The sequence below is a fragment of the Streptomyces sp. CCM_MD2014 genome, assembly GCF_000772045.1.
Taxonomy (GTDB): Bacteria; Actinomycetota; Actinomycetes; order Streptomycetales; family Streptomycetaceae; genus Streptomyces; species Streptomyces salinarius.
In genome coordinates, this window is record NZ_CP009754.1 from 1,483,723 (window position 1) to 1,540,497 (window position 56,775).

General features: G+C 69.4%; 60 protein-coding genes (1 of these 60 only partly in view). 34 read left to right on the forward strand and 26 right to left on the reverse strand.

Annotated elements, in window-relative coordinates; translation table 11 throughout:
* Positions 1–123: 123 nt before the first annotated feature.
* Together NI25_RS06380 and NI25_RS06385 are read right to left on the reverse strand one after the other, a co-directional pair.
* Complete coding sequence (locus NI25_RS06380; RefSeq protein WP_061441520.1) at positions 124–1,002, reverse strand: aminoglycoside phosphotransferase family protein; 879 nt, start codon at positions 1,000–1,002, stop codon at positions 124–126.
* Complete coding sequence (locus tag NI25_RS06385) at positions 999–2,402, reverse strand: helix-turn-helix domain-containing protein (RefSeq protein ID WP_078884520.1); 1,404 nt, start codon at positions 2,400–2,402, stop codon at positions 999–1,001. Before NI25_RS06385 ends, NI25_RS06380 begins: the two co-directional genes overlap by 4 nt.
* A 158-nt stretch (positions 2,403–2,560) precedes the next feature.
* Here NI25_RS06385 and NI25_RS06390 point away from each other — a divergent pair, with 158 nt between their 5' ends.
* A complete protein-coding gene (locus NI25_RS06390) occupies positions 2,561–3,022 on the forward strand; it encodes an ATP-binding protein (RefSeq protein ID WP_061441522.1) in 462 nt (153 codons plus the stop codon).
* A gap of 281 nt (positions 3,023–3,303) precedes the next feature.
* Here NI25_RS06390 and NI25_RS06395 read toward each other — a convergent pair whose 3' ends face one another.
* Both NI25_RS06395 and NI25_RS06400 read right to left on the reverse strand, forming a co-directional pair.
* The gene (locus NI25_RS06395; RefSeq protein WP_061441523.1) at positions 3,304–3,801 is read right to left on the reverse strand and encodes an SAM-dependent methyltransferase; all 498 of its coding nucleotides are present in this window, start codon (positions 3,799–3,801) and stop codon (positions 3,304–3,306) included.
* A 72-nt stretch (positions 3,802–3,873) separates the two neighbouring features.
* Entirely contained in the window at positions 3,874–5,262 is a 1,389-nt protein-coding gene (locus tag NI25_RS06400; protein ID WP_199561091.1) for a Tat pathway signal protein, read from the reverse strand.
* A gap of 913 nt (positions 5,263–6,175) precedes the next feature.
* On the opposite strand from NI25_RS06400, the gene NI25_RS06405 reads away from it, so the two are divergent.
* The 19 genes from NI25_RS06405 (at position 6,176) to NI25_RS06495 (ending at position 24,731) form a co-directional block, all read left to right on the forward strand.
* Positions 6,176–8,077: a glycoside hydrolase family 15 protein gene (locus NI25_RS06405; RefSeq protein ID WP_061441524.1), complete on the forward strand. Its 1,902-nt coding sequence runs from the start codon at positions 6,176–6,178 to the stop codon at positions 8,075–8,077.
* Between the two features lie 26 nt (positions 8,078–8,103).
* Entirely contained in the window at positions 8,104–9,621 is a 1,518-nt protein-coding gene (locus tag NI25_RS06410; RefSeq protein WP_078884521.1) for a sensor histidine kinase, read from the forward strand.
* A gap of 68 nt (positions 9,622–9,689) precedes the next feature.
* A complete protein-coding gene (locus NI25_RS06415; RefSeq protein WP_061441525.1) occupies positions 9,690–10,202 on the forward strand; it encodes a roadblock/LC7 domain-containing protein in 513 nt (170 codons plus the stop codon).
* Complete coding sequence (locus NI25_RS06420) at positions 10,199–10,606, forward strand: DUF742 domain-containing protein (protein WP_061441526.1); 408 nt, start codon at positions 10,199–10,201, stop codon at positions 10,604–10,606. The genes NI25_RS06415 and NI25_RS06420 overlap by 4 nt, the downstream gene beginning before the upstream one ends.
* Before the next feature lie 43 nt (positions 10,607–10,649).
* A complete protein-coding gene (locus tag NI25_RS06425; RefSeq protein WP_054100460.1) occupies positions 10,650–11,240 on the forward strand; it encodes a GTP-binding protein in 591 nt (196 codons plus the stop codon).
* Complete coding sequence (locus tag NI25_RS06430) at positions 11,240–11,881, forward strand: GAF domain-containing protein (RefSeq protein ID WP_061441527.1); 642 nt, start codon at positions 11,240–11,242, stop codon at positions 11,879–11,881. The genes NI25_RS06425 and NI25_RS06430 overlap by 1 nt, the downstream gene beginning before the upstream one ends.
* Positions 11,882–11,967: 86 nt before the next feature.
* Positions 11,968–13,221, forward strand: coding sequence for an acyl-CoA dehydrogenase family protein (locus NI25_RS06435; RefSeq protein WP_061441528.1), 1,254 nt, complete (start codon positions 11,968–11,970; stop codon positions 13,219–13,221).
* Positions 13,222–13,358: 137 nt separating this feature from the next.
* Entirely contained in the window at positions 13,359–13,832 is a 474-nt protein-coding gene (locus NI25_RS06440; RefSeq protein ID WP_233520684.1) for a LuxR C-terminal-related transcriptional regulator, read from the forward strand.
* A complete protein-coding gene (locus NI25_RS06445) occupies positions 13,829–14,479 on the forward strand; it encodes a hypothetical protein (protein WP_107071640.1) in 651 nt (216 codons plus the stop codon). The genes NI25_RS06440 and NI25_RS06445 overlap by 4 nt, the downstream gene beginning before the upstream one ends.
* On the forward strand, positions 14,476–15,051 hold the full coding sequence (locus NI25_RS06450; protein WP_061441529.1) for a DUF6624 domain-containing protein: 576 nt from the start codon (positions 14,476–14,478) through the stop codon (positions 15,049–15,051). The genes NI25_RS06445 and NI25_RS06450 overlap by 4 nt, the downstream gene beginning before the upstream one ends.
* 74 nt (positions 15,052–15,125) lie before the next feature.
* Positions 15,126–15,593 (forward strand): DUF6082 family protein, encoded by a 468-nt coding sequence (locus tag NI25_RS06455; RefSeq protein WP_054100456.1) that lies wholly within the window; start codon positions 15,126–15,128, stop codon positions 15,591–15,593.
* Between the two features lie 195 nt (positions 15,594–15,788).
* Positions 15,789–15,968 (forward strand): FxLD family lanthipeptide, encoded by a 180-nt coding sequence (locus NI25_RS06460; RefSeq protein WP_061441530.1) that lies wholly within the window; start codon positions 15,789–15,791, stop codon positions 15,966–15,968.
* 106 nt (positions 15,969–16,074) lie between these two features.
* Positions 16,075–16,206, forward strand: coding sequence for an FxLD family lanthipeptide (locus NI25_RS06465; protein ID WP_011031314.1), 132 nt, complete (start codon positions 16,075–16,077; stop codon positions 16,204–16,206).
* Positions 16,207–16,243: 37 nt separating this feature from the next.
* The gene (locus NI25_RS06470) at positions 16,244–16,423 is read left to right on the forward strand and encodes an FxLD family lanthipeptide (RefSeq protein WP_054100455.1); all 180 of its coding nucleotides are present in this window, start codon (positions 16,244–16,246) and stop codon (positions 16,421–16,423) included.
* A gap of 86 nt (positions 16,424–16,509) precedes the next feature.
* Positions 16,510–19,608: a lantibiotic dehydratase gene (locus NI25_RS06475; protein WP_061441531.1), complete on the forward strand. Its 3,099-nt coding sequence runs from the start codon at positions 16,510–16,512 to the stop codon at positions 19,606–19,608.
* On the forward strand, positions 19,595–20,854 hold the full coding sequence (locus NI25_RS06480) for a lanthionine synthetase C family protein (RefSeq protein ID WP_061441532.1): 1,260 nt from the start codon (positions 19,595–19,597) through the stop codon (positions 20,852–20,854). The genes NI25_RS06475 and NI25_RS06480 overlap by 14 nt, the downstream gene beginning before the upstream one ends.
* Before the next feature lie 18 nt (positions 20,855–20,872).
* Positions 20,873–22,963, forward strand: coding sequence for a methyltransferase, FxLD system (fxlM, locus tag NI25_RS06485; RefSeq protein WP_061441533.1), 2,091 nt, complete (start codon positions 20,873–20,875; stop codon positions 22,961–22,963).
* Between the two features lies 1 nt (position 22,964).
* Positions 22,965–24,074 (forward strand): hypothetical protein, encoded by a 1,110-nt coding sequence (locus NI25_RS06490; RefSeq protein WP_061441534.1) that lies wholly within the window; start codon positions 22,965–22,967, stop codon positions 24,072–24,074.
* 96 nt (positions 24,075–24,170) lie between these two features.
* Complete coding sequence (locus tag NI25_RS06495; protein WP_233520842.1) at positions 24,171–24,731, forward strand: peptide deformylase; 561 nt, start codon at positions 24,171–24,173, stop codon at positions 24,729–24,731.
* A 101-nt stretch (positions 24,732–24,832) separates the two neighbouring features.
* Here the strand turns inward: NI25_RS06495 and NI25_RS06500 are convergent, their stop codons facing one another.
* The 4 genes from NI25_RS06500 to NI25_RS06515 form a co-directional block, all read right to left on the reverse strand.
* The gene (locus NI25_RS06500; RefSeq protein WP_054100449.1) at positions 24,833–25,426 is read right to left on the reverse strand and encodes a phosphatase PAP2 family protein; all 594 of its coding nucleotides are present in this window, start codon (positions 25,424–25,426) and stop codon (positions 24,833–24,835) included.
* Positions 25,416–26,615 carry an MAB_1171c family putative transporter gene (locus NI25_RS06505; RefSeq protein WP_061441536.1) on the reverse strand — a complete coding sequence of 400 codons (1,200 nt, stop codon included), beginning with the start codon at positions 26,613–26,615 and terminating at the stop codon, positions 25,416–25,418. Before NI25_RS06505 ends, NI25_RS06500 begins: the two co-directional genes overlap by 11 nt.
* A complete protein-coding gene (locus NI25_RS06510; protein ID WP_007491146.1) occupies positions 26,612–27,166 on the reverse strand; it encodes a hypothetical protein in 555 nt (184 codons plus the stop codon). Before NI25_RS06510 ends, NI25_RS06505 begins: the two co-directional genes overlap by 4 nt.
* Positions 27,167–27,346: 180 nt before the next feature.
* Positions 27,347–27,799 (reverse strand): helix-turn-helix domain-containing protein, encoded by a 453-nt coding sequence (locus NI25_RS06515; RefSeq protein ID WP_007491144.1) that lies wholly within the window; start codon positions 27,797–27,799, stop codon positions 27,347–27,349.
* A 685-nt stretch (positions 27,800–28,484) separates the two neighbouring features.
* Between NI25_RS06515 and NI25_RS06520 the strand changes: the two genes are divergently transcribed.
* The 9 genes from NI25_RS06520 (at position 28,485) to NI25_RS06565 (ending at position 36,909) form a co-directional block, all read left to right on the forward strand.
* Positions 28,485–29,381, forward strand: coding sequence for a helix-turn-helix domain-containing protein (locus NI25_RS06520; protein WP_061441537.1), 897 nt, complete (start codon positions 28,485–28,487; stop codon positions 29,379–29,381).
* Between the two features lie 2 nt (positions 29,382–29,383).
* A complete protein-coding gene (locus NI25_RS06525) occupies positions 29,384–30,097 on the forward strand; it encodes a hypothetical protein (protein WP_061441538.1) in 714 nt (237 codons plus the stop codon).
* 160 nt (positions 30,098–30,257) lie between these two features.
* The gene (locus NI25_RS06530) at positions 30,258–30,899 is read left to right on the forward strand and encodes a WhiB family transcriptional regulator (RefSeq protein WP_061441539.1); all 642 of its coding nucleotides are present in this window, start codon (positions 30,258–30,260) and stop codon (positions 30,897–30,899) included.
* A complete protein-coding gene (locus NI25_RS06535) occupies positions 30,896–32,572 on the forward strand; it encodes a hypothetical protein (RefSeq protein ID WP_061441540.1) in 1,677 nt (558 codons plus the stop codon). The genes NI25_RS06530 and NI25_RS06535 overlap by 4 nt, the downstream gene beginning before the upstream one ends.
* On the forward strand, positions 32,569–32,760 hold the full coding sequence (locus tag NI25_RS06540) for a hypothetical protein (protein ID WP_007491133.1): 192 nt from the start codon (positions 32,569–32,571) through the stop codon (positions 32,758–32,760). The genes NI25_RS06535 and NI25_RS06540 overlap by 4 nt, the downstream gene beginning before the upstream one ends.
* A gap of 585 nt (positions 32,761–33,345) precedes the next feature.
* On the forward strand, positions 33,346–33,741 hold the full coding sequence (locus NI25_RS39990; protein WP_061446781.1) for a plasmid mobilization protein: 396 nt from the start codon (positions 33,346–33,348) through the stop codon (positions 33,739–33,741).
* Positions 33,738–35,480 carry a relaxase/mobilization nuclease domain-containing protein gene (locus tag NI25_RS06555; RefSeq protein WP_107071641.1) on the forward strand — a complete coding sequence of 581 codons (1,743 nt, stop codon included), beginning with the start codon at positions 33,738–33,740 and terminating at the stop codon, positions 35,478–35,480. The genes NI25_RS39990 and NI25_RS06555 overlap by 4 nt, the downstream gene beginning before the upstream one ends.
* A gap of 213 nt (positions 35,481–35,693) precedes the next feature.
* On the forward strand, positions 35,694–36,137 hold the full coding sequence (locus NI25_RS06560) for a hypothetical protein (protein ID WP_054100437.1): 444 nt from the start codon (positions 35,694–35,696) through the stop codon (positions 36,135–36,137).
* Between the two features lie 79 nt (positions 36,138–36,216).
* Positions 36,217–36,909 (forward strand): hypothetical protein, encoded by a 693-nt coding sequence (locus NI25_RS06565; RefSeq protein WP_061441543.1) that lies wholly within the window; start codon positions 36,217–36,219, stop codon positions 36,907–36,909.
* Positions 36,910–37,080: 171 nt separating this feature from the next.
* On the opposite strand, the gene NI25_RS06570 is transcribed toward NI25_RS06565, so the two are convergent.
* The 3 genes from NI25_RS06570 to NI25_RS06580 all read right to left on the reverse strand — a co-directional run bounded on the left by NI25_RS06570 (position 37,081) and on the right by NI25_RS06580 (position 38,667).
* On the reverse strand, positions 37,081–37,902 hold the full coding sequence (locus NI25_RS06570) for a DUF317 domain-containing protein (RefSeq protein ID WP_061441544.1): 822 nt from the start codon (positions 37,900–37,902) through the stop codon (positions 37,081–37,083).
* A 15-nt stretch (positions 37,903–37,917) separates the two neighbouring features.
* Positions 37,918–38,208, reverse strand: a complete 291-nt coding sequence (locus tag NI25_RS06575) for a hypothetical protein (protein WP_061441545.1) — start codon at positions 38,206–38,208, stop codon at positions 37,918–37,920.
* Positions 38,209–38,313: 105 nt separating this feature from the next.
* The gene (locus NI25_RS06580) at positions 38,314–38,667 is read right to left on the reverse strand and encodes a DUF317 domain-containing protein (RefSeq protein ID WP_061441546.1); all 354 of its coding nucleotides are present in this window, start codon (positions 38,665–38,667) and stop codon (positions 38,314–38,316) included.
* 278 nt (positions 38,668–38,945) lie between these two features.
* Between NI25_RS06580 and NI25_RS06585 the strand changes: the two genes are divergently transcribed.
* Positions 38,946–39,806, forward strand: a complete 861-nt coding sequence (locus tag NI25_RS06585; RefSeq protein WP_061441547.1) for an abortive infection family protein — start codon at positions 38,946–38,948, stop codon at positions 39,804–39,806.
* 141 nt (positions 39,807–39,947) lie between these two features.
* Here the strand turns inward: NI25_RS06585 and NI25_RS06590 are convergent, their stop codons facing one another.
* The 7 genes from NI25_RS06590 to NI25_RS40600 form a co-directional block, all read right to left on the reverse strand.
* On the reverse strand, positions 39,948–40,823 hold the full coding sequence (locus tag NI25_RS06590; protein WP_061441548.1) for a LysR substrate-binding domain-containing protein: 876 nt from the start codon (positions 40,821–40,823) through the stop codon (positions 39,948–39,950).
* A 1-nt stretch (position 40,824) separates the two neighbouring features.
* Positions 40,825–42,024: a low temperature requirement protein A gene (locus NI25_RS06595; RefSeq protein ID WP_061446782.1), complete on the reverse strand. Its 1,200-nt coding sequence runs from the start codon at positions 42,022–42,024 to the stop codon at positions 40,825–40,827.
* Positions 42,025–42,273: 249 nt separating this feature from the next.
* Complete coding sequence (locus NI25_RS06600) at positions 42,274–42,588, reverse strand: nuclear transport factor 2 family protein (RefSeq protein WP_061441549.1); 315 nt, start codon at positions 42,586–42,588, stop codon at positions 42,274–42,276.
* A 95-nt stretch (positions 42,589–42,683) separates the two neighbouring features.
* Positions 42,684–43,433, reverse strand: coding sequence for an SDR family oxidoreductase (locus tag NI25_RS06605; protein ID WP_061441550.1), 750 nt, complete (start codon positions 43,431–43,433; stop codon positions 42,684–42,686).
* A gap of 334 nt (positions 43,434–43,767) precedes the next feature.
* Entirely contained in the window at positions 43,768–44,499 is a 732-nt protein-coding gene (locus NI25_RS06610; protein WP_061441551.1) for a hypothetical protein, read from the reverse strand.
* A gap of 162 nt (positions 44,500–44,661) precedes the next feature.
* Positions 44,662–45,534: a DNA ligase gene (locus tag NI25_RS06615; protein WP_061441552.1), complete on the reverse strand. Its 873-nt coding sequence runs from the start codon at positions 45,532–45,534 to the stop codon at positions 44,662–44,664.
* 42 nt (positions 45,535–45,576) lie between these two features.
* Complete coding sequence (locus tag NI25_RS40600; protein ID WP_061441553.1) at positions 45,577–45,864, reverse strand: DUF6233 domain-containing protein; 288 nt, start codon at positions 45,862–45,864, stop codon at positions 45,577–45,579.
* 138 nt (positions 45,865–46,002) lie between these two features.
* Between NI25_RS40600 and NI25_RS06625 the strand changes: the two genes are divergently transcribed.
* The 4 genes from NI25_RS06625 (at position 46,003) to NI25_RS06640 (ending at position 50,096) form a co-directional block, all read left to right on the forward strand.
* Positions 46,003–47,115, forward strand: a complete 1,113-nt coding sequence (locus NI25_RS06625; RefSeq protein ID WP_233520686.1) for a tyrosine-type recombinase/integrase — start codon at positions 46,003–46,005, stop codon at positions 47,113–47,115.
* Positions 47,116–47,663: 548 nt separating this feature from the next.
* Entirely contained in the window at positions 47,664–49,217 is a 1,554-nt protein-coding gene (locus NI25_RS39615) for a tyrosine-type recombinase/integrase (RefSeq protein ID WP_199560838.1), read from the forward strand.
* A 154-nt stretch (positions 49,218–49,371) separates the two neighbouring features.
* The gene (locus NI25_RS39620) at positions 49,372–49,572 is read left to right on the forward strand and encodes a hypothetical protein (RefSeq protein WP_233520687.1); all 201 of its coding nucleotides are present in this window, start codon (positions 49,372–49,374) and stop codon (positions 49,570–49,572) included.
* Positions 49,569–50,096, forward strand: a complete 528-nt coding sequence (locus tag NI25_RS06640) for a DUF6262 family protein (protein ID WP_078884524.1) — start codon at positions 49,569–49,571, stop codon at positions 50,094–50,096. The genes NI25_RS39620 and NI25_RS06640 overlap by 4 nt, the downstream gene beginning before the upstream one ends.
* A 72-nt stretch (positions 50,097–50,168) precedes the next feature.
* Here NI25_RS06640 and NI25_RS06645 read toward each other — a convergent pair whose 3' ends face one another.
* The 8 genes from NI25_RS06645 to NI25_RS06680 all read right to left on the reverse strand — a co-directional run.
* Positions 50,169–50,318: a hypothetical protein gene (locus NI25_RS06645; RefSeq protein ID WP_181849710.1), complete on the reverse strand. Its 150-nt coding sequence runs from the start codon at positions 50,316–50,318 to the stop codon at positions 50,169–50,171.
* Positions 50,319–50,449: 131 nt separating this feature from the next.
* Positions 50,450–51,481, reverse strand: a complete 1,032-nt coding sequence (locus tag NI25_RS06650) for a SpaA isopeptide-forming pilin-related protein (RefSeq protein ID WP_061441556.1) — start codon at positions 51,479–51,481, stop codon at positions 50,450–50,452.
* A gap of 33 nt (positions 51,482–51,514) precedes the next feature.
* Positions 51,515–52,261, reverse strand: coding sequence for a DUF317 domain-containing protein (locus NI25_RS06655; protein WP_233520688.1), 747 nt, complete (start codon positions 52,259–52,261; stop codon positions 51,515–51,517).
* Between the two features lie 101 nt (positions 52,262–52,362).
* The gene (locus NI25_RS06660; protein ID WP_061441558.1) at positions 52,363–52,851 is read right to left on the reverse strand and encodes a hypothetical protein; all 489 of its coding nucleotides are present in this window, start codon (positions 52,849–52,851) and stop codon (positions 52,363–52,365) included.
* 28 nt (positions 52,852–52,879) lie between these two features.
* Complete coding sequence (locus NI25_RS06665; protein ID WP_061441559.1) at positions 52,880–53,746, reverse strand: DUF317 domain-containing protein; 867 nt, start codon at positions 53,744–53,746, stop codon at positions 52,880–52,882.
* 28 nt (positions 53,747–53,774) lie between these two features.
* The gene (locus NI25_RS06670; RefSeq protein WP_061441560.1) at positions 53,775–54,404 is read right to left on the reverse strand and encodes an HAD family hydrolase; all 630 of its coding nucleotides are present in this window, start codon (positions 54,402–54,404) and stop codon (positions 53,775–53,777) included.
* Positions 54,401–55,552, reverse strand: a complete 1,152-nt coding sequence (locus NI25_RS06675) for a hypothetical protein (RefSeq protein WP_061441561.1) — start codon at positions 55,550–55,552, stop codon at positions 54,401–54,403. Before NI25_RS06675 ends, NI25_RS06670 begins: the two co-directional genes overlap by 4 nt.
* Positions 55,549–56,775, reverse strand: partial view of an ATP-grasp domain-containing protein gene (locus NI25_RS06680; RefSeq protein WP_061441562.1) — the 3' portion only. 18 nt of this gene lie beyond the right edge of the window; only the last 1,227 of its 1,245 coding nucleotides appear in the window; the start codon falls outside the window, past its right edge — the gene reads right to left on this strand; its stop codon occupies positions 55,549–55,551. Before NI25_RS06680 ends, NI25_RS06675 begins: the two co-directional genes overlap by 4 nt.

The window sequence follows — 56,775 nt, forward strand, 5'->3', positions numbered from 1 at the left end:
CTGTGCCCAAACGGCCTGGCCGCTCGATGGGCCAGTGCTGATCGCTCGGCCCACCTGATGTCCTCACATGCCGAACACCGACCCCGCCCCTGCCTGAGTATCTGGTTGTCGGCCTGTCCGCGGCTACATGATTGCCTTCCATCGCCACGGCGGTGCCCCTGCCCGGCCGCGTAGGCAGTCGATGCGGTACTGCGCCTCGCGCCGCCACTTCGGGCGTGTGGCGGCGTGCTGCGCGGCGTACGTCGTCATCCGCAACTCTCGCGCGCCAGCCAGAATTGAATACCCTTCCCACTCCGTGACATCAACGCCGTAGGTCTCGCAGAACGCGGCGTACTCCTCCGCAGACACCGCGCCGGTCGTGGTGAGCTTCACTGCGGTCGACACGAGATCCCATTCCGGTGGGCCAAACGAAGCGCGCTCGAAGTCCATCAACAACGGGCCGGCCTCCGTGCGCGCCACGTTGCCGACCCATGCATCCCCGTGGACTACACACTCCGGCAGGCCCTTCGGCCTCGAGACCCATTGCTGCTTGAGATCCTCAAGCCGGCCCTTCAGCCACAGCCGGTCCTCGTCAGAAATCGTGCTCGCTGCGTCGATGCGCTCAACCAGCCGGACGAACGGGTCCAGCTCACCCAGTGGCAGGTCTGGTTTCGGCAGGGCGTGCAGTTGCTTGAGGAGCACGACGACGTCGGTAACGGTCCCGATTTCGTGTGGCGGCAGCTCTTCCCAGAACGTCACCGGGTACCCGCTGGCTGCTACCGGCTGCCGCAGGTCCAGAGCGCGTACGGCGGGCACGCCCTGGGTGGCCAGCCAGCGGGCGACCTGAACCTCGCGCGTTGCGGCGGCGGACTGGCCGGGCCGGGCGATACGCACCACCATTCCCCCGGGCAGACGCCAAATGGCGTTCTCGGCGATCCGTATCGGTTGGGCGTTGGTCGCGTCGAGGCCAACGGCGTGGCACGCCTCCTCAAGTATTTGGGTGGGCGTGGGTGAAGTAGTCACGCCTGCACCGTAGCTGCGATGCGCTCGCGCAGGTCGCTGGTCTCGGGGAGGTTCCGGTGTCGGCCTGCGAACCGGGCGAGTTCCCGCAGGTCCTCGGCGGCCCGGCAGGAGGTCAGCTTGCCGACGTCGTCCAGCGCTCGGTGGCCGAGTACGACCGCGTGCCGCGGATCGTCGCCTTTGGCCATGACCAGGGAAGCGAGTTTTGTCTCGGAGATGGCGCGCGAGCGGGCAAAGGCGTTGCCATGACCCTTAACCGCGATTTCGAAGCGGCGGGCCGCCTGCCCGGGGTCCTGGTCCGCGTGGACCGCGAGGTCGAACAGCGCGTGGGCGGTGTCGCCGTGGTGCTGGGCGTAGTCGTAGTAGGCCATCCACGGCGGATCCTGTGCCGGGTCGGACTGTTCGAACGCGGCGTCGGCTTCTCCGACCGCGCGCAGGGTGTTGGCTACGTCGCGCATCTTGCCGAAGGCGCGGGCGCGTGCGGTGTGCAGCATGGCACGCTCGGTGGCGCTGAGTCGGTCGGAGCGCACCAACCCCTTCTCTGCGTGGGTTAGGCCAGTATCCGGATCTCCGATCCAGATTTCCTGCCGGGCCATGAACGAGTACGTCTTGGCGCGCAGATGCCACTCCCCGGCTTCTTCCGCGCACTCAGCGGCTAGCCGGAAGCTGACTCGGGCATCGTCGTGGGCGTACGCGTCGAAGTGCGAGGCGCCGACGACAATCCCTAACCGAGCCACAGAGGCCAGGAGCTCAGGCCGCAAGGGCTCGGGGCAGCGCACTGGCAGCAGGGAGGCTCCCCACATGATGGCGCCGCGGGCGAGTTCACGCACCGCGCCGCCGCCTCCGTACTCGTTGTCCTGACGATGGATGACATCGGCCAGCGACTTCAGCTGCCTGATCTCGCGCGGGCGGATCTGAGTCGGGATCTCCCGGGGGGCTGCTGGGGTCACGAGGTGGACGAGGTCTATGGGGGCGATGGCGGCAAGGCCGCTCGTGGCGAGGAAGGCGCGACGGTCCACAGAGGCAGGGCTCCCGCTTGCAGGTGTTGTACTACCTCTGCCCAGGATGCGGCCTTCATGGACCTGAACCGGCACCTCCGCCCTGCCAGGGGGTGCACTTTCCGTTTCAGGACGGGCTTTTTCCGTTTGCCCGAACACCATCCCCCACGCCCGGGTGAGGACTCCCCCCGTCTGCAGGACCTCGTCCAAGCGCTCAGCCAAGTCCTTCGAACAGGTAGCAGTCCCCTTCTCGATCTTCTCAATGAGTGAACCGCTGACCTGCACTTTCGTGCCCAACTCGGCGTGCGTGAGAGGGCCGCGCTTCTTACGCCAGGTCCGCAGTTCATGGCCGAACCAGTCACGCGGGGACGCGTCCGGAGTCAATTGCTTCTCGGGTCTTGGCATGGGCTGTTCCTCGCTCGCGAAACGGAAGATCGAGGTTTCCGTATCAAGATCTGCACGCGGTCCTGCCAGCCTGGCTCAATGGTTGCTCACGGCCGCCGCCCCAGTACACACCGCATCCGGCGCCGGTTGGAGAGATTTCGTCGAACGAGGGACTCCCCGTGAAGGCAGACCTGATGGAGGCTCAACAGCCCGTTACCGACGGCACAAGCGCTGCGGTCCGGACGCGTTCCGGAGCATGCGAAATCGACGTCGCTCTGACTGCCGCTGCCGTCTCGGGCGTGCGTGACCTCGTCAGTGCGTGCCTCCGTCTGTGGAGCCTGACCGAACTCAACTGGAGGGTCACTCTCACTGCGTCCGAGCTACTGACGAACGCCTTCCAGCACGCCCGCAAGGAGGATGAGTCCTCGGTTCCAGTGAAGGTCGTCCTCACCCGGACCCCCGACGGAATCTTCCTGTGCGTCAGTGACCCGCGCCCCTGGCTCCCAGCCCCCGTCCCGGCAGGCGACAACGACGAGGGCCGTCGCGGCCTGATGCTGATCAAGACGCTCAGCGACAGATACGGCTGCTCGCCCACCGCCCAGGGCAAAGACGTTTGGGTCACGATCCTGCACTCCGCGTAGTCGCAATCTCCTTGCCTCTGACGAGACCAGAAAGGACCACCATCATGTGCCGACACTCGCCGCCGTTCCCCGGCGCCGACGCGAAGGCCGACGGCGGTTCAACGTCAGCGACTCTGCGCTCGGAAGAATCGAATGACAGCTTCGGGTTGGGGCACGACCCTCGCACAAGACCCCTTCTGGGAGGGCGACGTCAGCGAGGTCGCTCGTACTTCCTGATCTACCTTCCGCACCCCCGCGGGCAGGGCGCGAAGTACGCCCGCACGGGCTGCAGCTTCGTGGAGTTACGGCAAGCCTGCCCCCGGGCGCTCCGCTGGGTCGCGCCAGTAGTCGGCGAGCATCTCGCCCGGCCAGGCGGGCTGACGGACGGAACCCCGGGGCCCCATTTCCTGAAAGTAGGGGGCCAGGTCAATCACCGGCGTCCCGTCAACTGCGTCGAGGTCGGTCACCAGAAGGTCGCGGCCGTCCACGCTCAGCAACCTCGGGTAGCTGACAGCCAACTGGTTGGGGCGCCGATGGTTTCGGTGGACGAAGGTTCCGGTCGCTGGCCACTGCACGTTACCCCTGGGGCTGCGGGCGTGGAGCTGCACGTCCTCGGGCTGTGCCAGGTGGAAGCGCCACGTCACAGTCAGGTGGGAGAACTCGTTCATTCCCTGCAACGTTTCGAGGGGGTACGCCTCGTTGAGTCGGATCACCGACTCAACTCCGCCCTGGTAGTCGTCCTGAACGCGGGTGTGGCCCCCGACGACCGTTGCGATCGATTCGACCTCGTACGTCGTCACCGGTACTGGTTCCTCTCCTCGGGCGATGCTGGTCCGCGGGCTGCCACGGGGCATCGAACGTCCGCGTCGCGATCAGCCTATGGCCCGGAGCATGCCGCGTGCCCGGCAGTCCAGCTCGGTGACATGGCGGCCTCCGCGTTGCCGGACGGGCGAAAGGTCGCTCTGGATTCGGACGATGACGTCACGTGCCCGGCCGGACTGGACGCCCGTCATGGCGTCGAGTGCTTCGTTCCAGGTTGCGCACGCCTCGTCGAGGTTTCCCCGCTGCACCTGGACTGCACCGAGGTAGCCGAGCGTCACGCTGTGGGTGCGGGCGAACTGCTGGCGCCGGCGCGTGGCCACACTCCGCTTGACGTGGATCTCCGCGTCGCGGGGCTGACCTATGTCGCGCAGAGCGCAGGCCGTCTCGTGGGCGAGGGAGGCTTCCTGGAAGAAGCCGACGCGGGCCGGCGCCTCGGTGGTGTCGGCGCGGGCGAGGTCACGCTCCGCGCGGCTGATGGCCGCGAGGGTTCCGGAGCGGTCGCCGTCAGCCGCGAGCGCGCGGGCGTGCACGATCGCCAGCAGCGCCTTCTCGCGGTGGCTGGCCTGGCCGTAGCGGTCGCGATTCATCGAGGCGTCGGCGAGAGCGAGCGCCCTGCGTGGGTGCCCGAGGTCGACGGCCTGGTGAGCGAGGGCGCGCAAGACGTGGCCACCGAGCGGTCCGTCACCAGCCTCCGCCGCGATCCGGGCGGCGATGGTGAGGTAGCGCTGGGCGGTGCGGTGTTCGCCGGCGTCGAAGGCCATCCAGCCAGCGAGGTACGTCATCTCTGCGACGGCGGAGTGAGTGTCGCGGCGGAGCTGATCTGTGCGAAATCGGCCGCCGAGCAGCGGCACCGCCTCGTCGAGCAGGTGGCTGGCGAGGGCTTTGCGGCCGGTTGCGCCGCCTCGCTGCTGGTCGCGCGCGGAGTAGTAGACCGTGAGGTCGCGGATGTCGTCGACGTCGGCTTGGGTCACCGAGCGCGAGGAGGACGGTCGGCGGTTCGCCGCTGTGGCGGGGGCGGCTGCCCACCACGAAGTGGTGGGCAGGGCAAAGCCGGCTGCGGAGTAGGCGGCGGTGGCCAGCAGCTTGCGTCGGTGCATGTCGAGATCGTCGCTTCCCAGCTCGGCCAGTGCGGTCAGAGGGTCGACGCTCCAGTCGGATCCGGTGTCGGTCGTGCCTGTCGGCTCTTCTTCCAGCCCGAGGTCGGCCAGGGAGAGCCGGCGGCCAAGCCTGCGGGACAGCGTCTCACGCAGGATATGCGGCGCTCTGCCACTCGGCTTCGTGCCGAGCACCCACATGGAGATGTGCGAGCGGGAGATCGCCTCCAGCTCACGCACTCCGCACTCCGCTGCCACGCGGGCAACGGCGGCGGCGGCTTGCGGCTGGGACCAGCCTGCTTCGCGCAGGAGTGCGGCAAGGGCGACGTTGCGGTCACGGGCCATCGACTGCCCCTCGGTTCCGTAATGATCTTTGGCGCCTTTGGCGGCCTTCCCGTCCGCGAAGGCATACCCCTCGAACGGGATTCGCGGTTCGCTCAACGTAGCGGCCAGATCACTCACATCGCACGCCGACCGACGCCTCCGACGGGCGATCTCGGCTCACTTTGGCTTGATCCGAACAGGAGTTGTGGCATGCGCCTTTCGCTGGACCCTCGCCGAGATGGCAGCCAGCTCGTGGGCGGTCGCGGGCGGCAAGCGCCCGTCACCGCGGCACCGGCGCCGGAGCGCGATCACGTGGTGGTCGCGTCGGAGACGGTGACGCTGGTACTGGGCGAAGATTCGCCACTACCCGAGAGCGCTGCCGACGTGAGGACCTCGTTCGCCTTCTGCGCGGCCACATTGCCCAGTTGGGCGCACGGACCGCACCGCATGTTCCCGCCCTGCTGCGTGCGCAGCGGCTCTGCTCCGACAGCATCCCGAGGGCTATGTGTCGAGCCGGGTGCACCTGGTCAGGCTCGCCAAGGCCACCCAGGAACTGACGGCTTACGTGGAAAGCGGCGGCCCTGGACCGAACAGCAGGGAGGACGGGCGGCGTTGGCCGAGGCCAACGCTCAACGTGCTGCGCGGCACCGTCTTCGGTCTCGCCCTGGCCTGCCTGATCTTCGCCGCTTCGGTGCCGCGGACATGACGGTGACCGGTGCCGTCGTCATCGCTCTGGTCCTCGGGCCGACGGCCTGGCTAATGCTTCGCGGCGAGCGGGCGGCCGAACCTGCACGAGCCGCCGAGCACCTGCCGCCGCCCGGCAACGCTCCCTCTCCACCTGGCGAACACGGACCTACCTACCGCCCACCGTTCCCGGCCGCTGCGACGGCCCCGATACGGCCCCGAACCTGCGGGGCTCACGGAGATCCACACAATGCATCGGCTTCCGCGCATCGAGCAGTACGGCCTGATCGGCGACACGCAGACCAGCGCCCACGTCTGTGACGACGGTTCGATGGACTGGCTGTGCCTGCCCCGCTTCGACTCACCAGCCGTGTTCGCCGGTCTGCTCGGCACGCAGAAGCACGGCTCCTGGCAGATCGCCCCGGCCTCGTCCGCAGGCCGGTCCGGCTCCGGGAAAGCAGCTGAACGCCGGTACCGCGGTGACTCACTCGTTCTCGAATCGCTGTGGCGTACCCCGACGGGTTCGGTCCGCGTCCTGGATTTCATGCCGCCGCGCGACGGGGCCCCGCAGGTAATCCGAATCGTCGAGGGCCTGACTGGCGAAGTGGAGATGGTCTCGGCCATGCGTCCTCGGCCGGGGTACGGCAGCGTCAGCCCGTGGATCCACGAGGTCGGTGGGCGCATGGTCGCGGAGGCCGGCGGGGACGCCCTTTGGCTCGACACGTGCGTACCGCAGGTGGAGAAGGACGGCGTCGTCGTGAGTGTGTTCACCGTCGGAGTGGGACAGAGCGTGGCGTTCGTGCTCAGCTGGTGCCCGTCCCACGCCCCCGCACCGGACGTTCCCGACCCGGAGGCGGCGCTCGCCGAGACGCTCGCCTTCTGGCAGGACTGGACGCAGGAGTGCGCCTACAACGGGCCTTATCGCGAGGCCGTGGTCCGGTCCTCGATCACGCTGAAGGCCATGACCTACGGGCCGAGCGGCGGGATCGTCGCGGCGCCGACCACGTCGCTTCCCGAGGAGATCGGCGGCGACCGGAACTGGGACTACCGCTTCACTTGGCTGCGCGACGCCGCCACGACGCTTGCCGCACTGCTGGGGACCGGGTACCGGCAGGAGGCACAGGCATGGCGGCGATGGCTGCTGCGGGCCGTGGCCGGGGACCCGGAGAACCTGCAGATCATGTACGGGATCGCCGGGGAGCGTGACCTGCGGGAGCGGGAGCTTCCCTGGCTTCCCGGGTACGAAGCCTCCTCGCCGGTGCGGGTCGGGAACGGGGCTGCGGACCAGCTGCAGCTGGACGTGTACGGCGAAGTGATCGACACCCTGTACCTCGCGCACCAGAGCGGAGTCGCCCACTGCGCCGACACCGCGGTCCTGCACCAGCGACTCATCGAGCACCTGGCGCAGCGCTGGCAGGAGCCCGACGAGGGCATCTGGGAGATCCGCGGGGCCCGCCGGCACTTCGTGCACTCCAAGGTGATGGCCTGGGTGGCGGTCGACCGCACCATTCGCCTGGCCGAGGCAGGCGCGCTCGACATGGACCGGGCCCCACTGGTCGAGCTGCGGGCGGCGATCCACCGGGAGGTCTGCGACAAGGGCTTCGACCCGGTGCGCAACACCTTCACCCAGTCCTACGGCTCGCAGGAACTGGACGCCGCCACGCTGCTCATCCCCCGCACCGGTTTTCTGCCGCCCGATGACCCGCGCGTGATCGGCACCGTGGATGCGGTCCGTCGTCAACTCTCCACGGACGACGGGCTCGTGTACCGGTACCCGACCTGCGGTGAGGACGTCGGGGTGGACGGCTTGACTGGCGACGAGGGCGCCTTCTTCCTGTGCAACTTCTGGCTCGTCGACGGCCTCGCCCTGACCGGCCGCCTCGACGAGGCCCGCGCCTTGTTCGAACGCCTCCTGGCTCTGCGCAACGACCTCGGGCTCCTGGCGGAGGAGTACGACCCCGTACAGCAGCGCCAGCTCGGCAACTTCCCGCAGGCATTCAGCCACATGGGCCTGATCCAAAGCGCCCTGCTCCTTCAGCAGATGGCGACGCAGTCCTCCCCCCACCACGCCGCGCTCGCGGTTCCCGCACCCCGCTCAACCCCCCGCAGCACGCGCCAGTCCACCGCCGACCTGACGCCGCAGCACGCATAGCCACCCCACCCCTGACGAGGATTCCCATGCCTGACAGCGCCTTCCCGGCACGGCCAGCCGCTACCGGCCACCGCAGACGGCGGCCCCCGCTCGACGCGACCACGCTGTACCTCGCCCGTCGCGCCGTGGCACTGCCCCTGGCACTCCTCGCCGCGCTGCTGCTCGCCGCCTTCGCTCTCCGGTCGGGGTCCGTCGTAGGCCCCGGCTGGGTCCTGGCCGGCCTGGTCTGCGGACTAGCGGGGGTCGTCGCGGTGGCAGCACGCGGAGCGCACAGCGTCGCCAGCGCCGTGCAGTCGGCGGTGGCGGATTCCCAGACGGCAGCGCTGAACGCGGTCGCAAGGGCAGCGGCAGCCGTTGAGAAGTCGGTGCAGTGGTCGGCGGACGAGCTGTGCCGCGGAAAACGTCCAGCGTTGCCGGACCCGCACACCGCGCAGTCGTCCACCCCGAACGCCGGGATCGACAACGCGTTGAGTGCCCTCCAGGCGCAGGCCATCATGTCGCTGATCCGCGTGCACGACGAGTCCCAGTCCGTGGTCCTCCTGGAAGTGCTTCGCCGCCTGGCCATGCGCGAGCATGCCTTGGTCAGCAAGGCTCTTGAGGCACTGAGCCGGTTGGAGATGCTGACCGACGACCCGGAGCTGCTGGCCAAGATCTTCGAGATCGATCACCTCGTGACGCGGATGCGCCGCCAGGTCGAGAGCACGGCGGTCCTGGGCGGGCAGTCCCTGCGCAGCGTGCGCCGGCCCGTTCCCGTCACGACGGCCCTGCGTGGCGCTGTCTCCGAGGTTGTGCAGTATCCGCGGGTGGCCGTCGCGGCCGGATCCGTGGGCGCCGAGCTGGGGTTGCCCGGCCATGTGGGGCCGGACCTGACGCACCTGCTGGCCGAGCTGATCGAGAACGCCTGCGAGTGCTCGGATCCAGCGACGCGGGTGATGGTGCGCGCGCAGCGGGTGCCACACGGGCTGGCCATCGAGGTCGAGGACCGCGCCATTCCCATGCACCCGCAGACGCGGGCACAGATGAACGACCTGCTCAAAGCCCCGGACGAGGTCGACGTCAGCGGCCAGGTCCGGGCTGGACAGCTCGGCCTGCTGGTCGCCGCGAAGATCGCCCAGTCACACGGGTTGTCCGTCCTCCTGCAGGAGAACGCGACGGGAGGCACCACCGCCCTGGTCGTCATACCGGCACGGCTCCTGGTAGCCATTCCATCGGTCGAGGACGCGGGTGCGCCGCAGCCCGAGGAAGCTCGCATGTCCGGGCAGCAGCCGCAGCAGGTGGCCGCGGCTCCTGCCGCCCCAGGGGTGGGGCAGGTCGCACGCCCCGTCTCCGCTGGGGCATCGACCTCGGCGGGTCATTCGGCCGACGCGGCGCCCGCTCTTCCCACGCGCACGCGTCGGTCGGAACCTTTCCGTCCGCCACAGGAGCGGGAGCAAGCCCCCGTGTCCGCGGCGACGCCCGGGCTGGCAGCCGCCTTCCGCAGCGGCCTCCAGGCCGGCGGAACCGCCAGTCCCCCTCCCGCCTCGACAGAAGACCCCACCCCCTGACCCGCTTCTTCCGCGTTCCCGGCGGCCCAGTACACCCACTGGCCCTTCCCCCTTCTGGAGCGATCCCCATGAGCACTGACCCCGCGATGAACAACGTGACCGACGGCACGCCCGCATCCGCGACGACAAGCGGACAGCGGGACAGCATGGCCTGGCTGCTGCGTCAGTTCGCCTCCGAGACGCCGGGCGTCACGCACGCCGTCCTGCTCTCGCGCGACGGACTGCGGCTGCTGGACAGCGACGTCGACAAGGACTGGGCGGACGAACTGTCGGCCGCCTTCAGCGGGGTCGCCTCCCTCGCGGCGAACATCACCGGCCCCAGCCACAAGAAGAGGCCGGCCCGGCAGGTCATCATCGAGCGAGACGACTGCCTGTTCTTCGTCCAGAGCGCCGGGCGCAGCGCGGCCTTCGACACCCATCCCGGTGCCGAACGCGGTGAGGTGGACACGATCCTCGCTGTCATCGCCACCAGGGACGCCGATGTGGGCACCGTCGGCTTCGAGATGGGGCGCCTGGTCCAGAAGTTCGCCCCGTACATGCTGATCCCCGTCCGCGTTGGCACGGGCGGAGAGGTCCGGTGACCACGTACGGCCGCGCGGCCGAGGAGTCGGCGTTCGTGCGGACCTACGCCGTGACGCGCGGGCGTACCAAGCCGCGGCACCTGCTCGCTCTGGAAACCGTCCTGGAGGCCGGGCAGGGAAGGCCGGGCCCGGCGCAGGCCGAGGAGTGCGGGGAGATTCTCGCCCTGTGCCGGGAGCGCCGGCGGTCGGTGGTCGAGCTGGCGGGTCGCCTCGGCCGGCCCGTGACCGCCGTCAAAGTGCTCGTCTCCGACCTCTTGGACGCCGGCGCCCTCGTCGTCCCCCTGACCCAGTCCTATGCCGATACCGGCGCAGGGTCCGGTCCGTCTATCCAAATGCTGGCAGCCGTTTCCGTCGGCTTGAAGAGGAAGTGGCCTGATGCCGTCGCCTATCCCCAGGCCGGATGACCCGTCCACGGTTTCGCCGCACTCGCAGGCCGGTGCGCCGACTGTGCTGAAGATCGTGATTGCCGGCGGTTTCGGCGCGGGCAAGACCACCGCAGTGGGCGCCGTCAGCGAGATCACGCCGCTGAGTACGGAGGAGTACCTGACCGAGGCGAGCGCGGACGTCGACAGCCTGGCTGGCCTGGCGTCCAAGCGGACCACCACGGTCGCCTTCGACTTCGGCCGATTGAGCCTGCCCGATGCGCCCGTGCCGCTGGAACTGTTTCTGTTCGGCACGCCGGGCCAGGACCGGTTCGTCGACCTCTGGTACGACCTCTCCCGCGGCGCCGTCGGCGCGGTCGTCCTGGTCGATACCCGCCGCTTGGAGAGCAGCTTCACGCCCGTCAGCTTCTTCGAGGACATCGGCCTGCCCTTCGTCGTCGCGGTCAACCAATTCGACGGGGCGCACCGCTACCACCCCGAGCAGGTCCGCGCCGCTCTCGAACTCCCCGCTGCCGTGCCGGTGGTCACCTGCGACGCCCGCGACACGAATCACGTCGCCGGCGTTCTGCTGGCCCTCGTCGACCACGCCGTCAATTGCGCCGCCACCACCAATCGCGCTGGTCACACCCCTTCTACCACCCTCCAGGACGTCTGATGTCACAGCACCCCAGCGACCCCTACCGCACGCCGCAGACTGCCCCGCCCGCCCGGTCCTTGCCTCGGCGCGACATGCGGGACACCACCCCCGGCCCGTTCACCCCGCCCGGCACCGCCCTCACCAGCCAGCGACCTCAGCAGTCGCTGGAGCTGGCTCAGCGTTACGAGCTACTCAACCGCCTGGGCGTGCCCCCGGTGGCCAACGAGGACTTCGACGAGCTGGCCCGCGACATGGCCACACAGGCCGGGTTCTTGTACGGGTTCGTCAACCTGTTCCTGGAGGAGCAGACTTTCGTCGGGCTGCACCAGCCGCCGGCGGACAGCGGGTTCGTGATCGTCGGCCGCACCATGAGCCGGGACCACGGCTGGTGCCCGGAGGTCATGGCCCGCAGGAAGGCCCTCCCGCTGCACGACGTGCACGCGTCCCCGCGCTTCAGCGGCAACGCGGTGGTCGACGCCGTCGGGATCCGTTCCTACTTCGGCGCTCCGTTGATCCACGACAGCGGCACGGTGCTGGGCACGGTGTGTGTGATCGACCCCGAGAAGCGGCCCCTGGCCGAGGCACGTCGTCTGCGGGACATCGTCATCAACGCCAGTGCACAGGTGATGGACCACATCGTCCGCGCCCCCGTCCGCTAGGCCGTTCCACAACTTCCCACCCGGGAGCCGTAGGCGTTCCCCGGCCGCTCCACGCGTTGCGACCTTCATCCAGGGAGAGGGAGACCATGTCCGCCACACCCACCACGCCTCCACCGGCGCTGCGTCCCTACCTCACCGCCCGCCACGATCTGCTGTGGCAGGAGGCGGACGCCTTCGCGGCCGAGTACGTCGCGCCGCGCGTGGCGCGGATGGAGGCCGCTCCGGGCAGGGTGGAGCGCAAGGTCGCCGACCTGATGGCCGCACGGGGCTGGTTCGCCGTCACCGTCCCGGCGGTCTTCGGCGGGCTGGGCGCCGGACACGTGGCCAGGACCGTCTTGGTCCACCGCATCGCGCGGGTCTCGGCGGCTGCCGCGGCCATCCTGCAGGCCACATTGATCCCCGTGGGCGCTCTGCTGCACTTCGCCACCTACGAGCAGAAGGGCCGCTGGCTTCCCCGGGTCGCGGACGGGTCCGTGCTGCTGTCGATCGCCGTGACCGAACCGCTCGCCGGAGGACACATCGGCGGCATCGAAACCACCGCCGAACGCGCCGGCAACGAGTGGGTGATCACCGGCAGCAAGATCCATATCGGCAACAGCCACCTCGCCGGAGCCCACCTCGTCGTCGCCCGCACCGCAAGGCCGGGAGTAAGCACCTCGCAGGCGCTGACCGCGTTCATGGTCGAAGCCGACCGCCCCGGACTTTCCGTCTCCGACCACCGTGCCGGGCTCGGTCTGCACGGCTTCTCCGCCGGCCGCCTCGACCTCGATCACGTCCGCGTCCCCGCCGACAACGTGGTCGGGGAGATCGGCCAGGGACTGGCCGTGGCCCAGAGCAGCAGCATCCTCTACGGCCGCCCCAACCTGGCCGCCGTCAGCCTCGGCATCCACGAAGCCGTCGTGGACACCACCACCGCCAGGCTCAAGACCCGCCCCCGCTACCAGGGCGCCCTGTCCGACCTGCCGGTCCTGCGGGACCGCGTCGGCGGCATGGAAGCCCGCCTGCGCGCCGCCCGGATCCTCTCCTACCAGGCCGTACACCTCCTCGACCACGGCCTGCCCTGCGACGCCGACCTGATCAACTCGAAATACCTCGGCCACCAGTGGGCCGTCCAGTCCGCCCAGGACGCCATGGAACTGCACGGCGCCCACGCCCTCGATGGCGACTACATCGTCCAGCGCCTGTGGCGCGACATCCAGCACACCTACCCACCGGCCGGAACCGGCGAAGTCCAGCGCATCCGCCTGGCCGACGCCGCCTTCGCAGAGGACCACTTCCAGTGGTCCGAGCGCCTCGCCGCCGAAGCCGCCTGGGCACGACCCGACCCGACCGCCGCATGAGCCCCCGTGCGCGGCACCCCGTGACTCCCCACCGCCGCGCACGGGCCCGTGCCGCCGGCCCCCGTCCCCCGCGGGGACCGGCGGCACCCCTCCCAGTGACCATCCACTCAGCCGAGAGAGACACCGTGACCCCGCCCGTGACGACCAGCGCACCGATCACGCCCCTGACGCCGACCCTGCAGCGCGTCGCCCAGCACCTCGCGAACGGCCTCACGGCCAAGGAGATTGCGGCAGAGACCAGCCTGTCGGCCGTGACCGTCCGCCAGTACATGCGCGACATCCGCGAGAGCCTGCACTGCCCGCCCCGCTGCAAGCCCCCGGTGATCGTGCACCGCCTGTTCACCACCCAGCAGGTGGCCTCACCCACGGCGGACCGGCCAGCGCCATCCCTCACCCCGGACCAGCGGCTGCTGCTCCGAGCCGTCGCCGAGCACAGCGACCCCCGTGACATCGCCGTCGCCGCCAAGCTCGCCCCCGCCGACCAGCGCGCCGCACTCGACCAACTCCTCGCCGACACGGGCGCGCGGGACACCACCCACCTGGTGATCCTTGCCCACGGCTGGAAGCTGCTGCCGACCGACCCGGCGGCGCGGAGCGGAGCGAGCCAGTGAGAAGGCCCCCCACTCCCCTGGCCAACGAGGAGGCTCCGGCTTCCACCTCGTTCGCAGCGAAGTACCCGGGCGCCGTGTACGCGGTGCGCAGGTTACGTACGGACGCCGAGCGCGCGGAAGCCGCTGCCCTCGTGCAGGACCGGCAGCGCTGGCTCACCCTGCGCGGTCTCCCCGTGCCCGCCCAAGCCGACGTGCCGGCCCTGTTCCGCGACCCGCACACGACGTCGGCCGGTCTGTTCGAGGACGGAAAGCTGCTCGCCTGCATGGTCCCCGCGCGCGACCCCGGACTCAGCTGGGGCGAAGGCCCCTGCCTCCGCCTGGGCCACGTGCACACCCTGCCCGAGCAGCCCGACGACATCACCCGGCTGATCACCCTGTGGGCCTCCGACTTCGCCGCCCGGCAGAGCCTCCCGCTCGTACGGGCCGAAATCCTGGCAGGCCACACCCTGCAAGCCGAACCCATCGCCGCCCTGCTGCGTCGGCTCACGGACATGGGCTGGGACGTGCGGGGTTCCGGTCCGGGACGGGAGGGGGACCGGGTCGCCCGCCTCGAACTGGCCGCCGAGCACCGCCCCCGACTCAGCACACTAATCAGCTGCCAAACCCAAGCTCCCCATCTTGCCGCGGAAGAAGGGAGCAGCACGTGACAACCGAAAAGCCGCAGCGGCCCGACATCGCCCGCGAGCTGATCGCCCGCGCCACGGAATCGGCAGCGCACCGGGCCACACGCGTGCGCAACCAGCTCGATGGCGTCCAACTCGGCCGTGGTCGGCACACCGACTACGCCAACGCCAAGTTTCTGCACCGCGTCCTGGGCGAATACGAGTGGCCCGGCCACCGCCTCGTCGGCCCTGCTGCTGCCCGAGCCGCCTGGAGCATCGCCCTGCACAGCGACCACGATCTCGTCTGCCAGCGCGCCGCCACCATCCTACTCGGACGTGCGGTCGAGGTCGGCGACGCGCTCGTCCACCACTGGGCACACCTACACGACCGCACCCTCATCAACACCGGCCAGGACCAGGAGTACGGCACCCAGCTCCTGCTGAGCTCCGACCGCATCGAGCTGTGCCCACTGCGCGCGCCGGGATCCGTCGACAAACGAAGGGCCACGGTCGGTCTGCCGCCGATCGCTGTCGCACTGGAGACGGTGCGTAGCCGGTACATGCCTAACGGCTCTACCGATGAAGTCCCGAGCGTCGTCCTCGCGGAGGCCGCGTGAACAAGCGGAACACCGCGGTCCCCACCATTCGGCCTTCATGCCGCACATCCGCTCTGCGAAAGGGTTGTTGATCGATGAAGCTCCCTACCGCCGTCCTCGCTGCCGGTGTTGCCCTGTCCCTCACGACCGCCGTGGTCGGAGCCGCCCGGCTCAGGCAGAACGCACGGCACCAGGCCGAGCGGCACGAGGCGCTCCTCGCGGGCAACCAGCTCGACTGGCTGAACCGGGTGTCCACCAACGCCGACCTCGCCGAGCTGTGGAAGCCCGAGGACATGAAGGCCGAGGAGTACATGCAGCTCATGTCGGCCAACCGACTCATCTGCGCCCTCAGCCTCCGACACTGCCTCGGCCGCGTCCGCGACGGACAGCTGCCGTTCTACGCCGAGATGGTCATGAGCAGTGACGTCTGCCGGCGCTACTGGCAGCGCTTCGGCGACCTCCGCGCTCAGGAGGCCGAGGGCGACAAGCGGGCCGAGCACTTCACCCGGGTGCTGGACCAGGCCGCGAAGAACCATCCTCAAGCGCAGCCCGCGGCAGCCTGACGGCGTATCTCGGTTCACCTTTCGGACTTCCGTGTCCCGTCCCCAATTCCTCTTCCGGACAGCAGTTCTCGTGTCTGAAGAGGTGGCCGGCGAGGACCCGACTGGCGCAGGCCACACAGCTGTTGCCCACCGGGGTCGGCCGTACCGCAACACACCGAATCGAAGTGTTCCACCGGACCAATCAGGAGGATTCCCGTGACTCCCAGGGTGACCGACCAGGGCATGAGGACCGCCTCGGCCTCTGCCGCGCAGGACCCGTTCGACCTCGACATCAGCGTCATCGAATCGGGTGGCACGGTCGGGGCGTGTATCGCCTCCGACGGCGGCTGCGGCTCAACCTGCGGTGGCAACGCCTGTATCTCCAGCGGCTCCTGACCACACCAGACCACCGGCACGACGCCCATGTCCTGTCGGCGCCGCCCACGCGGCACGTCCCTCGCGGCTCGATCGGAGCCGCGCACGACAACGGAGGAATCACCACATGCAGAACGACGAATTCGACCTCGACATCAGCGTCCTGGAGTCCGACGACGGCTCCGCCACGCTGATCAACCTCACCGACGACGGCTGCGGCAGCACCTGCTCCAGCCCGTGCGCCACCAACGTGGCCTGATCATCTTCCACCGCACGACGAGTAGGGAGACACCCCCATGAACGCGAACACGATCAAGGGCCAGGCACAGTCCCCGGCCGCCACGGCGGGCGGTGACGCGTTCGACCTGGACATCAGCGTCCTGGAGTCCGGCGACGGCTCCGCCACGGTGATCAACCTGACGGACGACGGCTGCAAGCCGAGCTGCCAGGGGTCCTGCGCCACCAACGTGGCCTGACCTCGGCGCATTGATCTGCCAGCCCGCGCGGCCTTGCGCCGCGCGGGCTGGCACCCACCCCAACACACCACAACCAGGGAGGGTGCATGGGTTCCCGGAAGGACGGCCCGCTGTACCGGTGCGCGGATACTGCGCTGGTGCGCGCCGCCCGTTCCTCGAGGCTGCGGCTTCCCGCGTGGCCGGACCTCACCGACGACACCCCGGACTGCGAGGTGCGGTGGCAGACGTGGCTGCGCGACGTCTGGTCGCTGTCCGAGGCCGCCGACTCCATCGAGCAGGCCAGCCCTCTGCTCGCGCAGCAGGTTCAGACCCTGTGCTCGGTGGCCAGTCCCGAGACCCGTCAGTTGCGCCGCGCAGTGGTGTCGGTCATGCGGTACCTGCTGCGTATGACGGGCCGGGCGACCCCGAACGGTCTGTTCGCCGGTATCGCGCCCGCCTCGTTCGGGGAACGACCGGGATGGTCCTGGGGTGAGTGGCATCGACCCGTCATCCGCGCCGACGGCGACTGGATCGCGGACCTGGTCGCCCGTCTGGAAGCAGATCCTGAACTCCTGCGGCACCTTCATGTGATGGCCAACAACACCATCTTCGTACGGGGCGATCGGCTGATCGTGCCCTACCCGCCCCGTTCATGCCGTACCGACGGCAGCCCAGCGGCCGAAGTGTCCCTCCGGTACACCAGCGCCGTACGTATCGCCGTTGATGCCACCGCCTCGCCCGTCCCCGTCCATGCGGTGGTCGCACTGATGAGGAGCGAGTTCCCCGACGTTCCCGCGGACCGGGTGGAAGGGCTCGTCAGCAGCCTCGTCGAACGCGGTGTGCTCATCAGCAGCCTGCACGCGCCCTCTGCCACCCTCGACGCCCTGGACCACCTGGTCGAGCAGGCCGAAGCAGCCGCCGCCTCATCAGCCACGGACCTCGTGGCCGACCTGCGGACGGTCCGCGACGCCATCGCCCGGCACAACCAGGTCCTGGCCCCGGCGGACGGCCGGCACCTGCGTACCGCCTTACGTCGGAAAATGACCGCTTTGAGTAGCGTCAAGGCTCAGCCGTTCACGCTGGACCTTCGCATGGACTGCTCCCTCACTCTGCCCCCACAGGTTGCCCGCGAGGCGGAGCAGGCCGCCACGGTGCTGGCCCGGCTGAGCGCGTACCCCTTCGGCACTCCGGCATGGAAGGACTTCCACAACCGATTCTTCGAGCGGTACGGCATCAACTCACTCGTCCCGGTCCGGGACCTGGTGGACCCCGATGTCGGCCTCGGGTTCCCGGTCGGATACCGCGATGCGCAACCTGAACAGGGTGAGGCCCTGACCGCCCGTGAACAGCGGCTGCTCTCCCTCGCCCAAGCGGCCGTCCTCGACGGCCGCGACGAGATCCGCCTGGACGAGGACCTGATCCGCACGTTGACGGTCGGAGATCGCAACGCCCCGCAGGTACCGGCCCACACGGAGCTGCGCTTTCGAATCCGTGCCGCTTCGCAAGAGGCCCTGGAGAGTGGAGACTTCGTTCTCCACAGCATCGCCCCGTCCCGCGGGATCGGCACCACGATCGGCCGCAGCCTGGGGCTGCTCGCATCAGACGATCAGGCCCGCATGGCCGTCATGCTGGAAGAGCTGCCGGTCAACACGCCCGGCGCGGTGCCCACGCAGGTCTCCTTCACCCCACTCGACCGGGGCGACACCAACGTCACCCGCGTTACAGAACTCCTGCCGGCCGTCATCAGCCTGGCGGAGCACCGTCCGGTCGACGCGCGCACCATCCCGCTCGACGACCTCGCCGTGGGCTGCGACCGCCGCAGGCTCTACCTCGTCTCCCTCTCCCGCGCCTGCCTGCTGGACCCCATGACGCTGCACGCGCTGGACCTGCGCGGCCACACGCCGCCGCTCGCACGCTTCCTCACCGAGATCAGCCGGGCCCAGACCGCCGTCCTGACCGTCTTCCCCTGGGCGTCCGCTACCGCACTGCCGTACCTGCCGCGGGTGCGCTACGGCCGCGCGATCCTCTCTCCGGCGAGGTGGCGACTGAACCGGTCGGAGCTGCCCGACCGCCGCGCCTCCTGGGGGGAGTGGCACAAGGCGGCCGACGAGTGGCGCGCACGCCGCCGAGTTCCGGACGAAGTCGCGCTGGCCGAGGGCGACCAGCTTCTGCCGCTGGACCTCTCCGAGCGCGCGCACCTCGCGCTGCTGCGCGCCCACCTGGACACTCATGAATCGGTGATCTTGACGGAAGCGGAATCCGAGGAAGGCTGGTTCGACGGACGGTCCCACGAGATCATCGCCCCGATGACGGCCGTCCGCCCGCCGCAGTGGCCGGCCGTCCCTCCCGTCACCGCGGACCAGCTCGTCACCCGCGACCACGGTCACCTTCCGGGCGCCGCCTCCTGGCTGCTGGTCAAGCTGTACGGGCACGTCGAACGGCAGCCCGAGATCCTTGCCGACCACCTGCCCGCGCTGCTCGGCCAGTGGGACGCGCCGCCGACCTGGTGGTACATTCGCTACCGCGATCCCCGCTGGCACCTGCGCCTGCGCATCGCGGTCCCCAGCGAGCAGGACTTCGCCCTCACCGCACAACGCGTGAGCGCCTGGGCGAACGGACTGCGCCGTGCCGGGCTCCTCACCGACATGCAGTTCGCGACCTCCTATCCGGAGACCGGCCGGTGGGGCCCCGGGCCGCTGATGGGCCTGGCCGAGGACGTCTTCGCCGCTGACTCCCGAGCCCTGGCCGTCCAGTTCGCCCAAAGCTCCCGTCCGCACCAACAGGTCCTCGCCGCAGCGAACTTCGTCTCCGTCGCCGCCGCCTTCACCGGCAGCACCGCAGCCGGCATGAACTGGCTGATTGCCCACGGCCGGATCACTGACCCGCGCCCTATGGACCGGACCGTGCGCGGTCAGGCGTTGCGCCTAGCCGACCCGGCCGACGGCTGGGCGGCCCTGCGCGCGGCTCCCGGCGGCGACGCCATCGCCAGCGCCTGGAGCGAGCGCGACGCGGCCCTGGCCCGCTACCGGCAGAAGCTGGACGCGTTCGGTGGCATCGACCCGGACGTCGTTCTCGACTCGCTGCTGCACGCCCACCACATCCGCGCCGCCGGCATCGACAAGGACGACGAGCGGATGTGCGTACGGCTGGCCCACGCCGCCGCGATGGCCTGGACTCACCGAGGAGATCACCATGAATCTGCGTGAAAGCGCGCGGGCAGCCGCCGACACGATCGCCGAGCGGCTTGCCTCGCCGCAGGATGTACGGGGGCTGCATCACCGCCAGGGCTGGTGGCCGCAGTCGCTCGCGCACGGCGCGGTCGGTGTCGCGCTGCTGCACATCGAGCGGGCCCGCACCGAGCTGGGTCCGTGGCAGCGCGCCCACGACTGGCTCGCCTGCGCCGCAGCCGAACCCGCTGTCGGCGGCCCGGACAGCCACCTCTACTACGGGGCGCCCGCGCTCGCCTTCGCCCTGCACGCCGCCGCCGACCGCCCCGGACGCTACGCCCGCGCCCTGGACGCCCTCGACCGGTACGTCACGAAGGCGATCCGGGACCGGCTCGCGGACGCCCACGCACGCATGGACCGCGGCGAGATGCCCGCGCTGGCGGAGTTCGACGCGATCCGCGGCCTGAGCGGGCTGGGCGGGCTCCTGCTGCACCGCGACGTCCATACCGACGTCGTCCGCGAGATCCTGACCTACCTGGTCCGCCTGACCGAGCCGGTCAAGCAGGACGGGGAAGTTCTGCCCGGCTGGTGGAGCTCCCTAGCTCCCTCCGGCACGATCTCCCCGGAATATCCGGAAGGGCACGCCAATAACGGCGTCGCCCACGGCATCGGCGGCCCCCTCGCTGTGCTCTCCCTCGCAGCCCGCCGCAGCGTCACCGTCGAGGGCCACCTCGACGCGATCACCCGCATCCTGGCCTGGCTCGACCACTGGCAGCAGGACGGCCCCGCCGGCCCGTGGTGGCCGTACTGGATCACCCGTGAGCAACTACGCTCCGGCACGATCGGCCCCGGACCATCCCGGCCGTCCTGGTGCTACGGCACCGCAGGATTCGCCCGCGCCCAGCAGCTCGCCGCCATCGCCCTCAAGGACCCGGCGCGCCAACACGCCGCCGAATTCGCCCTCCTGCGCGCCATGACCGACCCCGGACAACTCGACGCGACCGTGGACGTCTCCCTGTGCCACGGCTTCGCCGGCCTGGCGCACATCACACAACTCGCTGCCACCGACGCCCTCACTCCCGGCCTCACCGAATGCCTGCCCCGGCTCCTGGCACCAATCACCGAGACCACGCCCGGCGCCCTGGCGGACTCCCTAATCAACCCTCCCGGCGGCGGCGACATCGGGCTCCTCGAAGGTGCCGCAGGCACCGCCCTCGCCCTGCACTCCTTCCACACCGGAACGCCGTCCGCGTCCGGGTGGGACACCTGCTTCCTGATCAACTAGCCGACGAGAAGAGGAAACATGGCAGCGGACGAATGGCCGCAACGCCTCATCCGGTTCACCGACTGGAGCCGCGCGGAGGCCACCGCCGTGGAGCATCTACTCCCAGTGCTGATCGCCCATGAGTCGGAACTGGCCCAGTGGTCCTTCCTGCGAAAGTTCCCCTGGTGGCGGTTGCGGTACCGGGCCGCGGGCCCGGACACGGCGAAGGCCCTGGACGCTGCCCTGGACGAGCTGGTCGACGCCGGCGTCCTCGCTTCCTGGACGCGAGGCATCTACGAGCCGGAAGAGACAGCCTTCGGCGGCCCCGCCGCGATGAAGATCGGCCACACCCTGTTCCACTACGACAGCCGTCACCTGCTGGAGGAGGCGGACCGCCAGCGGACAGTGAGCGGCCCCCAGCTCGGCCGCCGCGAGCTGGCGGTGCTCCTGCTCAGCGTGGCGATGCGCGCGGCGGGTCTCGACTGGTACGAGCAGGGCGACGTCTGGGCGAGGATCGCGGCCGAGCGCCCCGGCGACGAGGTCTGCGGTCCGCAACGGCACCGGGCCGCTGTCCACCGGTTGATGACCGTCGACGTCAGCACCACCAGCCGCAGCGTCACCCAGGGCCGACTCGCGCCGCTGGCCGAGTGGATAGCCACGTTCGAGTGGTTTGGCCAGCAGCTCGCGGACCTCAACCGTCAGGGCCGCCTGGAACGAGGGTTGCGGGCCGTGATCGCCCACCACGGCATCTTCCACTTCAACCGCCTGGGCCTCCCCGCCCAGGACCAGCGCACCTTGTCAACACTCGCGAAAGAGGTAGTCATGGGAACGAGCGACAACACCGCGTCCACCCGAGCTGAGGGGACGGCGAGCACTACGGTCAACGGGGTGAACAGTGACACCATCGAAGCCCCCTCCGCAGACCGTCTGCGCGCCCAGCTGATCGACCACCTGGTCGAGACCGGGTGCGTGCGCACGCCCCGGGTGGAGGAGGCCATGCGGACCGTACCCCGCCACCTCTTCGTCCCCAACGCCCCCCTAGAAAAGGCGTACGGCAACACACCCGTGGACACGAAGTTCGACGGATCCGGCCGCTCCATCAGCTGCGCCTCCCAGCCTGACATCGTCGCCATGATGCTGGAACAACTCGACGTCCAGCCCGGCCAGAAGATCCTGGAGCTGGGGGCCGGCACCGGCTTCAACGCCGGACTCCTCGGCTACCTCGTCGGCGAGACGGGACACGTCACCACGATCGACGTGGACGAGGACATCGTGGACGGAGCGCGCGGCGGGCTGGCCGCCGCCGGCATCCACAACGTCGAAGTGGTCCTCGGAGACGGAGCCGTGGGCCACGCCTCCAACGCGCCGTACGACCGGATCGAAGCCACCGTCGGCGCCCACGGCGTTCCGCACGCCTGGCTCGACCAGCTCGCCCCCGGCGGACGACTCCTCACACCACTACGCCTGCGCGGCAGCGTCTCCCGCTCGATCGCCTTCGAGAACCAGGACGGAGCCTGGCGCAGCGTCGGCAGCCAGATGAACACGTTCATGCCGCTGCGCCGGGGAATCGCCGACGACCCGCGCGTCTTCGTTCCCCTGGACCCCGACAACACCGTCACCCTCGTCACCAACGGAGACCAGAAGGTCGACGCTGACGCCCTGCGCGACATCTTCCGCCAGCCGCGCGCCGAGGCGTGGACGGACGTCACCTTCCGGGGCCCGGAATCGGCGGAGTACCTGGAGCTGTGGCTCGCCTGCGCCATGCCGAACGGCCTGAGCCGGATGCCCGCCAAGCCCGAAGCCATCGAGAAGGGACTGGTCACCGCGCCCTACCCGTCCTCGACCGCGGTCTTCGAGGGTGGCACGCTCACCTACCTCACCCGGCGCCCCTACGCGAAGAAGGCCCCCGATGGCGCCACCCTGTACGAGTTCGGCGTCATCGGCCACGGCACCGACGCCGAGGCCCTCGCCGGGGACGTCGCGGACCAGATCCGCACCTGGGACCAGCACTTCCGAGCGCTCGACGTCGGCTTCGAGATTCAGCCGCTCGACGCGACCCCGCTCGCCCCGAAGCCCGGCCGCTTCACCTTCGACAACCCGCTGAACCGCATCGTCATCGAATGGCAGTGACATGGACGTCAGCCAGATAGCGAAGCGGTTCCCGCTCGTTGCCCGTCCACGTCCAGCGTGCCCGCCTCTCGCTGAACGCATCCGCGAAATCACCGACCTCGCTGCCGCCGCCGAGCGCGACGACAACGTGACCTCCGCAACCGTCGCCCTGAACAAGGCGGCACTGATCGCAAGCGACTGCGGCATGCCGGACCTGGCACGCTCTCTGTGCTGGCGCCACGCCGAGGCCGTCCTGCGCGCCCAGCCCCTGGGCGCGCAGGAAGCCCGGTACGCCCTGGAACCTCTGGTCAACCTGGCCCGACTGCGCATCCGCGACGGCGACGGGACTGGCGCGTATCATCTGCTCGATTCCCTGAACCGAGCAGTCAGATCGAAGACGGAAGCGGTCATCGACGACCGCGCCACGTCCTTCCAACGCCTCACGAAGTCGGCTTCCGACCATCAACAGGTATGCCAATGGCTGTGGGCCGTACTCCTCGGCGACGGAACCCGTGCCCTCGTCGCAGCAGGTGAATGGGACTACGCCCGGGCGCACAGTAGGCAACACCGGGGCGTGGGAAAGCGCCTCTTCGACGGGCGCCAAGTCGAGGTGCTCGTCCGCTGCCTCGGCGAGCAGCCCAGCGATGCGTTGAAGTTCCTACACGAGAGCACCCTGGTGGAGCCATGGGAGCACGCCGTCGCGGCAGCCCTTGCCGTCCTCTGCCACAGGGCAGCCGACGAGCAGCCAGTCGAGCCGATCAACAAGATGGTGCAGCACTACCTGGCTCTCGGCTCGGCCCCCGACCTTGCCGTCTTCCGCTCTCGTGTAGGACTGGTTGTGCTCGACCTCTCCCCAGAGTCCCGACAAGCCGAATTGATGCACCGCCTCACCAGCGAAGCGACGACGCATCCCGACGGGTACATCGCACGAGACGTCCTGGCCCACTCTGTGTGCCGCGAAGGGCTGAGCCAGGACGAGCGCAGAACGCTCTCCACTGCAGTCGCCTCCGCCGGCCTCGGACGGGGCAGCATCCCCGACCCTCTGGATCAGGCCATACGGGACGCTTCAACAGTCGCAGCGGATGTCTGGCAACGCCACGCTAGCTGCCGAGCTAACGCCTGGCCCGCATGACCGGCACCCCGAGCGGCGCACCCCGTCGTATGTCCACTGCAACCGCGGTTGGCCGAGCGAACTCGACGCGAATCAACAGGAGTTCTCGTGAACGAGATGCGGCCCAGCGAGCAGATGCGCAACCTCGGCGTAGTCCAGGAAGGCGCCTCCGTCCTTGCCGAGCCAGCACGCCCCTTCTCACTCCCTGCCGAACGTGAGGCCGCCGAGCAAGCCGTGGAAAGCCTGTTCACCTCCATGGCGCGCATCGCAGGCGTCCACACGTTCGCCAAGGGCATGGGCATTGCAGCCCCACAGATCGGCATCCGCCGGGCCGCGGCCGTCGTCCAGCCCGCCGAGCCAGGAGCGGGCGCGATCGTACTGCTCAACCCCCGGGTCATCGCCGCCTCGCAGGAGACCGACGACCAGTACGAGGGATGCCTGAGCTTCTTCGACGTACGCGGCCTCGTCCCTCGCCCCCTCCGGATCACGGTCGAGACCACGACACTCGACGGGACGACCGTGACCACTGACTACGAACGCGGCCTCGCCCGTCTGGTCCACCACGAGATCGACCACCTCGACGGCCACCTGTACACAGCCCGGATGCGCCCCGGAGTGCAGCCCATCTCCGTGACCGAGTACCGGCAGACCGGACGGGCCTGGTCCTACGAGCACTGAAACCCGATCCTGCCGGCCCGCGAGCCGGTGCAGGGGCCCGAAAGCCGGGTGAGATACCTGGGAGGCGTAGCGGCCGCTCTCAACCACGCCCCTCCTTCGGATCAGCGCGCCAGGTGGAAGACGGCTGCGGCCACGATGGTGCCGAGGATGGTGCCTGCGATCACTTGGTTGCGTGTGTGGTCCCGCAGCTCGACGCGGGACCAGCCGACGACGACGACCAACAGGAAGCCAAGGGCCATCCACGGGCCGTAGGTCTGCACGAGCATCGCGCAGGCACCTGCGGACACGGCCTGGTGGACGGAGATCTTCCAGGCGAAGGTGATCGCGGTGAGAATCGCGAGCGTCACGAGCATCGAGACGATGAGGGCAACCATGGTGCGCGGCGCCCCCGCGACAAGCATCAGGACGATGCCGGTGGCTACGGAGAGCAGGATGACGGCCATCACGACTAGCCGTGCTGGCTTCGCTCCGACGTGTCTGTCGCCCCAGTGACCCTTGCGAATGCCGTACTTGATGAAGGTGATCGGGATGACGGCCGCGAAGAGGGCGCCGACCACACCCCAAGCAACACCTGTCCATTCTGCGGTGTGCCAGCCGACCAGCAGCGTGACAGCGATGATCCAGTTCTTCGGCTCAAGCCAGTCTGTAATGCGGCGGGCCAGCCGCGACTCGCTGGGGCGGACATCAGTTGTCATCTGAGGAGATCCTTTCCGAAGCGCCCTGCTCGTGGGAAACGGACGAATGTTCTTTCCGGACGAATTCGGAAACGACTGGCGAGGAGAGGTACGCGCGGGCAACGGTGCGCAACCATGACAGTTCGCTCGCTCTGTCTCGGCCAGTGACGCCGAGGGGTGGATATTCAACTCCCCGCAGCCGTTCCCCATTTCGTGCGCTCTGGACGGCTGCACGCAACCAGCAGGCTTCCGCCACTGCGTCAGAGAGTTGCGCAGCGACCCCTTCCTGACGGACGAACCTCCGGGCCTTTGCGTGCATGTCGACTGACACGTACTCGCGAAGCGCCAGGCAGGCATCCTCGATCTCGATGACGCACCGTTCCAGCCGGAAGCGGACACGCCACCTGCCTACAGATGTCGCCAGCACCACATACGGGGCTGCTTCCGTGAGCTGCACCCAGAGCGGACGCAGTTTCCGCAGGGTGCTCCACGCGGCGACGTATTCCACGGCGACGGAGAGAGGAGGCAAGCAGACGCCGACGGCGACCGACAGGACGGTGGCTTGCTTGAGCGTTGTGGAGAGAAGGTTCTCCAAAGCTGGATAGCTGGTGCCGGAGGCAAGCTGAACCGTCACGAAGACGATGCGCTGGAGGGCGTACAGGCTTCCGAGCAGGGTTCCCAAGCCCAGAAATCCGAGGCCGGCCTTCCCCAGGAGAGTCCGGCTGTGACGTACGCCGCCGAGGAACAGCCATGTAGCGACGACCATGGCGATGCCGATGTACAGCGTGAAGACCGTCATGTAGAGGACGGGAAAGAGGGCGCCACGGCCCTCCCCAAGCCTGACGGGCCCTCCTGACGTCCAGTTGGCCAGGGCGTAGAAGGCGAGCATGAGGGGCAACGTCACGCCGGCGGCCACCAGCCGGGTGCGACTTGCCAGGCCCTGCGGTCGAACGACTGCGATGACGAAGTCGAGCAGATATGCCGCCGAGGTAACGCCGAGCAGGTGCTTCAGCAGCGGCGACAGCCTGGCGTCTGCGCCGACGGCGGCATCGACTGCCTCTTTGACCGGCGGAACCTCGAACGTCATGGCAGCTGCGAGAGCCACCAGGGTCAGCGCCAGACTTCGCTGCTTGCGAGAGTGCCGGAGGGACGGCAGCCGCCACAGAGCCACCAGCCAGAGGACGCCGGCGATGAGGGTGGATGTACTCATGAGCGGCGGTTCCTCCGTGGGTGGACCAGGGCGTCGTCGAGCCGCGCCACGGCACCGGACCGACCGCGTTCCCGGCCCGAGTGGGCAAGATCGTGAAAGAGCTCTCCCAGGCAGGAGGCGGCCATTTCGGCGTCGTACTCGGTCTCGCTGTCGTAGCTCGTCCGGCCGAGAGCGGAGAGCACGGCAGAGGGGTCGACCCCGTCAGGCAGGACTCCCAGTAGAGACCTGACGACGCTCTCGTTGTTCCCGGCGTGCCCGAGCAGCAGGTGCGCTAGCTCGTGGCGCACGATTTGTGCACGATGCCGCTCGCTGGTAGCCGCGACGTGAAAGACGTAATCCCCGTGGTCGAACGAGAGGACCATTCCGCAGGGAGCGTTGGCCCCTCCGGTCTCAGGCAATTCGTGGAGGTGCAGGGGGCGGCCACGCTTGACGGCGAGCTGCCGGCATATTTCATCCACCGCGTAGGGATCGGATATCTCGATCCCCCGCAACTGCTCCTCACACAGTCGCCTCAGCTGCGCCTCTCTGCGCGCGAATTGCCGCTTGAACATGGACGAGATCCTTGCTGTAGCCCCCGAATGAGCGCTGACACGGCCTGCGCTAACCGGAACCCACCATTCCGCGTGGTTCTAGCGGAGCTTTGCATAGGTACAGATGGTTGCCCAAGGCGATCTTGAAGATCCATGCGCGGCATACCAGTCAAATCCACCCAGCAGGTGAGTGAGGTCACATCACTGCCCGGGCTTGTCGAGCCCTTCCCACCGTCTCGCCTGATTGATCACATCCGTGATCATCCTCAAGCTGTCCGCCGAGAGGCCGTTGGCTCGAAGCGCAAGGCCGCGGACGTCGCTGTCGGCTACGGCCTCGATGAGTTCCATGGAGGCGCGCACCTTCTCGGCCTCCTCGGCGTCGTAGTCCGAGAAGAAGTACTGCTCTTTGACGTGGAAGTGGCCGGCCAGTCGTTCCACCGTCGTGTAGGTGGGGTTGGGCTTCGCACCGGTCCGCAGCTGCGAGATCGCACTCTCGGACACGGAGATCGCCCGGGCGACCTCGGCATTGGTGTAACGCTTGCCGGTCTCCGGGTTCGTCACGGTCTGGAACAGGTGGTTGAGCTTGTCGGCGAATGAGCGCCGAGCGTCGGCCGCGCCGCCGGGCGCCTCCGCCGGCCCGCTGGACTCCACCATCACCGACTCCTCTCATCTAGACGCCGACTCCGGACTGTACTGCAGTGTAGTTCCCAGGACCAAAGGCTGAGAGGCTTCACTTCAGTGTTGACAGACTGGGATCACTCTGGCGTAGGTTTTCGAACACAGCTTCACTGAAGTGATGTGACGCCGGCGGGGTGCGGTAAGCGCTCCTTGCCCGGCCGTCGTGACCTACGTACGCGCTAGGACTCGCCCATGCTCGCTCCACCCCCGTCGCAGCAGCTCACGCGACTTCTACAGGGTTTAAGAACCAACTCTGGACCTTGACGCGGAGCCGTGCGTATGTTCGTCGTCCCCCGCCGGGCAGACCGCCCGCACGGACGAGCACAGGAGCAATGACGTGCACAACCTCCGGGCCTCATAGGCCCCAGAACACAGCGACGGCGCCCGAGAGCGGCAACTCCCGGACGCCGGACGCTTAACGGCTATACCGCCCCGGCAAGGGCGGAGATCGCCACCATCACCACGCTGATCCCTTCCACGGGGCGTCTCAGCGTGGCAACACCAAAGGAGATTCTTGCATGCGCTCCGCCCTGCGCAAAAGGCCCTACCGTCCGGCCTGCGCGGCAGCTAGCTCCGCCTCGGCGCCTCAGCGCCCCGAGCCGGACCGCACCATCCAGGCCCCCGCGGGCCGCCCCGCCCGCCCGCTTGCCGGGAGCGGCCGATGAGCAGCGAAGCTCGCGAGTGGGTGTGGGAGCACAGCTCCAGCCGAGGGGCCGCGCGTCTGGTCCTGCTGTCGATCGCCGACCGGGTGGCCGACGACCAGTGCATCTCCTGGGCCTCCCTGTCCAGCCTGGCCAAGCGCACGCACGCCTCGGTCTCCACGGTGCGCGAAGCCATCGAACGCCTCGTCCTGGCCGGCGAGCTGGAACAGCTCGACGACCTGGTGGGCCCGCAGCGCAGCACGGTCTACCGCCTGCCGCTCGCCGCCGAAGCAGTCGCACAGGCGCTGCGAGAGCAGCGGGAGGAAACGGGCGAGACGGCAGTGCCGGACGAGCCCGCTGGCCCTGCCAAGCTCCGGCTGTCGGCCCTGCGGCGGTACGGAATCCGCCCGCGTGAGGTGCCGGAATCCCCCGCCAGGGTCCGGAAACCGGCAGTACCGGAAACCGGCAGGCCCAGGCGGAAACCGGCACAGCGGCGTACCGGCCACCGGCACAGCGATGTACCGGCCACCGGCACACAGAACCGTAGTGAACCTAATTTGAACCGGAGGTACAGCAGTGGTGGTGCTGCCGTCCTCCCGGCTGCCGAGTGGCAGGTCGACCCCGCCACCCACACCTGGGCCCGCCGGCAGGGACACCTCGACCGCCTCGGCGAGCATGGCCTGCAGGCCGCCGACGCGAAGTGGCGTGCCCACCGGGCGGCCCACGCCCCGAGGCCGGCGGAAGCCTGGGCTGCCGACTGGCGAGCCTGGATCACCCGGGAACACGCCCCCAACCGCCCGAACCTCTACGCCGTGCCCGGCCAGAACACCGCCGCGCCCGGTGGCATGACGCGGGCCGAGAAGCACACCGCCGCCCTTCTCGCCGCCCTGGACGAGCCGACCGGAACGGAGGGCTGACCGTGGACCGCCGCGAAATCGCCGCCCTGCTGGCCTACATCGGCCGACTCGACCCCCGCAGCATCCGCACCGACGAGGGCGAGGCCCGCGACCAGCTCGCCCAGTGGCACGAGCTGCTCGGCGACGTGCCGATGGCCACCCCGCACGGCTGGGACGCCCGCATCGCCGCCCGCCAGCACTACCGCACCTCGCCGTACCAGATCCAACCCGCCGACGTGGTCCGCCCCTGGGAGAGCTACCGGCGCAACCGCCTGGCCCTCCACTGGGACCCCACACCGTCCGCGGACCCGGACGACCAGGCCGCCTGGACCGCAGAGCTGGTCGGCACCCGCCGTGCCGTCGCCGCCGGCATAGCGCAGCCCGCGTATGCCCCGGCCATCACCAGCAGCCAGGAGGGGATCAACCCGAGGCTGCAGGCTCGGCTGGACCAGATCGGCTCCTGCATACCGCCCGCCGCCCGCGCCGCTCTCGCACCGTTCCGGCCCGCCCGGGCAGCACGCGAAGCCGCCGTCGCGCAGGGGCTGCCCGATGCCCTGAGCGTGCGATGCGAGTGGTGTCTGGCCCCGGTCGGCGAGCCGTGCCGGCGCCGCCGGATCGGCCCCAACGACGGGGTACGCGCCATCACGCCGCGCGCCACCCCGCACCCCGGCCGTGTGGATCTCGCCGCCCAGCAGGCCCAGCACGCCGAGCAGGCCCAGCAGCCCGCCCTGGCCTGACCGGAGCCTCCGGCGCGTGCATCCCGTCTGCTGCACCGCCGCAACCTCACCGTCCCGCACCGGATGCGGCGCACGCCCACGCGCCGCAGCCGGCGCCCGACGCCGCACCCGCCAGGCACTGCGTTAGCCGGCCGGTGTGGCAGCACATCGGAGACTCGCCTTGCGCCGCATCACCACCCACGACGCGCCGGCCACCGGCTTGCGCGGCATCGCAGACACCAGCTGGCACGTCCGCGGAGCGTGCCACGGCATGGACGTCGAGGACGCCGACGCCGTGTTCTTCCCCGGGCCCCGGGATCACGAGGAGATCGCGGAGGCGAAGGAGCTGTGCGGCTGGTGCCCTGTACGCCGCGCGTGCCTGGACTTCGCTCTGGAGAACGTCCTCAAGGAGGGCGTCTGGGGCGGGCTCACTGAAGCCGAGCGGCGCCCGCTGCACGACAACCTGCACCGGCGCCTGGACTACCGGCGTGTGACCGCCTTCTTCCAGGGACGCGACGTGCACCTGACGGAAGCCGAGCGGCAGGTGGTCATCGACCACGCCTACGTCCGGGGCTGGCAGCCCGACCGGCTCGCTGCCGCCCTGCAGATCAGCCACAAGCACGCCCGTGACCTGCTCCGGCAAGCGGCCAACAAGGTCTTCGACCGGGACCGCAATTACGGCGTGCCCCGCTCCAGGAAGAAGCGGAAGAAGACCTCCAAGGCCAAGGGCACCCCCGCGCCCGCAGCTCCCGGCACTCAGCAGCCGACAGGCCGCCCGGCGGCGTCGACCTCGGCGCACGCCCCTCTCGGAAAGGCAGCATGACCCACCCTGTCCTCGCCTTCGGTGCTACTTCGGACCTCCCTCTCCTCCTCGCCGCCGTCGTGCCCGCCGCCCTCGCGCTCGTGCTGACCGCCTGGGCGATCCGGCGCCGGGGAACCCGCCCGCGGAAACGTCTCGGCGGCCCGGCGGTCAAGGTCGCCGCCGTCGCCGCCCTGGGCTGCACCGCCTACAGCGCCGACACCAGCTGGCGCTTCGCGGCCGACTACCTCGACATGGCCGGCACCGCCGAGCGCGCCGGCATGTTCGCCGCCGCCGAACTCGCCCTGTTCGCCACCGCGCTGATGGCACGGCAGAACCTCGCCGTCCAGGGCGCTCCTGGCCTGCCGGGCACGCTGGTCTGGGTGATCACCACGGTGCAGGTGATCCCCGCCTACGCCGAGAGCGGCCCCGTCGGAGGCACGGTCCGCGCCTTCGTCGGACCGGTCATGGCGGCGATGCTGTGGCACCTGGCCATGGGCATCGAACTGCGCCTGCGCACCCCGGGTGCAGCCTCGAACGGACTGCTCGCCGTCCTGGGCCGGGAGGCACGCGAGCGGCTGCTGTCCCGCCTGGGCATTGCCGCGCGGGACCGTGACGCAGCGCAGATCACCCGGGACCGGGCCACCGCCCGTGCGGTCACCCTCGCCGCCCGCCTCGCCGAGCGCACACCCGAGCAGCAGCAGAGCCGTCGCGGCCGGCGGCTGACGCGACGCCTGTCGAAGGCGGTCGGCAGGGCTTCGGTCGGCACCGACCCTCTCCAGCGGGCGCAGCTGCTCGACCAGCTCGCCGCTCGGCGACACGCGCTGGCGCTCGCCACGGTCCCGCTCCCTTCTCCCTGGTCCCCGGCGCACAGCAGCGCATCGGCGGCCACGGTCCCCGTACAGCCGACATCGGATGTGCCGGTCCCCGTCCCCAGTCCCGACGGTTCCGACGAGCCGGTCCCGGACCGAGGAGCGAGGGCTCCTCGGGGCCCCGTCCCCGAGAACCCGGAAGCCGAGGTCGACGCAAGGACCAAGGGCGACGCAACGGGAACGTTCGCGGGAACCAAGCCCTCGGAAGACGGTGCGGTCCCAGGGACCGTGCTCGCCGGACCGGGAGCCGCAGCGCGGGACGCAGCGGCCATGAGGACCGACCACAGCACGCGAGAAGTGGCAGCTCAGGACCCGGGTTCTCATCGGGGACCGGGCATCACGAAGTCGGGGACCGAGACCACCGAGGACCGAGGACCGACCGCCCCACAGTCCGGGACCGAAACCACCCAGGACCGAGGACCGACCGCCCCACAGTCCGGGACCGAAACCACCCAGGACCGAGGACCGACCGCCCCACAGTCCGGGACCGAAACCACCCAGGACCGAGGACACAAGGTCCCGCTTCGCCGGAAGCCGACCAGGACCTCCCGGACGAAGAACAAGGACAAGCGTGCACGGTCCCGCTCGCAGACGGAGCGCCAGGCACGCGAGCTGGGTGAATCCGAGCGCCAGCTTGTCCGTGAGGTGCGTCCCCATGTGCCGGCTCTGCTCGAACGGGACGGCAACGGCGCGATCACCCGAGTGCAGCTGCGCGAAATCATCCGCCGCCAGGGCCTGACGGGTGTCGGTAACGACCGACTCGGCCTGGTCCTCCAGGAGCTGCGGAACGGGGACATCACGACGACGAGGAGCACCGCCCGATGAAGACCTGCCACCAGTTCAAGACGGTCCGCGCCGAGTACGAGCGCGAGATCGGATTCATGCTCGCTCACTCCGAGCGGCATGCGGGCAGGCCGGCGGCGAAGTCCAGCGCGAAGCAGGCAGCCTCGGCGAAACAGCGGATGGCCCGCGCGCTCAACAGCCACGTCGGACGCTGCCCCGAATGCGGCTGAACCGGCAAATCCCAGCACAAGGCCCGTTATCCGTAAAGGTGGCCCAGCTCCACGCCGGGCCACCGCCCCGCTTAGGAGGTACGCCATGATTCCTCGTCCCCCTCGCTTTTCCGGGCCCACCACCGCCGAGGCCGGTGCCTGGGCGGACGTCTTGGTCCGCCGGCAACTCCTCCACGCCGTCGTCCTCACGCCGACCGGGCAGTGGCTCGTCCAGGACCGTCCCAACAGACCGGTTCGCGTCCTTGCCAGCCCAGCCGAAGTTCTCGCGCTGGCCGCAACCATCCAGCAACGCACCCGCTCTACGAGGCCCGAATCCCGATGACGAACGCACCCAAGAACGGCACCACCCCGGAACCTGATCGCGGCTCCAACTCGGTCTCGGGGCGAGCAAGTTATCGCAAGAGCATTGCTCCCGAGGGGAGCAATGCTCTTGCGTTCCCCGCCCCTGGAGTGGCGGGAGCGGAACGGCACCGGGGGGCGCCGATCCGTGAGGATGCGACCGAGGGCGGCTCGCATCCCGAGGGGCAGGACCAGCACGCCTGCCACAGTGCGCACTGCACGCACACCGCCCCTTCAAAGCCGCATGTGCAACAGCGTGAGCGCCTGCGCGACGAGAACAAGCGCATGCGCCAGCCCAGCTGCCGCATGAACGACGACGAGTACCAACTCCTAGCTCGTGCAGCCGCCGTGTGCCACATGAGCGTCGCCAGTTTCCTCGCCCACGCCGCTCTCAAAGCCGCCCACGATCTCGACCGTACGGCGGCGGAAATCGCCGCCCAACGAGAAGTCCACAACGAGCTCTTCGCTGTGCGCCGGCACCTCGGCCACATCGGCAACAACGTCAACCAGGTAGCTAAGGCCGCCAACTCCGGTGCCGACGTCCCCTACGCCGAAGCCGTACTCGGCGCCGTCCAGCGCGCCACCCAGCGCGTGGACGCCTTCATCCAGCACTACCTCGACACCGAAAGGCGAACCGGTTGATCCCTCGCGTCCACAAGCGTGGCTCGAACACGTTTGGCCTGCTCATCTACCTCTACGGCAAAGGGACTCATGAGGAGCACGTCGATCCGCATCTCGTGGCGGCATGGGACAGCTTCGCTCCCGACCCCGGTCGCGATCCTCAAGCTACGAAGAGACAGTTGCAGCAGCTCCTGGACCAGCCCGTCCAGACGCTCGCGGAGTCGCGCCGCCCGGCCAAGCACGTCTGGCACCTATCCGTCCGGGCCGCACCCGACGACCCGGTTCTCTCCGACGAGCAATGGGGGGAGATCGCCCGACGCATGGTCGCCGCGACCGGCATCGCTCCGGCCGCCGACGAGGCGGGATGCCGCTGGGCAGCCGTGCGCCACGCCGACGACCACATCCACATCATCGCCACGCTCGTCCGCGAAGACGGCCGGCGCCCCCGACTCAACAACGACGCCAAGCGATCCCAGGCCGAAGCCCGCCTGATCGAAACCGAGTACGGGCTCAAGCAGCTCAGCACCGGGGACGGGACCGCAGCGCAACGACCGACCAGCGCCGAGCGCCACAAGGCCCAGCGCCAGGGCCGCGAGCGCACCGCCCGCGAGGAACTGCGGGAATCCGTGCGGCGTGCGGTGGCCGGCGCGAGAAGCGACGAGGAGTTCTTCGACCGCCTCGCCGCCGCCGGCCTGCTGATCCGCAAGCGCGCCGCGCCCTCCGGTGACCTGCTCGGATACAAGGTCGCCCTGCCCGACGACCTGAACAAGGACGGCGAACCGGTGTTCTACCCCGGCGCGCGCCTCGCTCCCGACCTGTCCTTGCCTCGCATCCGCGAGCGGTGGTCCGGTGATGCGCAGGATGTCCCTGCGGCCCGGCGGGACGAAGCGATTCGTACGGGGCCGGGCAGTCCGGCCTCCGCGCGCCGCGGCACGGCATCGGCCGTGTGGCAGGCCGTGCTCGTCGGCGACCACGGCGAGGACGGGGTCGCCGCCGCCCACATCGCCGCGGTCGGCGAGGTCCTGGACGCCCTCGCGAAGACGTCCGCCGCTCACACCCGCCGCGAACTGCACGACGCCGCAACGGCCTTCGAACGGGCCTCGCGCTCTCACGTCCGCGCCGTACGCGGGCACGATCGAGCCCTGCGACAGGCCGCCCGCGACCTCGTCCAGGGCGGCCCGGCCCTCGGCCGCGGTGAGGACGGAGCCACCACGGCGATGGCGATCGACATGCTGTTCTTCCTGATCACCGCCACCGCGCACTGGCACGCCCGGAAGGGCCACGCCCAGCAGGCCGAGGCCGCCACCCGAGCCGCCGAACACCTGCGCACCGCTTACCAGGCCGCCTCGGCCCAGCCGCTCGGTGTGCTATACCAGCGCGGCCGACGTCTGAGCCGGCCGATGCTCCAGCGGCAGACCGCGCTGCTGCGCGAGGCGCTCCCGGAACTGGCCGAGCAGATCCTCGCCGAACCCGGCTGGTACGCCCTGGCCGCGACCATCACGGAAGCCGAAGCCGCCGGCCACAACCCGGCCGCCCTCCTGCCCGACGTTGCCGCTCGGCGCGAACTGGGCACCGCGGACTCCATCAGCGACGTGCTCGTATGGCGGATGCGACGGACAGCCGACCTGCCCGCCGATGCCTCCCAGCTTCCCGAGACCAGCACCGCAGCGAACCGGTCCGCGACGCGCAGGGCGACGACCAGGCCCTCCACGCCCGGCAGGCGGCGCAGCGGAGAGGAGTCACCGCGTCAGGCCCGATAAGTACACCAGACGGCACGCAGGCTCCCCGGATCGCCGCTGTGCCGTACCGAGACATGCGTCGTGGCCTCCTCGTCACCCGGGCAGCCGAGAGGCCACACCCGTGCTGACCTGGCCGAAGGGACTGTGGACGTTGTGAATTGAAACCGCCGACGGCGTGGGGCACGATCATGAAGACGCGCAGGACGAGGTGCCGAGGTAGAGGAGGACGCCAGGGTGTTTCACCGAATACGCCGCAGGGCCAAGGGGCCGAGCGAAGCTCAGAAACGGTTCGCCGAGCTGCACGCGCAGATGCAGGGACAGGTCCCGCCCGGCATCGGAGTGCCGGCGCCCGAGCCGCAGCCCGCCGAGCCGACCGCCATCGTGGACGACTTCCTCCCGCCGGAGCTGCGGGTGCCGAGCCACGACCAGGTCGAGGGCAAGATGATGCCGTGGAAGCAGCCCCTGGTCCTCGACGGCGAGATGGCCACCTGCGCCGAGTGCGGCGCGTACCGGGACTGGCTCATCCTCTCCACCCGCGGTGAGATCTGGCTGCGCTGCCGGGCCGGACACCAGCAGCTGGAGACGCGCATCGACACCGCCTGGTACAACCGGCACTCCGGGCCGGCGGACTCGACGCACGCCACGTTCGAGGACTGCCTGCGCCACCTCGGGCACTGACCACCACTCCTACGACCCCACCGGGCCCGCGGGCCCGCACTGACCACCCGTCGCCTAGCACCAAGGGGTCAGTTCCGTCATGCGCGTTCGCGTCGCCACCACCGCACTCGGCATCACCGCCGCCCTCCTCGCCGTGCCCGCCTGCTCCACCGACACCCCCGGGTCCAAGCACCGGACCGCCTCCTCCCGTACGGGAAAGCCGACCGAGGTCGCCCAGGAGCCGGCCGCGCTCTCCTCGGCCGCGCTCGAGTCCCGCCTGCTCGACCCGCGCGACCTCGGCAGCGGCTACCTTCCCCAGCCGGAGCGTCCGGCCCAGCACGATGACGTCACCGTCCTCGGCTGCCCGGCCCTGAGCGAGCTGGGCGGTGACGCGGCGACTGGCGGCACACTCGCCTTCCCGCACAAGGCGAAGGCGGACTTCACCTACGGCTACAGCTCCTCGGAGATCTCCGAGGAGCTGTACAGCGACAGCGTGAAGAAGCTCTCCGACGGCACCGGCCGGATCTTCGATGCCATGACAGGCTGCCCGGCCTATCAGGTCGTCGCCGGTGGCACCCAGGTCGACGTGACCTCGCAGAAGCTGCCCGCGCCCAGCGTCGGCGGTGATGAGCAGTGGAGCCTGCTTCTGACGTACATCGCCGGGGGCCGGAGCACCGTGGTCAAGCAGACCGCGATCCGCGACGGCAACCTGCTGCTGGTCCTCTCCGGCTCCCCGGCCCTCGTCGACCGCCACCTCGACAAGGCCCTCGCCAAGGCCACGGCAACGAGCTGACCTGCGTGCACGTCACGCTGCTGCCTCCGACCGTCGCGGTCGGGGGCAGCAGTGCGTTATGGGCTAAGCACTAACGACCCGACCGGCCACTTCGCCCGTGAAACAAGAAAGTCCGGCACCCCCAACTGGGAGGATGCCGGACTGCGATCGTCGAGAGGGGTGCGCGGGACGTTAAATGGCCGGCGCGCGCAGGAGGCGCTCCTGGGTGGCCTCGGGCAGGACCCGCCGCAGGACCGGTGCGGTCGAGCTGAGGGAGGCGGCGAAGGCGGCGACGAGATCGTGCGGGACACTGGCGGCGAACGAGGCCACCCACAGAAGCGGGGCGCCGAGTACGGGCTCGGCCCACGCCTGCCATCCGGCCGGCCTCGTCTCGTCGTCCCCGGCGGACAGGGCCCGTAGGTCGCCGTCCTGGATGAGGGGCGGCACCTCCCCCAGGCTGATGTGCGAGGTGAACGTCGGGTCCATCGCCGCCGCCTCGGGCTGGTCGATGTCGCGGAACCAGCCGTGGGCGGCGACAGCGTCAAGGACCAGCTCGGGTCCGGCGAGCGCCGAGGCAGGCTGGTTGCTTGCGTCGAGCGCGACGAGGAAGTCGACCACCGCCTCGCCGGGGACGTCACGGGTGAAGTAGGCCGACCACTGGGCGAGCGGGCTGCTCGCCTCGGCGCGAGCGGAGATCTGCCAGGCGACCGGCAGCCCGCCCAGGTGGAACGGCTCGTCCGCCAGCCCCCACTGGGCCCAACGCAAGGCGTCGGGGCTGATGTGCAGGACGGTGCTGCGCAGGACCTGGCGGTCCTCCGGTTCCTCGTCCGGCTCGTGCCGTCCGCGGACGATCGTCAGGCTCGTCCAGCCCAGGCCGGCGAGTGCGTCGGCGACGACGTCGTAGAGGCGTCCGTCGTCACCGGCTAGGTGCCGGGGGCCGACCCAGAACGCGGGCTGGCCGCCGCGCGGGGCGGACGGGTCGGGCGGAAGGTCGGGGTACAGGGGCGCCTCCAAGGGCTCGGTGCGTGTCTAGTTGCCGCCGGCACGGCGGCGAGGGCGGCGCGGGGGCGCCTGGACGGGGCCCTGCCACGTCAGGGCGATGGCGACCTCCGGCGGAAGGTGGCCGAGCTGTGCGTCCTCGTCCTGCCCTTCGGCGAGGTAGACGACGGTCTGGCCGGTCTCGTCGACCGACTGCAGGACCTGCGCCAAGCGGTGCGCCATCGGGAAGAACGGGTTCATGGCCTGGCGGACCGGAGCGCTCCGGTCGCAGCCGGACAACAGATCGATGAGATCGCCGACGGTCATCTCCGGGGACGTCACGGACAGCCTCCTGGGGTTCGAGGGAAACGGGGGCGGTGGAGCCGGGCCGGCCTACGGCACCGCCAGCGCTTATAGGACGGGCGCTATGTATCGGTGGCCGCGCTGTCAGAGGCGGCGTGAGGTCTGCAGCACCCTCGCCACGGTGGCGGCGACGATGTCGGCCGGCGTCTCGGTGTCGAACGACATGTGGTAGCCGCGGACTTGAGCGGTGCCGGTGACAGCGATCTTCCACCCCTCGCCGTCCGTGCCGGGTCGGCCGTGCGGAAACCAACCGAGGTAGAACCGGCCGTCCTTGGAGCTGACGTGCACGTCCGCGCGATCATCAACGATCAGGTGGAAGTCCTCGGCCGAGAACTGGTCCAGGACCAGAGTCGGCTGACCGGGGCCGAGCTGCCACTCCCGCAGTCGCAGGGCCTCGACAGTGGTGGAGAAACCGGGGCCCGCAGGGGCTACGGTCACGAGCAATCACCTCTCTGACCTGGGGTTTCTTGCAAGGTCGTCTACGTTGACATGCCCTCGCGCCCGTTGGCCAGTCTTTCCCAGAACATTCCTGTCTGCCCCCGGCGAACTGCCGTCCGTCGACAGTGTGGCATCTCAGATTCCGTGGCCGAATCTCACGACCAACGGTTAAATCAGCCACAACCACAGACTGGTTGGCTAGACAGGCTCGGCATGGATCAGACATCACCTTGGGAAAAGACAGTGACGGTGTCAGGGTCTGCTCCTATCTTCAGACCATGACCGTCACCGCACGGCGGGAGCTGGTGAGCCCGGCGACCCGCAACGCCTTCCGCTCTCTGGCCACGGACCTGACCGTCCGGATTGTCGCCGAACTGTGGGAGGACCACGGGTTCGCGCCCATCCCGCCAGATGAGCTGAAGTACCAGGATTCAGGCCAGCGGCGGACTGAATTCATGCTCTACGCGGAGGGTGTGGACTGGTCGGATCCGAACCAGGTTCGACGTGTACTCCTGGTCTTCGAGGACTTCATCCGCGCGTACCGGAACCCGGACGATCAGGGAACTCCTAAGTGGCTTGACGACATCAGGGTCCGCTTGGAGCGGGACGGCTTCACTCTCGATAAGGAGGGGAGGATCTCCTGGTCCAACCCGCCAGTGCTGGTCCGCGACCTCAGCACCCTGAGCGACGCCTCCGGCATCACGATCGAGTTGGAGCGCATTCGGAGGGACCTGACCACCGATCCCCATGGGGCCATCGGCGCGGCCAAGCAGCTCATCGAGGCAACGGCGAAGACCGCCCTTGGGGAGCTGAACATCGAGGTCGACCGGAACGCCGCGCTCCCGGCCCTGATCAGCACGGTCCAGAAGTCGCTGAAGCTCGACGCTGGCTCGGCTCCTGATGGGCCGGACGGCAGCAAGGCCGTGAAGAGAATCCTTTCGGGCTCGGTGAACATCGCAGTCGGCGTCGCCGAACTGCGCAACCAGGGCTTCGGCAGCGGTCACGGTCAGGCGAGCGCACCGTCTGGGCTTGGAGTGCGTCATGCCCGCCTGACGGTCAATGCTGCCGTGACCTGGTGCGAGCTGATCCTCGACACGCTCTCGGACCCCGCCGCGCCGTGGCGCAAGACAATGGTCTGATTACTTCGCGAAGAGGGCCAGGTTTCCGGGTGGAGCAGATCGCGCCACCCCGCGGGCGTGAACTCAGCTCGCCGACTTGGCCCTCCCGCCACCGGTCCCGGCGGGCCTACGAGTGGGTCCAGGCGCACCGATAGAGCCAGATTAGATCCTCACGTGGGTGAGGAAGGTGGTGCGGCTGGGGCATGTGGTGTGCGGGAGGTAGAGCGCGTGGAGTGGCGCGTGGATGGGGGGTTCGAGGGTGAGGACGTGCGCTTTGCCGCCCGCTGCGGGGCCCGGTGGTGTGGTGACGAAGGCGATGTTGCGGGTGCCGATGACTGCTGTGATGGGGGGTGTGCCTTGGCGGGCGGTGCGTTCGCTGTTCGGTTCGAAGCCGGCGTTGCGGCAGTGGTCGATGAGGAGGTCGGTGTAGCCGGAGCGGCCGGGGGTGCCCCAGACCAGGAAGGTCTCATGGGCGAGTTCGGGCAGGGTCACGGATGTGCGGGCGGCCAGGGGGTGGTCGCAGGCGACGGCGATGTGCAGGCGATGGTGGCCGAGGGTGGTGCGGGTCAGACCGTGCGTGGGCGTCATTGCGCGGCACAGTCCGATGTCGAGGTCGCCGGCGAGGAGGGCGGCGGTCAGCTCGGAGGGGTAGCGCTGGTGGATCTCGGGGGTGATGTCGGGGTGGGCTTCGGTCACCGGTGCGAGCAGGGTGACGAGTTCGTCGCCGGTGACGGCGGGGGTGTAGCCGATACGCAGGGCCTGGGTCTCGCCGCGTCCGATGTGCCGGGCGCGGCGCAGGGCTGCGCGGGCCATGCCGTTGAGGACACGGGCGTCCTCGATCAGGGCCGCTCCGGCGGGCAGCGTGGTGACGCCCGCGCTGCTGCGCTCCAGCAGCGGGACTCCGACTTCGCGTTCGAGGGCCCGGATGGAGGTGGACAGGGCCTGCTGGGACAGGTGGAGCCGGGCGGCTGCGCGGGTGAGGCTGCCTTCCTCGGCGACGGCGATCAGGTGGTCGAGTTTGTTCAGGTCCAGGCGCACCTCAACGCCTCTCGGATCGATGGCGGACAGTGAAGAGGTTGGCTGTCAGCGTGGCGGCCACCGCCAGGCCCATGCCCAGGATGGCGCCGCCGATTCCCAGGGCGGGTGCGCTGAAGCCCAGAGCCAGGACCACGAGTGCACCGGCGAGGACCAGCAGGGCGTGTCCCACCGCTCCGGTACGGGTGGCCCGGTGCAGTGCCCCCAGCATCAGGAGCGCAATCGCCACGGGGACGGCGACCGACAGTCCGGCACCCCGGGTGGAGAGGTGTCCGTGGTGTTCGGCGGCGTCCAGCGCCGCTTCCAGGCCCGCGCCGATCGCAGCCAGCGCGGCGAAGACCACGTAGTGGCCGTACCCCCAGACCAAGGCGGTGCGCAGCGTGGTCAGTCGCGCTTCGTTTCCGGTGAAGTAGATCCACCACAGGGCGAAGACGAGCAGCAGGCCGCCGATCGCGATCAGGAGAACGGGGGTGGACAGGCCGTGGTCGGCCACGGCGGAGCGGACGGCGGCGAGTGAGCCGAGGATCACCTCGCCCAGGACGATGATGGTGAAGAGGCTGTAGCGCTCGGCGATGTGACCGGGGTGCCAGCTGGTGGGGTGGCCCCGGTATTCGGCCCATGCCGGTACGGCCAGCTCGGCTGCGACCAGGATTAGGAAGGTGGTCCAGGCCCAGGCGTCGGGTGTCCACAGGCGGGCGATCCAGCAGATCTGCACCGCGGTGATACCGGCGGCGTAGTGCAGTGCGCCGCTGCGGCCCTCGGGGTGCTCGATGGCGGCGCGCAGCCACTGAGTGACCATCGCGAGCCGCATCACCACGTAGCCGATCACGACGAGTGTGAAGTCACCGTCCTCGAACACGGCGGGCACACCTGATGCCAGTACGAGCACGCCGGCCATCTGCAGGAGCGTCAGCAGCCGGTAGGGCACATCGTCGGTGTCGTAGGCGGAGGCGAACCAGGTGAAGTTCATCCACGCCCACCAGATCGCGAAGAACACTGCCGCATAGGCGGCCAGCCCGGAGCCGACATGGTCTTCGGCGAGGGCGTGATGAAGCTGGGCCGCTGCCTGGGAGACGGCGACCACGAAGGTCAGGTCGAACAACAGCTCCAGCGGCGTAGCCGCGCGGTGCTCCTCCCTAGGATCCCGCCCGCGCATCACCCGCCGCAGCAGTCCCGTCGGGGCGACGTCAGCCTGGCCGCTCATCACGTCTTCCTTCCGCATTCGGCCGTCGTCATTGACCGGTTTCTGTCGCGCGCGAATCGGCGGCGTGGGTGGCATAGACGACGTACTGCACGCATCCCCCGGTACCGCCTGATAGCCCGCCCGCCGGCCGCGAGCTGGGCCGGCATGGCACGCCCCCCTGGCCACGAGCTGGGCCGCTGAGCAATCCGTGCTCCCGGGCGGGTGTTCCCGTGGGAGCCCCGTACCCCCCAATGGCAGAGGAAGACCGCGTCAGCCTTGGCCGGTCTCGAAGCGGCTGATGCGGCCGTTGGTGACGGTGAAGGCCCACCGCGTGCGCATACTGCCCCAGGTGGCGTTGGTATACGTGGCTGTCAGGGTCCGGCCGTCGGCGGAGACGTCCTCGACGTCCATGCGGCCGTTCGAGGAGAAGATCTCACGCTCCGCCCACGCGACGAGGTCACGGTCGGTGCCGTCGTCGGACATGGTGGCGTCGTCGGTCAGCGCGGCGAAGAAGGCGTCCTTGTCGCCGGCGTTGACGGCTGCGACGAAGGCGGCCACCGCGGGGTCACTCGGATGTGCGGTCATCACGACCTCCTGGTGTTTCGCGCGAGGCGCCGACGCGGGCGAACCCGGCCGTGCCCGGGGCCGGACGGGTCGCCCGCGTCGGGAGGGGTACGAGGTCAGCGGGTGGTGTAGCCGCCGTTGGGGAACATCGTCTGACCGGTGAACCACCAGCCTTCGGTGGCCAGGAACCTGATGATCGGGACGATGTCCTCGATCTGGGTGAGCTGGTTGCCCATCGCCTGCGACTTGTGGAACTCCACCCGCTCCGGAGTTTCCTGACCGTAGAAGAACGGTGTGTCCATCGGTCCCGGGGCCACCATGTTCACGGAGATCCCGCGGTCCGCGAACTCCTTGGCCGCCGCCCGGGTGAAGTGCTCCAGCGGCGCCTTGCCGCCGGCGTAGGTGGAGTAGCCGTCGGTGAAGGCGGCCAGCAGCGACGTGCCGATACTGATGATCTTGCCGTGGCCGTTCAGTCGGCGACCGGCTTCCTGGATGAAGAAGTACGCCGCCTTGGCGTTGATGCCGAACATGCGGTCGTACTCTTCCTCGGTGGTCTCCAGGATCGGCTTGCGCAGCACCATCCCGGTGGTGTTGACCGCGATGTCGGCGCCGCCGTAGGTGTCCACGGCCGTGTCGAAGAGCCGCCGCACGTCGGCGACCTTCGTCAGGTCGCCCTGGACGGCGACGGCCTGCCCTCCAGCCTCCTGGATCGCCTTGACCGTCTGCTCGGCGTCGCTCTCAGAGCTGTGGTAGTGCACGACCACCTTCGCCCCGGCCTCCGCGAACGTCCTGCTGAGCAGCCCGCCCAGGTTCTTCTCGCCACCGCCGACGACGGCGACCTTGTCCCGCAGCGTGTTCTCAGTCATGCTCCGCACTCCCTCACGTCCTTGTCGGCGATCGTCTTGATCACGTTCCACAGACGAGCCTAGGCGGACATTCCGGGCATCGGGTAACAGAAGTTCTGGGTCGCTCCACAAGCATCATCGGTACCCCCAGTCAGCGGATCGGAGCGCCGGAGAGCGGCTGGCTTCCTCCTTTCTCTCGACGTCGCCCCGACGCCGTCAAAGGTCCATATCCGCAGCTGGCTGTAGACGCCCCCGCCAGTTGCCGCATTTCTGCGGCAGGCGAATCCACTACTGCCTGCGGACCGAGAAGGGCGCCGGGTTAGCAGGCAGCTCGCCTCACGCGCTGGCGGGCTGGTCATGAAGCGCTAGCCCGCCAGGAGCCACGGAGCTCGGCAAGACGCCTGCGCATTGCACCGCGCTGCTCCTCAAGATCCTGCGAGGCGGGAGACAGAAGATAGACATTGTCCCGGTAGGGACGGAAACCCAGGCTCTCCCACCCCTGGGCGATTTTGGCGTTCACGCGGTCCCACTCGGCTCTGGCCGTCAGCCGATGGCTGCTGAGATCGGTGATGCCGGGCGAACAGGCTACGGCCCGGCAGCCGGCCATGAGCCGGGTGATCACCTCGCAGGCAAGCACGGCCGCCAGGCCGTGCCCGCGCCATGGCGGATCCAGCGTCACGCGATTCATGACGAGCAGCGCTGAGCCGACGTACTCCAACTGTTCGCTGACTTCGTCGGTGAAAGAACCCGTCTCGGGATCAAGGAGGACCTGCGCGGTCTCGTGCAGTTCCTCCGACTCCTCCTCCATGGCCCAGTAGGCGTTGCGGCCCCGGTCGAGGTGCACCCGGTAGAACGTCATGGAGCCGACGACTACGTCCTCGACTGTGCACGAGGAGCAATCAGCAGTCGTACACCCGCTGGAGCTGACCGGCTCGTGATGTTCACCATGAGCGCGTCGGCGGTGCAGGACGGCCACGTTCCAGCACTCCAGCGTGTCCGCCTGGGGAGTGTCCCAGAGTCCGTCGTCGTAGGAGATGCGCAGGTGTAGCTCGGAGGGGTCGCCTGGCAGCGGGGAGGGCTCGGTCACGGCCGCAGCGTAACGAGGTGTCCGCGCGTTCGTGGATAACGGAGGCCCAGCTCAGAGGTGGCGTGCCCACACCCACGCCGAAGCGAGGAGTTCGTGCGCTGGGACCCGCGGTCCTTCGCCGAGCTGAAGGCCAGCTATTCCTCCCGATTGGTTCGCGGCAGCTCACCGCACGCGCGTCACGGTGACCACGGCATGCCTCGTCGTCCCCGCCAGCACCTCGACGAGTAGTCCGGGCTCCGCCGCCGTGAACGACTCGCCTCCGGCCGCCCGACCTCGCGCGGCCGGGGCAACATCGACCAGCGCCGCCGCGACCTGCGCGGCCAGCTGCGCCCCGAGCCGCTGAGACAATGCAACACGGCCGTCAGGCAACCGCACTGCCAGCGCCCGCGGCCGACCCGCCGCCCCCGTGAACCCCACCACCTCCGCGTCGATCGTCTCCGCGTGTCTGACCTTCTTCCACGACGACGACCGACCCGCCCGGTACGGCGACCGCCCCGACTTCGCCACCACCCCCTCCACACCGGAGCCGGTCAGCGTCTCGTACCAGACCCGGGCGACCTCCACGTCTTCCGTCGCCGACACTGCCTGGATTGGCGACCCCTCCGGCAGCCCGGCCACCATGTCCAGCATCAAGGCGCGCCGCTCCTCATACGGACGCCCCCTCACGTCCCCGGTGGGCAACGACAAAACGTCCCACACGATGAGCAGCGCAGGGTGCCGCGCCGCCAGCTCCCGCGACCGTGCAGGCGAGGAAGCCGCCCGAGCCTGAGCGGCCTCGAACGACACCTGCCCGTCAACCACGACGACTGCCTCGCCGTCCAGGACGACACCAGGCGGCAGGGCCATCCCCGCCACGGCAAGATCCATCCAGGGCGTCGTCACGTCCCGACCCGACCGCGCTTGAAGTCGAACCGTCTCAGCCAGCCGCCACAAAACTGTCCGGTGACCGTCGAGCTTCACTTCATACCACCAGCGCGGCCCGGTCGGCAGTTGCGGCACCAGCTCGGCCAGGGCGACGTCGACAGGGAACTCCACCCCGCCACCCTCAAACGCCGCCCGGACCGCCCGCGCGCCGGACTACTCCAGCAGGCCCAGCCGCGTGTCCGGCCGACACTTCGAGCACGCCGGAACCTGCTGACGTATCGCGTCGCGTGCCTGCTCCCGCGTCGCCGGCATCTGGCGCTTACCCGGGTCCCAGCAGTCCCCCGTGTGCACCGCCACCAGGCTGCTCCGGTCAAGGCCCCGCTCGATCAGCCACTCCGGGGGCGGCAGTCGCCGCTCCTCGGCCTGCCGTCGCTCGGCCTCGCGACGCTCCTCGTCCGCGTTCTCTGGGGTTCGGGAACCGTGGTGTGACGTCGTGGTCAGCCCCCTCGTTGGGCCTGCTACGACGGTTCTCGGGGGGTGTGGCTCTGCGGCGGATCGTTGCGATTGGCTCGTGGAGAAGAGGTACGGATGCGTGCTTTCCCTGTGCGGATGCCTTCAGGCACCCGGTACTGGACTGTGGTGGACGACGACCTGGTGTCGGTCGACGAGGCGGATCGGTTCCTGCGGGAACTTCGGCTGGGCCGCGGTCGCGCGGAGACAACGACGAAGGCGTACGCGGAGAGCATCTGCCTGTTTTTGACCTGGTGCTTGCTCACCAAGCGTGACTGGGGGACTGCGGCCCAGGATATGGGACTGTTCATGCTCTGGCTGCGGTGGACGCCCGGGAACGGCGGCGAGCGCCGCGTCGTCGTGCCGGGCCCCGGCTCGAAGCCGGTCCGCACCGATGGACGCATCAACAAGGTACTCACTGCGGTCCGCGGATTCCTCGCCCACGGGGTGGTGAACAAGAGCGTCCCGGGTTGGATCCTTGAACAGATCTACGAGCTCGGCGACACGAACGACCTGCCGTCCGAGGCCCGTGGTGAGGACAGCAGTCTGCGCTACCGGCTGCGGGCCCGCCATCGGCTCCAGGAGCCGGAGACCGATGTCGACCGGGCCAGCGACGAGGAGATCGTGGCCATGTTTCTGGCCTGCCGATCAGCCCGGGACCGCCTGATTGTCCTGCTACTGGCCCGAGTGGGCCTCCGTCGAGGCCAGGCAGCGGGCCTGCGGCGGACGGATGCCCACCTGCTGATGGACTCCCGGTCGCTGGGCTGCGACATTGAGGGCGCCCACCTTCATGTCGTCCGGCGCCAGAACGTCAACAATGCATGGTCGAAATCCCGGAAGTCGCACGCCCTGCCCGTGGACTTCCTGGTGGTGCAGGCATTCGACCAATACATGCTTGAACGGCACGGGCTGCTCGGCGCCGGCGGCAGCGACTTCATCCTGGTCAATCTCTTCCGCCCGCCCTATGGCTCGCCCGTCACCCCAGACGCGATCGGCGAGCTCGTCGAGTCGCTGGCGAAGAGGGCTGGACTCGGGCGGAATATCGCTCCGCACATGTGTCGACATGCCATGGCCAGCAACGTCAGTGACGCTGGTGGCACTCTCGATGAGGTACAGGCTCTCTTGGGACAGAAGCACCCGAATTCAGCCCGGCCCTACCTGCACCCCAAACCGTCCCGCTTGCGTGCAGCCGTTGAGCGGGTTCCTTCTTCACGGACTGTGATCGACGGGGTGAGGAAGTGAAGGCTTTCAGTGCTTCCCACTCTCCGGTGGACCGTGGGCAATCCGCCCGGGATCTGATGGAGAAAGTGACCCCGGAATTCCTGACCATGGTGGGCTGGGATCCCGCAGTCAGGATTGTCGTCTTCCCCATTGACCACCCGCTTGTCGGTGCCACGACCTGTCTACTATCCGACTGCAAGCAGCGACTGCAACACGCCAAGTATCACGGGCTGTGCGGTGGGTGTGGGAGGAGGTGGGAAAAAAGCGGGCTGACGTTCGAGGTGTTCGTGGCTACAGTCGGACGGCGATGGCGAGGAATCGGGGTCTCCAACTGCCATGTCCCCAAGTGCGCTCGACCTTGGGAGACGGCCCCCGGGCGCTTGTGCTATGTGCATCGTCTTCAGTGCAATCGCTCTCGTCTGTCACTGGAAGAGTTCATCCGAAGCCCGCAGGCTCAGCCTCTGCGGGCGTTTGGCCCTTGCCTGGTCGAGGCATGCCTTCGTGACCGGGCCCGAGAGGCTCCCCCTTACTGCCGCGCGCACGAGCATCGATGGCGCAAACGGCGCCCCGTGGACGAAGATGCCTGGCGGCGGACCGAACCAGCCGTCCCCGAACAGGGCGTCATCAACCTGCGCGGCCTGTCCGACCATGTCGTTTCCGAGTTCCTCTATGCGATGCAGGAATGCCTGGCTGCGGGGGTGAAACTGCATGACTATCAGCTGCGGCCACTCTGCGACGCGGTTCGTCGACAGCAACTTGACTCGCTCGGCCAGTTGGATAGCGGCGATCTCTCGGGCAGCTCAAGAAGGTGGGCCACGACCTTCCTCAAACACGTCACGCATGCCTGGCTATCGGCAGAAACGGAACGGAAAAAGGACACTTGGATCGGGTCGGTCTTTGGCCTGAAGGGCCGCTTGCACTTCGAGGCGATCACCCAACCGTGGTTGCGCGAGGCAACGAAGGCATGGGCTCTGGATGACGTTCCTCGTCGTCGGGGCCCGACCGCCACAGGAACGGTCCAGCGACAGATCAATGCTGTGGCCCGTCTCTCCGAGAGTTTGCGGCTCAACCGGTCTGACAGCGGTGCGGATCTGCGTCTTCTCACCAGGGAGGACATCACTCTCTTCCTCAATCGACTGCGGTACCTCCGGGAGAGGGGGGAGATCGCAGCGTCCCGCCACTGCGAAGATGCCCGTGCCTGCCGTCGATTGCTTAGCCGTATGCGGACCCTGGGTCTCACGCAGCGGGGCCAGATCCTCCACGGGCTGGCGGACGACTTCTGTCTTCGCGAAGGAGATATTCCGGATGACCCAGAGGACACTGAGGCTGGCCGGGATCTTCCGCTTGAGGTGATGCGTCAAATCTGCGCCCACCTAGACATGATTGCAGACACGCAGAACCGCACAGCGATTGAGCTGCTGATCGATACCGGTCGGCGCCCGGGCGAGATCGCCAAGCTACCTTGGGACTGCCTTGACAAAGATGGCGATGGACAGCCTGTTCTGATCTATGACAATCACAAGGCACTCAGAAACGGGCGGCGCCTTCCCATCTCCGAAAACACAGCCGCCCTCATCGTGACGCAGCAGCAGCGAACCAGGGCTCGATTCCCTCATACTCCCAGCAAAGACCTCCGGCTGCTGCCTTCCGTGGTGACCAATCCGCATGGCACCAAACCGATGGCGCACAACACGATCGGGGACCAGCACCGAGCCTGGGTGACTTCCCTTCCCGAGATCCTCGTCCCCACCATGGTCGAGATCCACGGCGAGCGGGTGACGAAGATGCTGCCTTTCGACAAGTCGAAAGTTGTTCTCTACGCCTACCGGCACACCTATGCCCAGCGGCATGCCGATGCCGGAACCCCGGTCGATGTCCTCAAGGTCCTGATGGACCATCGCCGAGCTCGGCACTACGCAGCGTTACTACCGGATCGGTCAGGAGCGACGGCGCGAAGCCGTCGACCGCGTCACGACGATGCAATTCGACCGGCACGGCAAACGCGTCTGGCGCACAGCCAAGGCCCTGCTCGACTCCGAGCACGCGCGTCGGGCCATCGGCGAGGTCGCCGTCCCCTACGGCGTCTGCACCGAACCGTCGAACGTCGCAGCCGGCGGCCATGACTGCCCAGTCCGTTTCCGCTGCGTCGGCTGCGGCCACTTCCGCACGGACATCTCCTACCTGCCCGACCTGGAGGCATACCTCGCCGACCTGCTGCGGAACCGCGAACGCCTGGCCGCCTTCGCCCACGCCGACGGTTGGGCGAGGGATGAGGCGATGCCCTCCGACGAGGAGATCACCCGAGTCCGCCGCCTGGTCCGCCGTCTCAAGGAAGACCTCGATGACCTCACCGACGACGACCGCCTGAAGATCCAGGAGGCCGTCACCCTCGTCCGCCGCAGCCGCCAAGTCGTCTCACTCGGAATGCCCCGCATCCGCCAGCCCCTGCCCGACATCCGCCCGGAGCGAACCGTATGACCAGCATGATCGAGGGGCGCCGAGCCGACTCGGCCCGGCGCCGCGAACGCGTCCTCAAGGCCCTCGACGCCGCCCTGCGGGCCGACGAGGCAATCACCGTCGCTTCGCTCGCCCGCACGGCGCGAGTGGACCGCACGTTCCTCTATCGCCACCGAGACCTGCTCGAACGCGTCCATGCCGCCGCTGCGGCCCCGCCGTCGGAAGGCCGCCAAGCCGCCGTGAGCAGGGCCTCGCTCCAAGCGGACCTGGCCAATGCTCTTGAGCGGAACACCCGCCTGCAGACACGGGTCCGACAGTTGGAGAAACGGCTCTCCGAGTCAATGGGGCAATCAGCCTGGGCTGACTCCGGACTCGGCGCCCCCGTTGACGTCGATCAACTGCAACGACAGATCACGAGACTGGAACAACAACTCGCCGATGTGCAGGGCGAGTTGGGTGAGCGAACCGATGAGCTCGACGCGTCACGAGCCGCGAACCGAGAACTGACCCGAGCACTCAACCACGGCCCTCGGGAGACTCGCTGAACTCACCCGATCCGGCGATAGCACCACACCTGTTGCGCTGGATAGAGTCACAGACACTGGCGCTGAGCTGCATCAACGTGAGATCTCTGCCGCGGCAACAGCTCGAAGCCCCAGAGAATCGGCGATCCACCGGTCTAGCTGCCGAAGGCTCGCCCGCGCCTGCTGCTCGACCACGCGGCGCGTGAACTGCAGCAGTTCCAGACGGGACGGAGTATCGCTCACACGTTCGATTATAGAGGGGCGGTTCACAAACACCGAGGCCCCCACATCCAGGAGGACGCTGTTGGCGGTCGCGAACAGCGTGTCCAGCTGGGGCTGCGGGGGCTCCGTGTAGTGAAGAAGGGTGGGTGCGGTCAGCTCCCGGTGTTGTCTTCTGTGTGGCTGTCGGTGCGACTGCGGCGTGCCACGGTGAGGGCGCCTCCACCGGCCGCGATCAGAACGGCCGCGCCGCCGATCAGCCACGGCGTGGCGTCAGCACCGGTGTGGGCGAGGGAGCCCGTCGGCGTCTTCGGTGTGGAGTCGCCGACCGGGGTGGCTGCGATGGCGGAAGTGTCGGTTTCCGGTGTGTCGCTATCCGTTACGGACGGCGTGGCCCTGTCCGTACCGCTGTTCGGCTTGCCTGGGCTGGAGGAGGGTGTGTCGGTGGGCGTGTGCGTGGGCTTACCCGAGGGTTCAGGCTTCGGGGTCGTGGTGGTCTTGGCGTTGGTGACGGTCACGGTCACCGGGTCGCCGGGAGCAGCGGTGAACGTCTTGGTGGGCTTGTACAGGTCGTAGCCGGCAGGGGCTTTGATCTCTTTGACCCAGAACTGGGCCTTCCGGCTCGACATGGGCAGCTCTCCGGAGGCTGTGCCCTTAGCTCCCGTGGTCAGGGTGAGCAGCGTCGAGGTGCCGGTGCCGATGTTCACGGTCGCGCCGGACAGGAGCTTGCCGGTCTTGTCGTCCTTGGCCTGCAGGAGGACCTTGGCGGCCTTGAAGGGATCGGTGATCGTCAGCCGGGTGGTCGCGCCGGGGGTGACGATGACGTCCTGGTCGGCGACGACCTCGTGGAGCGGGCTGCCGGAGGCCGTCTCCTTGAGCCGGTAGACGCCGGGCGCGAGGTCGGAGAAGGTCAGCTTTCCCTGTGCGTCGGTCTTCCCGTGTCCGGCTTCCTGGCCGGCGGAGTCGAGCAGCAGGAACACGGCGCCGGGGGCGCCGGGCAGGGCGTCTCCGGCTGTGTCCCTGGTGGTGATCTCGACGCTGCCCGCGTCCGCAGCCGGAGTCTCGGCAGCGGCGGAGGCTGAGGGGGTCGGTTCGGTGGGCTCGGCACTCGCGGCCGGTGCCCAGGTGAGGGTGCCGGCCGCGGCGACGGCGATGGCGGCGGCGGATCGGACGAGATGTGCGTGCACGAGGAAGGGGACTCCTTGATCGGTCGGGGGAGGTCAGCGGGCGCGGCCGGCGGGGTGGGGTGCGGACGGCAGAGCGGGCGGCAGATGGCTGGGCGGCTGCGGGGTTGCAGCCGGTGCGACGTAGAGGTGACGACGGGTGTGGAAGGGGATCTGCTTCACGGCCCGGTGCAGCGGTTCGGTGGAGATCAGCGAGGCGGTGAAAGCCGCGGCGAGGGTGGTGGGCGCGCCGGCAGAGAACTGGGCCTGCCAGTGCGGCTCGCTCGGGTATCCGCCCCACGCCCGCCAGGCCGGACCGTCGGACCCAGTGGTGGCGTACCGGTGACGCACACCGCCAAGGCCCTCTGGTGGCAGAAAGGTCTGCGTACCGTCCGTTTTGACGCTGTGGCTCCAGCCGTGGGTGAGGAGCGGCGTGTACACCTCGTGCGGGGCCGTCGGATCCTCGACCAGGTGGTTCTTGTCGCTGTGGCGGTCTTCGAGGTACAGGTCGAGCAGTTCGGTGTGGACGTCGCGCAGGAGTTCGGCGGGGGTGGTGGCGTCGAAGGTGATCTCCCAGGCCCGCGGGCCGAAGGGGGCACGGTCCATGCCGATGGTCCACGTGTCTGCGCCTCGCTCCTCGGGCTTGGGAGCGAAGCGGGTCCACAGCCGGGCGCAGGGGCTGATGGCGAACACCATCCCTTCGAGTCCCTGGTGAAGGTGCCATCCGTCGTCGAAGGGGAAGGCCCAGATCGTCTCCAGGTCTGCCTGGCCGGGACCGGCGAGGTGACGCGGGAGAACTCTCACGGTCTGGGCAGGGTCGAGATTGTTGAAGGGGTCGCGTGGTGGGTCGGGCAACACGAGGAGATGCTCCTGCTGAGTAGGTGGCGCGGGGAACGGGACGAGGCTCAGCGGGTGCGGGCCCCGGCGGGGACGGTCGGCGGAGCTGGAGTGCTGCGCGGCGTGGGGCCGGCCGCACGCTTGGGCGCGGAGGCAGCCCAGGCGCCGGGGAACCAGACGGCCGTGTACTGCTCGATGGCGTCGCGCAGCCCGGTGGTGACGGCTCCGTCCCACGGGGGGCGGCCGGGGCGGTGGTAGGTGCCGAAGGTGCCGTACTGCTTGGTGTTCGGAGGGGTGTTGGTGGCTTCGTCGCGGCGGTGGAAGGTTCCGTGGTCCACGAAGCTGAGTGCCACCGCGTCGATCTCCCCGCGTTCCGGGTGGACGACTGCGACACGCAGCCCGCCGTAGGTGTCCGCGTGGATGGTGCGGGTGAAGTCAATCCGCAAACGCAGCGGCGTGCCCGGCACGGGGGCGGCGTAGTAGGTGTTGCCCACGACGGCGTGCTCGTGGAAAGGAAGGCACAGCTCGGTGAAGAACTCGGGAGCCTGCAGGAACACGAGGGTCTCCGGTCGGAGTTGAGTGGAGTCAGCGGCGTTGGCCGGGCAGGGCATGTCGGCTGGTGGTGCTCCAGCGCGGAACGCTGGCCGCGGGAAGCGCGGCCGGGCGGCGGGACGCTGCGGCCCGCCGGACGTCGAGCGGGGTGGGCGTCGGCGGAGAGGGCGGGTGGATCGGGGAAGTCTGGGCGTGGTCCTTGACGTAGCTGGAAGTGTCGTCCCGCCATCGAGGCAGGGGTGCGGGGTCGGCCACGGCCTCGGTCACAGCTCGCAGAAGGGCTGCGGGGGTGTCGGTGCTGGCCGTGGCGTACCAGTAGGGCCGAGCTGAGGAGGTGCCGGCCCACAGGTGCCAGCGCGCGTCGCGGGTTTCCAGCTCGATCGCCGGGTCGAGGTCGCCGGTGGTGTATTCCAGCGTGGCGAGCCCGTCGGGTGCGGTGATGGCGAAGGTCCTTAGATCCGGGCGGTCGAAGCACCAGCCTCGATTGATGAGCGGGTCAACGGCCTGGAACGGGTCACGGTCGGTGCTTCCGGCAAGCGGGCGGGCAAGGTAGCGGTCTGGGCCCTGCCGGTACGCCTCGGCGAGGGCGGTGGTGAAGGCAGTGACGAACTCCGTGGGCGCGCTGTCGTTGAAGCAGACGCCCCAGGCCGGTGGGCCGAAGGCGTCCTTGTAGGCGTTGATGCGCCACAGGCCGTCGTCGTCGCCTTCGGGGAGGTAGCCGAGGCGGACCTTGCCGTCGAGGGCCGTGAGGTAGGCGTTGCCGAGGTGGTCGTGGTGCAGATCCCAGCCGAGGTCGCGCAGCGGGTCGAGGCCGGGGTCGCTGACCGCGGTGGAGCGGGCCAGGTGGCGTGGGGAGACGTAGACGTCGCCGTCGATGGTGTCGTGGTCGTCGTGGGGCACTGAATCCTGGGGGGGAGGAGGAAGCGGGTCAGTTCGGGGGCTGCAGGGCGGCTGCGAGGTCGGTGGGGTGGCCGGTGTAGTGCAGGGTGCGCAGGCCCAGGTGGCGGGCTGCATGGCAGTTGTCGTCTCGGTCGTCCACGAAGAGGACGCGGTCGGGGTCTGCGGCGCCGGTGGCGTTCATCGCGTGCTGGTAGGCGGCCGGGTCGGGTTTGCAGACCTGGAGCCGGGCCGAGTAGAAGGCGTGGCTCATCAGGCGGCGCCACGGGCGGCGGTCGAGGACATCGCTGAGGTGGCGGGGTGCGTTCGACAGCAAGACCAGCGGCAGCCCGGACTCGTGGGCCTGGTGGAGAACATCGATGACGTGATCGTCGATGGACGTCCACATGTCGGTATCGGCGTCGCGGAGTCCACGCAGCCTGCGGGCACCGGGGTGGTGGCCGAGGACCGTGGCCCAGTACGCGAGGTCGCTGAGGTGGCCTGCGTCGTAGGCGGTGCGGGCGTTCCAGAAGGCGTTCTGGAAGGCGGGGAGGCCGTCCTCGGGCCACAGCGCGGTGCGGGCCAGGCGGAGCCACTGGTCGGTGGTGGGTTGCAGGCCGATGACGCCGTTGTAGTCGAGAATGACGGCGTCCAGGCCCGCGTGGGCAGTGGTGGGCGTCAAGGGGTGGTGTTCTCCAGGGCGCGGTGGGCGAGGACGGCGACGGCGGCTGCGAGGAGGGCGGGCAGCAGCAGGGCCGTGGGCAGGGTGGTGGCGCTGGCCAGGGCTCCGATGAGGGCCGGGCCGGCGAGGAGGCCGAGATAGCCGGTGGCGGTGACCGTGGCCACGGCCTTGGCGCCTCCGGCGCCGGCCGCGGTGATGAGCGAGGGGACGGTGGTGGACAGGCCGAGTCCGAAGACCGCCCAGCCCGTCAGCGCCAGTGGGGTGCTGTTCCCGATGACGCCGATGGTGAGTCCGGCCGTGGCGAGAAGGGCTCCGGCCCGTACGACTGTCGGGGCGCCGAAGGCAGCGGTGAGCCGGTCACCGGTCAGCCGTCCGGCCGCCATGGCCGCGCTGTACAGCGCGAACGCGGTGGCGCTCGCGGCCGTCGGGGCGCCCAGGGTGTGCAGGTGCACGGCGGCCCAGTCAGCGGCGGCTCCCTCGCCCAGCAGGCTCGCAGCGGCCAGGGCGGCCAGAAGCCAGAGCTTCCCCGGCGACGAAAGCAGGGGCAGCTTCCCGGCGCCAGCGCGCATTGCGGGTCGCTCTGCGCCGCTCAGGCTTCGGGTGACCGGCACCGCTGCGACAGCGGCCCCGGCCAGGAGGGCGCCTGTTGCGGTGAAGAGTGTGCTGTGCGGGGCCTGGGCGGTGAGGGCGGCCAGGGCGGCGCCGGCGAGGGCGCCGAGGGAGTAGGCGGCGTGAAGACCAGACATGATGGGCCGGCCGAAGGCGTTCTGGCAGCGGACGGCCGCAGTGTTGGCGGCCACATCGAGGACGCCGTGCGCGAGACCGAACGCGAGAGCCGCCAGCAGCAACGCGGACAGACTCTCGCCTTGTCCCACGAGGACGAGGCACCCGGCCAGGGCGATGGACCCACTGGTGAGCTGGGCTGGTAGCCGCGCCGGGCGGGCGTAGCGGCCTCCGAGCTGCAGTCCAGCGACCATGCCGACGGCGGCGGCCAGCAGGACCAGGGCCAGCCCTGCGGTGCCGAGGTGGGCAGCCTGCTGCACGGCGGGCATCCGGGCGCCCCACACCGCCATGATGGCCCCCAGGCCGAGGAAATAGCCGGTCAGCAATGCCCGGCTATGCCGGTCAGCCGCAGACACCGCGCTCACGCCGCAGCGCTACGGGGGCCGGAGGTCCGGTCGAGGACCGCGGTGACGGCACGAGCAGCCTGGTCGGCGCGTGCACGCGCCTGCTGGCCGGTGGTGGCAGTGGTGATGAGGTAGCCGATCCGGCCGGTGTACAGGTTTCCTCCGTCGGCGGGGAGGAGGAGCTGGTCACCGGGGCGGCACTGGTAGTGCACCCGGTCCAGCCACGTCGGGCGGGGCCCGTCGTAGGTGAGGTGGGTGAGGGTGCCGGAGGTGTCCGGATAGAGGAGCCGGATGGCGGCGGCCGAGGACCTGGTGGGCGTGAGGTCGGGGGTGCGGTCGCAGGCGATGTCGGCGGCGGCACGGACCAGGTCGATGCCGGTGGCGAGACGCACGAGGTGGCCGATCATGTCTCCGGCCAGGCGAGCGTTGACCTCGATGAGGCGGGGCCTGCCGTCGACGAGGCGCATCTCTATGTGGCTGACGCCGTCGGTGATGCCGAGGGCGTTGATCGCCGCCCGGGCGGCCGGCGCGACGGTCTCCCGGAGCGGGTCGTCGGCGTCCACACTGTGGGCCAGCTGCTCGAAGTGCGGCGGAGGGCTGATGGTCTTGCGGTTGACCGCCACCACCGTGGTGGCGCCGCGGTAGGTGACACACTCCACGGAGATCTCCGGCCCGTCGAGGAACTCCTCGACGAGGACGCTGGTGCTCTCGGTGCCCTGACCGGCCGTCCGTTCGGCCGCCCGGTAGGCGGCCGTGAGCTGGTCGCGGTCATCGACGCGGAGCACGCCGATGGCACCCGCGTGTGAGGCAGGCTTCAGCACTACGGGATAGCCGATCCGGTCGGCGGCGGCTTCGGCCTCCTGCCGGGTACGCACGCTCACCGAAGCGGCCGAGGGCACGCCGTGGCGGGCGAACAGCGACCGAGCGGTGGCCTTGTTGCGGCACCCCTGCATCACTTCGGGCGAGGTGGTGGACAAGCCGAGCTGGCGGGCGAGTCGGGCGGTCGGGACCACACTCCACTCGTCCCAGGTCATGACACCGGCGAGGTCGTGGCGTGCGGCCAGGGCCCGGCCCCCCGCCAACAGCGCGGCAGGATCGCTGAGGTCCACGACGGCGTGATCGGTGATGTGTGGCTTCTCCCACGAGGGTTCGGTGCCGGTGAGCAGCACGACTCTGTAGGCGTCGGCGACCTGCTCAAGGCAGTAGCCGCGGTAGTTCTCATCTCCGGGAGCGACGACAAGTAC

What these genes read in the sequence shown, in the direction of transcription:
- NI25_RS06385 (WP_078884520.1), bottom strand. Translation starts at nt 2,402, where the DNA reads ATGCCAAGACCCGAGAAGCAATTGACTCCGGACGCGTCCCCGCGTGAC.
- NI25_RS06400 (WP_199561091.1), bottom strand. Translation starts at nt 5,262, where the DNA reads ATGGCCCGTGACCGCAACGTCGCCCTTGCCGCACTCCTGCGCGAAGCA.
- NI25_RS06405 (WP_061441524.1), top strand. Translation starts at nt 6,176, where the DNA reads ATGCATCGGCTTCCGCGCATCGAGCAGTACGGCCTGATCGGCGACACG.
- NI25_RS06410 (WP_078884521.1), top strand. Translation starts at nt 8,104, where the DNA reads ATGCCTGACAGCGCCTTCCCGGCACGGCCAGCCGCTACCGGCCACCGC.
- NI25_RS06415 (WP_061441525.1), top strand. Translation starts at nt 9,690, where the DNA reads ATGAGCACTGACCCCGCGATGAACAACGTGACCGACGGCACGCCCGCA.
- NI25_RS06430 (WP_061441527.1), top strand. Translation starts at nt 11,240, where the DNA reads ATGTCACAGCACCCCAGCGACCCCTACCGCACGCCGCAGACTGCCCCG.
- NI25_RS06435 (WP_061441528.1), top strand. Translation starts at nt 11,968, where the DNA reads ATGTCCGCCACACCCACCACGCCTCCACCGGCGCTGCGTCCCTACCTC.
- NI25_RS06455 (WP_054100456.1), top strand. Translation starts at nt 15,126, where the DNA reads ATGAAGCTCCCTACCGCCGTCCTCGCTGCCGGTGTTGCCCTGTCCCTC.
- NI25_RS06465 (WP_011031314.1), top strand. Translation starts at nt 16,075, where the DNA reads ATGCAGAACGACGAATTCGACCTCGACATCAGCGTCCTGGAGTCCGAC.
- NI25_RS06470 (WP_054100455.1), top strand. Translation starts at nt 16,244, where the DNA reads ATGAACGCGAACACGATCAAGGGCCAGGCACAGTCCCCGGCCGCCACG.
- NI25_RS06475 (WP_061441531.1), top strand. Translation starts at nt 16,510, where the DNA reads ATGGGTTCCCGGAAGGACGGCCCGCTGTACCGGTGCGCGGATACTGCG.
- NI25_RS06480 (WP_061441532.1), top strand. Translation starts at nt 19,595, where the DNA reads ATGAATCTGCGTGAAAGCGCGCGGGCAGCCGCCGACACGATCGCCGAG.
- fxlM (WP_061441533.1), top strand. Translation starts at nt 20,873, where the DNA reads ATGGCAGCGGACGAATGGCCGCAACGCCTCATCCGGTTCACCGACTGG.
- NI25_RS06490 (WP_061441534.1), top strand. Translation starts at nt 22,965, where the DNA reads ATGGACGTCAGCCAGATAGCGAAGCGGTTCCCGCTCGTTGCCCGTCCA.
- NI25_RS06495 (WP_233520842.1), top strand. Translation starts at nt 24,171, where the DNA reads ATGCGGCCCAGCGAGCAGATGCGCAACCTCGGCGTAGTCCAGGAAGGC.
- NI25_RS06500 (WP_054100449.1), bottom strand. Translation starts at nt 25,426, where the DNA reads ATGACAACTGATGTCCGCCCCAGCGAGTCGCGGCTGGCCCGCCGCATT.
- NI25_RS06505 (WP_061441536.1), bottom strand. Translation starts at nt 26,615, where the DNA reads ATGAGTACATCCACCCTCATCGCCGGCGTCCTCTGGCTGGTGGCTCTG.
- NI25_RS06510 (WP_007491146.1), bottom strand. Translation starts at nt 27,166, where the DNA reads ATGTTCAAGCGGCAATTCGCGCGCAGAGAGGCGCAGCTGAGGCGACTG.
- NI25_RS06515 (WP_007491144.1), bottom strand. Translation starts at nt 27,799, where the DNA reads ATGGTGGAGTCCAGCGGGCCGGCGGAGGCGCCCGGCGGCGCGGCCGAC.
- NI25_RS06520 (WP_061441537.1), top strand. Translation starts at nt 28,485, where the DNA reads ATGAGCAGCGAAGCTCGCGAGTGGGTGTGGGAGCACAGCTCCAGCCGA.
- NI25_RS06535 (WP_061441540.1), top strand. Translation starts at nt 30,896, where the DNA reads ATGACCCACCCTGTCCTCGCCTTCGGTGCTACTTCGGACCTCCCTCTC.
- NI25_RS06540 (WP_007491133.1), top strand. Translation starts at nt 32,569, where the DNA reads ATGAAGACCTGCCACCAGTTCAAGACGGTCCGCGCCGAGTACGAGCGC.
- NI25_RS06565 (WP_061441543.1), top strand. Translation starts at nt 36,217, where the DNA reads ATGCGCGTTCGCGTCGCCACCACCGCACTCGGCATCACCGCCGCCCTC.
- NI25_RS06585 (WP_061441547.1), top strand. Translation starts at nt 38,946, where the DNA reads ATGACCGTCACCGCACGGCGGGAGCTGGTGAGCCCGGCGACCCGCAAC.
- NI25_RS06595 (WP_061446782.1), bottom strand. Translation starts at nt 42,024, where the DNA reads ATGAGCGGCCAGGCTGACGTCGCCCCGACGGGACTGCTGCGGCGGGTG.
- NI25_RS06600 (WP_061441549.1), bottom strand. Translation starts at nt 42,588, where the DNA reads ATGACCGCACATCCGAGTGACCCCGCGGTGGCCGCCTTCGTCGCAGCC.
- NI25_RS06605 (WP_061441550.1), bottom strand. Translation starts at nt 43,433, where the DNA reads ATGACTGAGAACACGCTGCGGGACAAGGTCGCCGTCGTCGGCGGTGGC.
- NI25_RS39620 (WP_233520687.1), top strand. Translation starts at nt 49,372, where the DNA reads ATGCCCTCCGACGAGGAGATCACCCGAGTCCGCCGCCTGGTCCGCCGT.
- NI25_RS06640 (WP_078884524.1), top strand. Translation starts at nt 49,569, where the DNA reads ATGACCAGCATGATCGAGGGGCGCCGAGCCGACTCGGCCCGGCGCCGC.